This window comes from Amycolatopsis sp. VS8301801F10 (genome assembly GCF_046195355.1).
Taxonomy (GTDB): Bacteria; Actinomycetota; Actinomycetes; order Mycobacteriales; family Pseudonocardiaceae; genus Amycolatopsis.
In genome coordinates this window covers 8,809,568-8,866,794 of the sequence record NZ_CP176065.1, presented here as the reverse complement: position 1 = coordinate 8,866,794, position 57,227 = coordinate 8,809,568, and the positions used below count along the sequence as shown (strand labels likewise).

The window sequence follows — 57,227 nt, the reverse complement described above, 5'->3', positions numbered from 1 at the left end:
TGGCGGAGTGGGTTGTCGGCGTCCTGCTGTCGATGTACCGGAATCTGGACGTCTACGCGGCGGCGCAACGGGCCGGACGCTGGGAGCAGCTGCCGTCCGACACCTTGCAAGGTCAGCGCGTGCTGATCGTCGGGGCTGGGGACGTCGGGCGGCAGTTGCGCCGTCGGCTGGAGCCGTTCGACGTCCGCTGCACGATGGTCGGGATGTCGGCGCGCGAGGGCGTGCACGGCGTTGATGAGCTGCCGGAGCTGCTGCCGCACCACGATGTGGTGGTCATGATGGTCCCCCTCACCTCGCGGACGAGAGGCATGGTCGACGCCGATTTTCTTGCCGCGATGCGTGATGACGCGGTGCTGGTCAATGCTGCACAAGGGCCGGTTGTGGTGACCGACGCGCTGGCGGCGGAACTCGCGGCGGGAAGGCTTCGGGCCGCGCTCGACGTGACCGATCCCGAGCCGTTGCCGGCGGACCATCCGCTGTGGACAGCGCCCGGTTTCGTGCTGACGCCGCACGTCGCCGGAGCGGTGCGGGGCGTCCGGCGGCGCGCTTATTTGGTGGCTGCGGCGGAAATCGCCCGGTACGCTGGCGGAGAGCTACCTGGCAATCTCGTGCGCGGCGAATACTGATCATTTCCCGGCTGTCGGCCTGGCACTCAGGGTGAACCCTGAAAGAGCCCCTGACCTCGGCGTGCTCGCTCGCGGGGCACGGCTGAATCCCCTAATCTTCGCCGCGTGACCACTCAAGGGGACGACTACCAGACCAGCGTGCTGTCCGGTGTCGAGGACTCTGCCGGCAACGACTACGAATCCCGGCAGGGCGGTCTCGGCTTCGGCCTGCTCGTCCTGCGCCTGGGGCTCGGTGTGATCATGGGTGCGCACGGCTTGCAGCATTTGTTCGGCGCTTTCGGCGGACCGGGCGTCGGCGGGTTCGCGCACGTGCTCGAGATGTTCGGCTACCACAAGCAGACGACGCTGCTGTCCTGGATCACCGGCATCACCGAGGTCGCGGGCGGTGCGCTGGTGATCGTCGGCCTGTTCACCCCGCTCGCCGCGGCCGGGCTGCTGGGTGTGGCCGCGAACATCGTCTACGCGAAGTTCCACGGCGGCTTCTTCCAGGGCACCGGTCAGGGCTGGGAGTACGAGCTGCTGCTGGGCCTCTGCGCACTGACGCTGATCTTCACCGGCGCGGGCACCATTTCGCTGGAGCGGAACACGCCGTGGCGGAAGCGGCCGTTGCCGCTCGGGCTCATCTCGTTGCTGCTGGCTGCGGCTGCCTCTGTGGTGGTCATCGTTCTGACCCGCTGACCCACGGACTCACTGACCCGCGACCTGCAGATCCGCGACCTGCGGACTCGCGGACCACGACCTGCGGATCCCCGACATGCGGACTCGCGGACCTACGGACTCGCTGACCCGCTGACCCGCTGACCCACGACCTGCGGGCTCGCGGACCCGGCCGTAGTTTGCGTCGCTGACCCTCTCGAGTCGGCTGGAAGCAACGTCGGGCCTGGTGACGTGATCCGGCCGTTGAGCAGACTGGTCAGGTGTTGCCGTTGAGTGGCGAATGCCTGGTCAGGGCGGAAATCGGGGGCTAGTTGCCTGGTGGGTTGGCCCGTGAGCGGCGACGGCAGGCGCAGGGTGCCACGGCTGGAGCCGGAGTCTCGGCGCGGACGGGGCGACCGGTGGCCGTTCAATGGCGATTCGCGCCGCTCGAAGTTGCGGGATGACCCGGGATCGCCTTTTGCCGGTGAGTGGCGAATCGCGTCGATCAGAAGCTTGGGCTGACCCGCGCGAGGAGCGTTCGCCGTTCAGCGGCGAATGTTGTGGACCGGCGGGCTGGCCTGGACTGACCGGTGGCCGTTTAGCGGCGAATCGCGCCGACCGGGATCTGGCGGGGAGCGCGTCCGAGATTTCGGCGGTGGAAGCCGACTTGGTCGCGACACCGAGAAGGGGCCCACGCACCACACGCGGGCCCCTCCCAGCAGAAGCAATCGGGCAGGATCAGCGGTTCGGATCCCGAACCGCGCCGGTGTCGGCCGACGTGGCCATCCGGGCGTAAGCCCGCAGCGCGGAGGTGATCGGGCGCTCCCGGTCCTTCGGCTGCCACGGACGCTCCGAAGCTTCCATCTTCGCCCGCCGTTCGGCCAGGATCTCGGGGTCGACCAGCAGCTCGAGCCGGCGCTCGTGGACGTCCAGGACGATCTGGTCGCCGTTCTCCACCAGGCCGATCAGCCCGCCCGCGGCGGCTTCCGGCGAGATGTGGCCCACCGAGATGCCCGAGGAGCCGCCGGAGAAGCGGCCGTCGGTGATCAGGGCGCACTTCTTGCCGAGGCCGGAACCCTTGAGGAACGCCGTCGGGTGCAGCATTTCCTGCATGCCGGGGCCGCCCGCCGGGCCCTCGTAGCGGATGACCAGCACCTCGCCCGGCTGGATCTCCTTCTTGAGGATTGCCGACACGGCCTCCTCCTGGCTCTCCAGCACCCGAGCCGGGCCCTGGAAGTGCCACAGGTCTTCGTCGATGCCCGCGGACTTGATCACGGCGCCGTTCTCGGCCAGGTTGCCGCGCAGGATCGCGAGGCCGCCGTCCTTCGTGTATGCGTGTTCGACGTCGCGGATGCAGCCGCCGACAGCATCAGTGTCCAGCGATGACCAGCGGTTTTCCGTCGAGAACGCCTGCGTGGTCCGGACCCCGCCCGGCGCGGCGTGGAACAGCTCCAGCGCCTTCTCCGACGGAGACTCGGCGCGGATGTCCCACTCGTTCAGCCACGTGGCGAGGTCCGGCGCGTGGACCGCGTGCACGTCGGTGTTCAGGAGACCGCCGCGGTACAGCTCGCCCAGGATGGCGGGGATTCCGCCGGCCCGGTGGACGTCTTCCATGTGGTAGTCGGAGTTCGGCGCGACCTTCGACAGGCACGGCACCCGCCGCCCGATGGCGTCGATGTCGCTGATCGTGAAGTCGACCTCGCCTTCCTGCGCGGCGGCGAGGATGTGCAGCACGGTGTTCGTCGACCCGCCCATGGCCATGTCGAGCGCCATCGCGTTCTCGAACGCCTTCTTCGTGGCGATCGAACGCGGCAGCGCCGACTCGTCGTCGGAGCCGTACCAGCGCTTGCACAGTTCGACCACCGTGCGTCCGGCGTTGGAGAACAGCTCGCGCCGGGCCGCGTGCGTCGCGAGCGTGGAACCGTTGCCCGGCAACGACAACCCCAGCGCCTCGGTGAGGCAGTTCATCGAGTTCGCGGTGAACATGCCGGAGCACGAACCGCAGGTCGGGCAGGCGGAGCGCTCGACCTCGGCCAGGCCGGCCTCGTCGATCGCCGAGTTCGCGGACGCCGCGATGGTGGTGATCAGGTCCGTCGGGGCCTGCGCGACGCCTTCGACGACCACCGCCTTGCCGGCCTCCATTGGACCGCCGGAGACGAACACGGTCGGGATGTTGAGCCGCATCGCGGCGTTGAGCATGCCCGGCGTGATCTTGTCGCAGTTGGAGATGCACACCAGCGCGTCGGCCTGGTGCGCGTTGACCATGTACTCCACCGAGTCCGCGATGATCTCGCGCGAGGGCAGCGAGTAGAGCATGCCCGAGTGGCCCATCGCGATGCCGTCGTCGACCGCGATCGTGTGGAACTCGCGCGCGATGCCGCCGGCTTCGGCGACCGCCTCGGCGACGATCTCGCCGAGGTCCTTGAGGTGCACGTGGCCGGGCACGAACTGGGTGTAGGAGTTGGCGATCGCGACGATCGGCTTGCCGAAATCGCTGTCGGTCATTCCGGTCGCACGCCAGAGCGAGCGTGCGCCCGCCGCGTTGCGACCGTGGGTGGTGGTCCGGGAACGGAGGTGCGGCACGGCATTCTCCCAGGTCAGAAGGCTGAACCAGGCGGAGGGGAACTACGGCTCCGCAAACTGGTCCTACCAATTCTACTCGGCGGGTTTGCCGTTGCCGCCGCCGGTCCGTTCCGCGTCGGCGGCAGGCTCCGGTGCGACGGGCCCGGGGGAGGGCTCGGGAGCGGGTTCCGGAGCGGGTTCTGGTGCGGCGTCCGGCACGGTCTCAGCGGCCGGTTTCCGCCCAGCGAGTTCCTCGTCGCTCAGCACGCCGGACGGGTCCTTGATCTTGCCCTCGCTCACCAGAGCCAGTACCGGAAGGTGCCGCGTCCGCACCGTGGGAAGGCTGACCTGGGTGTCGTCGCCGAGAACCGCGCGCACGCGGGCTTTGTTCGTGATCGCCAGGCCCTTGAGCGACGACCACGGCAGGTCGCGCTTGCCGAAGACGGTCCGGACGTGCAGTCCTTCGCGGGTCGCGACGGTGCGCGTGCGCGCGACGAACACGAGCAGCGCGAGCGGGAAGACGTACAGCCACTGGAATCCGCCGATCTCGCCCAGTGCGATCGGTGTCACACAGACGGTCAGCAGACCGATCGCGAGATACGCCGTGGTCGGGATCCGGAACACGGCCTTCCGGCCCTCGTCCGCACGCTGGTCCTGCTGTTTCTTGGCCACGAAGGAATGGTGCACCGACGCCGCGAGCGGCCTGCGCCCGGGTCGCGCGCGGGCAGTACTGGCCGTCCACGATGCGGAACCGCCGTCCCGTAGAGTTGACACTCGCCCGGGCGCGCGACTAACGTCGGGGCCGTGATTACGCAGACCGGTCTCGTACTTCCCAAGCGCGCCGACGCTTAGGAAGAGTCCTCTGCGTCGACGCGCGACCCTCGTGCGACCTTACGGTCGGCGAGGGTTTTTTGTTGCGTGAAACCGGTTCCCCGACCGGAAGTACGGCCCAGACAACCCGAACGAGTGACACCGAGAACCCACGAGGCAGAACCGATGACCAGTGCCACGTCGCGCAGCGACGCGAAGCCCGGGCCGACCGCGCCCGGTGTCCCAGGAGCACGTCCGAAGCCCGCCCCGCCGGCGGGTACGCCGGTGCGCGTGACCGGCGCGCAGTCGCTCGTCCGCTCGCTCGAGGCGGTCGGCGCGGAGGTCGTGTTCGGCATTCCGGGTGGCACCATCCTTCCCGCCTACGACCCGTTGCTCGACTCCACGAAGGTCCGGCACGTCCTGGTCCGCCACGAGCAGGGCGCCGGGCACGCCGCCACCGGCTACGCGCAGGCGACCGGCAAGGTCGGCGTCTGCATGGCCACCTCGGGTCCGGGCGCCACGAACCTCGTCACCCCGCTGGCCGACGCCAACATGGACTCGGTCCCGGTCGTCGCCATCACCGGGCAGCAGTCGCGCAGCCTGATCGGCACCGACGCGTTCCAGGAAGCCGACATCTGCGGCATCACCATGCCGATCACCAAGCACAACTTCCTCGTCACCGACCCGGCGGAAATCCCGAGGGCGATCGCCGAGGCGTTCCACCTGGCCGCGACCGGACGCCCGGGTCCGGTCCTGGTGGACATCCCCAAGGACGTGCTGCAGGAGATGACCTCGTTCTCCTGGCCGCCCGAACTCCGGCTGCCCGGCTACCGCCCGACGCTGCGGCCGCACGGCAAGCAGGTCCGCGAGGCCGCGAAGCTGATCGCGCAGGCCCAGCGGCCGGTGCTGTACGTCGGCGGCGGCGTGATCAAGGCCGAGGCGTCGCAGCAGCTGCGCGAACTCGCCGAGCTGACCGGCATTCCGGTCGCGACCACACTGATGGCGCGCGGCGCGTTCCCCGATTCGCACCGTCAGCACGTCGGCATGCCCGGCATGCACGGTTCCGTCGCCGCGGTCGCCTCGATGCAGCGCGCTGACCTGCTGGTCGCGCTCGGCGCCCGGTTCGACGACCGGGTCACCGGCCAGCTGTCGTCGTTCGCGCCGGACGCGAAGATCGTCCACGCGGACATCGACCCGGCCGAGATCTCCAAGAACCGCAAGGCGGACGTGCCGATCGTCGGCGACTGCAAGGAGATCATCGGCGAGCTGATCGAAGCGGTGAAGACCGAGTTCGAGCGCGCGCGTCCGGACCTGAGCGACTGGTGGACGCAGGTCGATTCGTGGCGCGAGGACTACCCGGCGGGCTACGAATGGCCCGACGACGGTTCGCTGTCGCCGCAGTACGTCATCGAGCGGATCGGCGAGCTGGTCGGCCCGGACGCGGTGTACGCCGCGGGCGTGGGGCAGCACCAGATGTGGGCCGCGCAGTTCGTCAAGTACGAGAAGCCGCGCACCTGGATCAACTCCGGCGGCCTCGGCACCATGGGCTTCGCCGTCCCGGCCGCGATGGGCGCGCAGTTCGGCCTGCCGGACACGCAGGTGTGGGCGATCGACGGCGACGGCTGCTTCCAGATGACCAACCAGGAACTCGCCACGTGCGCCATCGAAGGCGCGCCGATCAAGGTCGCCGTGATCAACAACGGCAACCTCGGCATGGTCCGCCAGTGGCAGAACCTGTTCTACTCCGAGCGGTACTCCAACACCGATCTCGGCACGCACAAGCACCGCATCCCGGACTTCACGCTGCTGGCCGAGGCGCTCGGCTGCGCGGGCCTGCGCTGCGAGGCCAAGGAGGACGTCGACGCGACGATCCGGCGCGCGATGGAAATCAACGACCGCCCCGTCGTGATCGATTTCGTCGTGGGGAAGGATGCCCAGGTGTGGCCGATGGTCGCCGCGGGCACCGGGAACGACGAGATCATGGCCGTCCGCGGCATCCGGCCGCTGTTCGACGACGACGAGGTTTCGCAGGAAGCCGCTGCCGAGGCCGCCGCCGCGGAGGGAGAGCAAGCATGACTGTCCACACGCTGAGCGTGCTGGTCGAGAACAAGCCCGGCGTGCTCGCCCGGGTCTCCGGACTGTTCTCCCGCCGCGGCTTCAACATCGAGTCCCTTGCTGTCGGGCCCACGGAGAACCCCGAGGTGTCCCGGATGACGATCGTGGTCGCCGTCGAAGAGCTACCGCTCGAACAGGTGACCAAACAGCTCAACAAGCTGGTGAACGTGATCAAGATCGTCGAGCTGGAAGCCGGCAGCGCGGTGCAGCGCGAACTGCTGCTCGTGAAGGTCAGGGCGGACGCCACCGTGCGCAGCCAGGTCCTTGAGACCGTCCAGCTCTTCCGCGCCAAGGTGGTGGACGTCTCGCCGGAGGCGCTCACCGTCGAGGCGACCGGGACGTCGGACAAGATCGGCGCGCTGCTGCGGATGCTGGAGCCGTACGGCATCCGCGAACTCGTCCAGTCCGGCATGGTCGCGGTGGGCCGCGGGGCCCGCTCGATCACCGCCACTTCTCCCCGCTGAACCTCAGATTTCGTGTAAGTACGGAAGGAAGTAGTACCCCCCATGGCAGTGGAAATCTTCTACGACGACGACGCCGACCTGTCGATCATCCAGGGTCGCAAGGTCGCCGTGATCGGCTACGGCAGCCAGGGCCACGCGCACTCGCTCAGCCTGCGCGACTCGGGCGTCGACGTCCGGATCGGCCTGCAGGAGGGGTCCAAGTCCCGGGCGAAGGCCGAGGAGCAGGGCCTGCGCGTGCTGTCGGTCGCCGAGGCGGCCGCCGAGGCCGACGTGATCATGATCCTCGCTCCGGACACGAAGCAGCGCTTCATCTACGAAGAGCACATCGCGCCGCACCTCAAGGACGGCGACGCGCTGTTCTTCGGCCACGGCTTCAACATCCGGTACGACCTGATCAAGCCGCCGGCGAACGTCGACGTCGCGATGGTCGCCCCGAAGGGTCCGGGCCACCTGGTCCGCCGCCAGTTCGTGGACGGCAAGGGCGTGCCCTGCCTGATCGCGGTCGAGCAGGACGCGTCGGGCAACGCCCAGGCGCTCGCGCTCTCCTACGCCGCGGCGATCGGCGGCGCGCGGGCCGGCGTCATCAAGACGACCTTCACCGAGGAGACCGAGACCGACCTGTTCGGCGAGCAGGCCGTGCTGTGCGGCGGCGCGTCCGCGCTGGTGCAGACCGGTTTCGAGGTGCTCACCGAGGCCGGCTACGCCCCGGAGATCGCCTACTTCGAGGTGCTGCACGAGCTGAAGCTGATCGTCGACCTGATGTACGAGGGCGGCATCGCGCGCCAGCGCTACTCCATCTCCGACACCGCCGAGTACGGCGACCTCACCCGCGGCCCGCGCGTCATCTCGCCGGCCGTCAAGGAGGAGATGAAGAAGATCCTGGGCGAGATCCAGGACGGCACCTTCGCCCGCGAGTGGGTGGCCGAGGACGAGGCCGGCCGGCCGAACTTCACGAAGCTCGAGGAGCAGGGCAACCAGCACCCGATCGAGAAGACCGGCAAGAAGCTCCGCGACCTGATGTCGTGGGTGGACCGGCCGATCACCGAGACCGCCTGACCGGTTTCCCAGGAGGAGGCCCTGTCGTCCGTTCGCCGGACGGCAGGGTCTCTTTTCGTTCCAGGCGTTGCCGCTGAATGGCGGATACGCTGTGCCGATGAGCCGCCCGACCGACGACAAGGCGCACATCCGGCACGAACTCGACCTCACCGGCGCGACCTGGATCCGCGCCGAACCGGCGGGCGTGACCCTGGAGCATTGCGCGGAGTACGCGTTCGTCCCGCACTCGGACGGGGTGACCTACGTGGCCATCCGGCAGCCGACCGATCCGGACGGGGCGGTGCTGGTTTTCACGCCTTCGGAGTGGGACGCGTTCACTCGCGGGGTTCGGGACGGGGAGTTCGAGTTGCCGGAGTAGGTCTTCGGGCTCGTGGGGCGTTTCTGGCTGGAGGGTTTGGGCTCGGGCACCTTTGAACGCCTGTTGCCGTTTAGTGGCGAATCCGTGGTTCGCGGCATGATTGCCCAGGTCCGAGGTCTTCGTCAGTGCGGTTGTGGCGTTTCCCGCGCGGCGGTGGGTTGTCTGGAGCAGATGGCTCCGAGCGTCGCGATGAGTGCGGTGATCTGATCGGCAGTCCGCGGCTGGAGACCAGTGCGGACGTGGGAAACCGGCTTGGCTCCGGCACACGAGTTCGCCGGGGTGCCGGCTGCGTGGCCGATCAGGTTTTCGCCGTTTCGCGGCCATCCCGTCCAGCCGGACCCGATCGTGGCCCGACGGATCGCCCGCCAGGACGCCAGTGATGTACCTGCGGGCTGACTCTCAGGACGGCAGGAAGATCGCCGCCGCTGCGTCGGCAAGTGCGTCGGGACTTGGCGAATCCGGCTCGGTTTGGGCCAGGTGCAGCAGCCCGAGAATGGCCGCGTACGCGACTCGTGCCCGGTGCTCGGCTTGGTCCGCCGGGAGGCCGAGTTCGAGATACGTGCTGGTCAGAAGGTTGAGTCGGGCTTGGTTGACGCGGCTGACCGCGTCCTTGACCCGCGGGTCGTTGCGATCGCCGAGCAGGCTCAGGTGTACCGACGGGGCCAACGGCTGGACGGCGCGCACGACGGCGGTGAGCAGGTCGCGCAGCCGTTGCCGCGGATCGGCGATTGCGGCGTACTCGGCGAGCCCCGCTTCGCCGTGGTTTCGCCTCCAATCGGCGAGAGCCGCGGTGATCAGCTCGTCCCGGTTGCGGAAGTGCGCGTAGAAACTGCCCTTGGTCACGCCGAGCGTCCGCGCGAGCGGTTCGACTCCGACCGCGGCCAGTCCGCCCTCCGCGATCGCCTTCAGCGCGGCCCGCGTCCAGTCCTGGGCGGACAGCCGGGGCGAGTCGTTCACCATGCGCGGAGGATACGCCACCGTATTGACGGCCCTGTCTGCACTGGATACGGTAGCGTATCCATACGCAACCGTATCCATACGGTGTCGTACTGAGGGGCGAAGAGATGGCACACGCGAAGGTTCGCCGAGTGGTCACCGGGCACGACTCCGACGGCAAGGCCCGGGTGGTCGCCGATGGCGCCGTCGAACCGATCACCTCCGGCTTGATGCCTGGCTGCGCGATCTACCGACTATGGGGCAGGGATGAGCGACCCATATTTCCCGACGACGGCTCGCCGCATCGGGCCGAGGCGTATTACCCGCCGCGGGACGGTTCGCGGTTCATGATCAACACGATCGCGCCCGGCGAACTGACCCCGCCGGCGGATCTCGACGTGGCGGCAGCGTGGGAAGAACTGGAGCGACAGGCACCGGGCGCGGTCGCCGCGATGGAGCCTGACGCACCGGGCATGCACACCACCGACACCCTCGATTACGTCCTGGTCGTCTCGGGCGAGGTCACGTTGGAGCTGGATGACGGGGATCAGACGGTCTTGCGGGCAGGCGATGTCCTCGTCCAGAACGGTACGCGGCACGCCTGGCGAAACCACGGCGTCGAACCGTGCACGATCGTCGGCGTCGCTGTCGGTGCGGAACGGGCGTAGACCGGTGTTGCCACTGAGCGGCGACACCGTTTTCGCCACTGAGCGGCGACAGTTCCTTTTGCCTGCCGGGTTTGACATTGACATTGTGACAAGGTCTTCACTGGTCGACGGAGGTGATCCCGATGAACTCGACCCAGATGAATGCCCAGCTCACGCGGCTGATCGAGGCGTTGGGTGCCGGAAACTCGTCGACACGGCTGCAGGCCGCGCTGACGATCGGAACGCACCCGGACGACCCTCGTCTCGTGGAGACGCTCGTCGCACGGTGCGCGATCGAGGCGGACTTCTTCGTGCGCGACATGCTCACTTGGGCGTTGACCCGGTTCCCGGCCGGGGACACGGTGCCGCGGCTTCTCGCGGAGCTGCGATCCCCGGTGGCGCAGGCCCGGAGCCAGTCGCTGCACACGTTGTCCAAAATCGGCGACAAGAACGCGTGGCCAGCGATCACCCGATCGTTGCTGCGCGACGCCGACGACGAGGTCGCGAGAAGCGCATGGCGAGCGGCAGTCGTCTTGGTGCCCGACGAGGACAAGGCCGGGCTGGCTGCGGAACTGGTGACTCAGCTCGGTCGTGGCGACCGAACCGTGCAGCTCAGCCTCAGCCGGGCGTTGGTCGCACTCGGTCCCGTCATTGAGCCGGCTTTGGAGGACGCAGTGACGGGCCCCGACCCGGCCGTCCGGGCACACGCCGCCGTCACCTTGCGGCTGCTCCATGACCCGGACGCCGGTTTCGACCAGGCCGTGGACGAGGCAAAACGGATCGTCGCGCTCGGTCCCGAGCGGGCTCAGGAAATCGCGTGCTGATCGGCGAGGTCGCCCGCCGCTCGGGGGTCAGTACCCGGATGCTTCGGCACTACGACGCCCTCGGGCTGGTGCGGCCGACCGGTCGCACCGTGGGCGGCTATCGCGAGTACTCCGCGGACGACATTCGCCGCATCTTCCATGTGGAGAGCCTGCGGTCGCTCGGGATGTCGCTGCGGCAGATCGGCCGGGCGCTGGAAGATCCCGCCTTCGTGCCGGCGGAGCTGGTCGGCGACCTCATCCGGCGGACCGAAGACCGGCTGAAGCGGGAACAGGAGCTGCTCGACCGGCTCCGTGCGGTCGATGCCTCGGCACCCTCCGGTTGGGAGGGTGCGTTGCGCATCGTCGAGCTGCTGCGCGGGCTCAGCTCGCCGGGTGCCGCGCGTCGGCAGCAGACCGTCCTGGCTCCCGCCGACGATGTGCCGGTTCCCGCTGAGGTCCTGGCCAAAGCGGTTCTCGCCGAATCCGATCCGAATGTCGCCGGCGCGCTGCGCTGGGCCCTTGCTCGAACCGATGGCGACGGGGTGGCGAATGTGGCGGCTGGTCTCGGTTCGGAAGACGCCGAGGTCCGCCGACGCGCGATCCTGGCACTTATCGAGTTGCCCGGCGAAGAGGTGACTGCGGTGTTGATGGACGCGCTCGCTGGTTCAGATGCTGTGGTCCGTCGGCATGCAGCACTTGCTTTAGGCGCGCGCGGTGCTGAGGAGGCCGTGCCGACGCTGGTCGAAATGGTCGTCGAGGGGCGAAACGATGTCGAGGCGGCTGAAGTTTTGGGTGCGTTGGCGGATGGGGGAGTGGACGGGATTGTCGGCGCGTTGGTCGATGCGTTGGCGGCGCATCCGGTGGATTCGGCGGTGCGGATCCGGTTGACGCAGGCACTTGCGGAGATGCCGGGGACACTCGCGCACGAGGCGTTGCGGCGGTTGGCGGGGGATGGGGATCGGGATGTCGCGTTGGTGGCTTCGGCTCTGGTGAGGGTGGTTGAAGAGCGTGAGGGCGTTGGTGGGGGCTCTGAAATCAGCTAGGCGGTGCGGGCGGTTGGCGGAGGCTTTCGGCGATCGGTGCTGGTCAGGGGCTTTTGCCATTTAATGGCGAAAGTTGCTGCGGGGCTCGTTGCCGTTTAGCGGCGACAGCCCGGGCCGGGTGGTTGGCGGCTTGCGAGGTGAGTTGCCGTTGATTGGCGAAAGCTGCAGGGGGAGATGTCGACTGGCAACGGTTGGGTGTTCGCCGATTGCGGGGGAGGGCCGGGTCAGCAGGTGTTTGCCGTCGGACGGCGAAAGTCGGGATGGCGGGTGTTGTCATTGAACGGCGAGGGGCGGAGTAGTGAGTGGTTGCCGATGCGCGGCGAGAGCTGTGGCGGCAGATGTTTCCGCTGAATGGCGACGGACGCGGCGGCGCATAGTGACGGCTGTGGTCGTTGGGGGGCGACGAGCGTGACGGCGACGTTGCCTCCGAGTGGCGACGGTTATCTGCGTGCTTGTTCTGCAGGCAGGCCGCGGTGGTGGAGGTTGCCGCTAAATGGCGACGGGCGTTTCAACGGCGGGGTCATCGGACGGCGTAGCGGTGACTCGCCACTGTGCGGCAACGTTGGGACGAGCCGTCGTTGGGAGGTGACGGCGTCCAGCCTTGATGAGAGTGTCGCCGTTAGTGGCGACACAGTGCTGGGCTGCCGTGGAGCGGTCGCGTCTGGCGTCCAGTGAGGCGTTGCCGTTTAGTGGCGACGGCGTGGACGAGTTGCCGTTATTCGGCGACGCGGGCGATTAGTTCCGGCAGTCGACCGGTGGCTGCGGCCAGGGCGAGGTGGTCTCCGTAGTCGCGGGATTCGACGATTTCTCCGTCTCGGATGCGCATTGCGAAGATGTTGTTCACCTGGAACGGGGTGCCGGAGCTGGTTTCGCCTACATAGGTCGATTCGCCGATGATGACTTCGGGGTCGGTGCTCAGGTGGAGTACCAGATCGGTCACCTCGATGCGGAATCCTGCTGCGGAACCGATGGCGAAGTGGGCGCGCAGGTCGTCTCGGGTGCGGAGGACGGGGGCTCCGGGCAGGAACGGGTGGCGGACATCGGTCTTTGCTGCATACAGATCGGGGAGTTCGGACCAGCGTCCGTCGGCTACGCCGAAGACGACTCGTTGGAATACGCCTTCACGGCTGTTCGGGGAGAAGAGTTCGGACGGGCGTGGGGTGATGGGGCGGGATTCGTAAGCGGGCGCTTGGGCGTAGGCCTCGGCTAAGGTGCCAGCGGCGTTTTGGATGGCGGCTAGGCGCAGGTAGTCGTGGTAGTCGCGGGTGTGGATGAGGAGTCCGTCGCGGGCGCGGAGGACTTGGATGTTCGCCGTTTCGGTCGTCTGGCCGGTTTTTCGCGACTCGGCGGTGTACTGGTATTCGGCGACGATGACGTCGGGGTCGGCGGTTTCGTGGATGGTGACGTCGTGGCGTTTGAGCCGAAGGAGCTGGCCCAGGCCGCTGACGAAACGGTCGTGCACCGCGGCGCGGCCTTCTATGCGGCCAGGCCTCGGGACGGCGGTGGGGTGTTCTACGACGGTGTCCTCCGCGTAGAGCTGTGCGAGGTCGGCGAAGCGGCCGTCGGTGATTCCGGTGGAGAGCTGGTCGAACAGGTCGCGTGCGGTGGGCATGGGGGTCTCCGCGGGGTCGGTTAACCGGAGTCGGTAGTCCGTTACGATACGGACTAGCGACTCCGGTTGTCTACTGTCGGGGGTTGCCGATTAGTGGCGACTGAGGCGGCGCAGTAGTTCTCGGGCGTCGGGGCTGTCGCAGGCTTCGGCCCAGCCTTCGGGGGTGCTGTCCCAGAGGGCGTCGCGGGCGGTGAGGTCGGCGCCGGCGGATGCGAGGATTTCGATGACGTCCAGGCGGTTGCTTTGGGCGGCCAGGTGCAGCGCCGTGACACCGACGCCGTGGCGTGGGCCGCCGAAGGTGCCGATCTGGTTGACGTTCGCGCCCAGCGACAGAAGAGTTTCTGTTGCCGCTGAGTGGCCACACGTCGCTGCCCAGGCGAGGGCGGTGCCGCGGTAGACGTCGGCGTCCAGGTTCGCGCCGCGGGCGGCCAGGGTGCGGAGTGCGGCTACTTGGTTGTTGCGGGCGGCCCAGGCGAGGGACTCGTCGAGGATCTCTGCTGGGTCGCTTGTTGGCCGCCAGAAGGGAAAACCGCTGTGCGGACGGTAGAACTCACGGTGTGCGCCGGCCGCTGGGGAAAGAGTCCCCTTTGGACTGACGAGTTCATCCAGCAGTGCGGCGTCGCCTAGACCGGCTGCGACGCGAAGGTTGCGAGGGGACCGTTCGTGCGTTGCCAGTTTTTCGGCAACAGCGCGATTTCCCCAAAACAGGGCCACAATGAGCGGGGTTCCGCCGTCGCCGCGACCGGATACGGTCAAGGGCGCGCCGGCGTTGAGCAAAAGGTCGGCGATCAGTGGTAAGTTGCTGTAGGCGGCTTGATGTAAGGCAGTCCATCCGTGTGCGTTGGCTCGCGCGGGGTCGGCACCGTGGGCGAGCAGGACGCGGACGAGGCGTTCGTCATGGGTCGCGGCGGCCATGCCGAGAAGATCGTTCCCGTTGGTGCCTCGGGCGCGGACCAGGTGCGGAGCTTCGGTCAGCAGCGTCGTCAGCCCGTCGACGTCTCGGGCTTCTACCAGCTGATAAGCCCGGGCGAACGGTTCGCCGTTTTTCGGCAAATCCTCGACGTGGGCTTTCAACGCCCGCCAGGCCGGGAAGCCGTGCTCGCGCGCGATGACGGTGAGCGCGCCGGTGCGGGTCAGCGGTTGTTCGTGCCGGGCGAAGGCGGCGCGGGCGTCCGGGGTGCCGTCTTCGGCGGAGGCGAGGAGGCCGGTGGCGCGGTCGCGGTAGTACTCGACGTCCTGGTGGTACGCGTGCTGGACGTCCGGGCCGTGTTCGGCGATGCGGCGGACGTACGCCTGAAGTTGCGGCCAGCTGGGGAATCCGTAGCGGTGGGCGAGCCGGAACTGCGCTTCCGACAGGGCGACCGAGTCGGCGCGGGCGAGTTCCTTCGCCTGTTTGCGGAGCTGGCCGAGGTCGGGGTTGGCGGGCAAGGCCGTCATCGGGAGTCCTTCCTTCCCTTGCGCGCCCGTGGTCCGCCGGCACCGGGCAGGGAAGAAGGGAAGCTCGGCAACTCGTGGTACGGGGGTGGGCTCAGCCCTTTCCGCGGACAGGACGCGGCCCCTGCCGCGCGAGAACCACTGTAGCTCAGAAGGGTTAATGTCCGCCGGTGATGACGCTGACCGCGATGCCGAGCGTGGCCGTGTTGTACATGAAGGACAGGACGCTGTGCGCGAGCACCAGGGAACGGATCGACGTCGTTCGCGTTTCGACGTCAGAGACCGCGAAGCTCGTCCCGATGGTGAACGCGAAATAGGTGAAATCGGCCAGTATGGGGCGTTCGGTTTCGGGGAAGCGGAAGTGTTGCGTCGGGAGGCTGTCGTAGTACTTCTGAGCGTAGCGTTCCGCATAGCCGAAGTGCAGGATCGCCCAGGCCAGCAGGACCGCGGGAACGCCGACGATTTTCGCTTGGTCCGGGTCGATGCCCGCCGTTTCCGGCAGGACGATCGACAGTCCGGCGGTGACGCCGACGAGGCTGGTCAACAGGGTGAACAACAGTCCGAGCCGACGGCCTAGAACGCCTTTCAGCCACCGGGCGTCGGTGTGGTCGATTTTCCGGCTGCGGGACACTCGCGCGACCCGGATGCCGAGGTAGACCAGAGCGAGCAGGTCCCACAAGAGGAGGACGAGGACATTGTCGTCTTGGATGAAGGTGGCGATCCCGAGCGTCAGCAGGACGAGTTCGACCATTCGGGACGCGGCGATGGCGAGTTTCGTGAACACCGGCGGCTCCCGGGGGCGAACGCGGGCGAGGCGTTCCGCGAAGATAACAGCGGGTGGTCGCCGCTGGACGGCGAAACCGTCTCGTCCGGATCGCCCGTTCAGGGGAAGTGTTCGCTGGGGTGGCCGTGGCGGGCCGGGCAGTGTGGGAACGTCGGTGTTGAACGGGAAAGTGGCCGTATGCAGGGGATGAAGAGTTTCGCCGTTTAGTGGCGAATCCATGGTGAGCTGGGTTTTCCGGGGTCTGGGCTGCTTCGGCGAGTGCGGGTCGGCTGGGTGGCCGGGGTCGGCGGAGACGTTGGGTGCTGGTCGCGGTGGGGCTTCCGGGAGAAGCCTCGAAAGCCCCACCGGGAATCAGGGAACCAGCGGAGCGAGGCGACGCCAGCCGTCCAGCGGGATCTCCGGTCCGGCGCCGAGGACCTGGACGCAGACGTGGTCCGCGCCGGCGTCGAGGTGTGCGCCGATTCGGTCGGCGACTTCCTGCTCGCTGCGGTAGGCCACGATGGCGTCGACGAGCCGGTCGCTGCCGCCGTCGGCCAGGTCTTCCTCGGAGTAGCCGAGGCGGCGGAGATTCGCTCGTTGGTGTGGAGCCATCCGCACGTAGCCGGCGACGTGTTCGCGAGCGATTTGCCGCGCTCGCAATGGATCTGCGTCGAGGACAACGGCTTGTTCGACGGCGAGGTACGCGTCTGGTCCGAGCGTTTCCCGGGCGAACGCAGTATGCTCGGGAGGGACGAAGTAGGGGTGTGCGCCGTCGGCCTGGGTTGCCGCGAGTTTCAGCATTTTGGGTCCGAGCGCGGCTAGAAGCCGACGCGGTCGGGAATCAGAAGCAAAGTCCAGATCCGCTGCGTCCATGGCGTCGAGGTAGTCCTGCATCGCGCTGCCTCCGCCGCCAGGTCGATGCCCGCCCAGCCCCAGCGTGAACCGTCCCGGATACGCCTCTGCCAGTGTGCGTCCCGCGGCTTCGGCGGATGCCGCAGACCGTTCGGAAAACCGGGCGATTCCGGTTGCCACGGTCAAGGTCGTGGTCGCTTCGAGCAGCAACGCGGCCTGAGTGAACGCCTCCCGCCCGCGGTATTCGCCGAACCACAGCGCCGTGAAGCCCAGCGACTCGACCTCGCGGGCGGCCGCGCGTACTTCGCCGATTTCCTTGCCGTCAAAGGCGAATGTCCAGATCCCGACTGTCATTGCGCCTCGCCTTCCGTGTCGGCGGCGAATTTCGCGAACAAATCCACAACGGACTCCAAGAAGTTTCCAGGCCGCAGGAGCGCGGCATTGATCCCGGAGCAGCCAAGGCCGGTACGTCCACTGAGGACGCACCCTGAAGCAGAGGCTGCCTCCGGTTACTATACGGAGGGCACCTCCGATTTGTCACGGGATAAGCTGGGTCCGAGATGAGCGACGCCAAGCCGATGCGCGCGGACGCCCGCCGCAACTACGAACGCCTGCTGGCCGAAGCGAGGCGTGCCTTCGCCGAACGCGGCGTCGACGCCTCGCTCGAAGACGTCGCCCGCAGTGCCGGCGTCGGGATCGGCACCCTTTATCGTCACTTCCCGACCAGGGAAGACCTGATCGAGACGCTGCTGCGGGACCGCTTCGACACCCAGGCGGAAAGGGCGCGCGAGCTGCTGCTCGCCGACGATCCGCTCGACGGGCTGTACACCTGGCTCATCGGCTTCGGCGAAACCTCCGCCGTTTACCGCGGCCTTACCGAAATGCTGGCCGACGCCTTCGACGATCCGGAGTCGCGGCTGCACGCGTCCTGCGAAGCGATGCGGGAAGCCGCGTCCCACCTAGTGGACAGGGCGCAGGCGGCCGGCGTTTTCCGCGCCGACGTGACGGTCCGGGAGCTGCTTTTGTTGCTGCACGGTGCTTCCTGGGCCGGATCCCACCTTCCGGGAGAAGGCGGTACAGAGCGCCTGATGACGCTTGTCTTCACCGGATTACGAACAAGTGAACAGCGGGGGCAGCGGGCTGTCAGCGCACCGCGTTAAACTCCCGCGAGTCCGGGCACAACGACGTGCGCCGCGAGAGAGCGTCCTCGATTTCGTGACCAGATAGTGGGAGCCGCATCGTGACCAAGCCCAGCAAACCCGTAGTCCTCATCGCGGAGAAGCTCGCGCCCTCCGTGCTGAGTGTGTTCGGTGAAGAGGTAGAGGTCCGGCACGTGGACGGCACCGACCGTCCCGCTCTGCTCGAGGCGGTGAAGAGCGCCGACGCGCTTCTGGTCCGATCCGCCACCAAGGTCGACGCCGAGGTGCTCGGGGCGACGACTCAGCTGAAGGTCGTCGCCCGCGCGGGCGTGGGCCTGGACAACGTCGAGGTCCCGGCCGCCACCGAGCGCGGGGTGCTCGTGGTGAACGCGCCGACGTCGAACATCGTCTCCGCCGCCGAGCACGCGGTCGCGCTGCTGCTCGCGGTCGCCCGCCGCGTTCCCGCCGCCGACCAGAGCCTGCGCGGCGGCGAGTGGAAGCGCAGCTCGTTCTCCGGCGTCGAGATCAACGGCAAGACGGTCGGCGTCGTCGGGCTCGGCAAGATCGGCCAGCTGTTCGCCCAGCGGCTCGCCGCCTTCGGGACGAAGCTCATCGCGTACGACCCCTACGTCTCGGCCGCGCGCGCCGCCCAGCTGGGCATCGAGCTGGTCACCCTCGACGAGCTGCTGGAACGCGCCGACGCGATCTCCATCCACCTGCCGAAGACGCCGGAGACCAAGGGGCTCATCGACGCCGAGGCGCTCAAGAAGACCAAGCCCGGCGTGATCATCGTCAACGCCGCCCGCGGCGGTCTCATCGTCGAGGAAGCGCTGGCCGACGCGGTGCGCAGCGGCCACGTCGGCGGTGCCGGCATCGACGTGTTCGTCACCGAGCCGACCACCGAGAGCCCGCTGTTCAACCTGCCGAACGTCGTCGTCACGCCGCACCTCGGCGCGTCCACCGCCGAGGCGCAGGACCGCGCGGGCACGGACGTCGCGCGTTCGGTGCTGCTGGCGCTGCGCGGCGACTTCGTCCCGGACGCGGTGAACGTGTCCGGCGGCGGCGCGGTCGGCGAGCACGTGCGGCCGTACCTGTCGCTCACCCAGAAGCTCGGCCAGGTGCTGACCGCGCTGAACCCGAAGGCCCCGACGTCGCTGACCGTCGAGGTCAAGGGCGAGATCTCCAGCGAAGACACCGCGGTGCTGAAGCTGGCCGCGCTGCGCGGACTCTTCTCGGGCGTGGTCGAGGACCAGGTCACCTTCGTCAACGCGCCGCGGCTGGCCGAGGAGCTCGGCGTGCAGGCGGAGCTGGTCGCCGAGTCGGAGAGCCCGAAGTTCCGCAGCCTGGTCACGCTCCGCGCGGTGCACGGCGACGGCGCGACGCTCACCGTGTCCGGTTCGGTCACCGGCAAGGACGAGGTCGAGAAGATCGTCGAGGTCAAGGGAAGGCACTTCGACCTGCGCGCCGAGGGCGACGTGCTGGTGATCGAGTACCCGGACCGGCCCGGCGTCATGGGCCGCGTCGGCACGCTGCTCGGCGAGGCGGGCATCAACATCGAGGCCGCGCAGATCAGCCAGAGCACCGACGGTTCCGACTCGATCATGCTGCTGCGCGTCGACCGGCATGTGGACACGAACGTGCTCGAGCCGATCGGAGCCACCGTCGGGGCGCACACCATCCGCGCCGTCGACTTCAGCTAGTCCCCAGCACGCCGAACGGCCCCTTTCCCGGACTCCCGGGGGAGGGGCCGTTCTGGCGTCCGCCCGCACCGGCAACATTCGGGTAACGGACGTTTTTCCGCACGAAAGTAGGGGTTTCGGACAGCTAGGTTCTTGCCGCGAGGCTGAACCACGCGCCGTGAGAGCACGGTGCGGCGCCGGTGCTCACCGTCGGGGGTGCGAATGGGGAGCGCGGGCAGGTTCGTGATCCGGGCCTCGAGAAGGGGTTACTCATGAGCAGAACCCGGTTGCCCGGGTGGGCTGCCCGCTCGGTGGTCGTGGGTTCCGCGGTGGTGCTGGCGGCGGCCGTCGCCGTGCCCGCCGCGTCCGCGCAGGGCGCGCCGCTGGCCGAGCCGGTCGCTCCGGCCAAGATCGACGCGAGCAAGGTCGAGGGCAAGCTTTCGCCCCGGCTGAGCGCGGCGCAGGGCCAGATCACCGCGTTCGTCGAGCTGGCGAAGAAACCCGCGGTGGACGCGTTCAAGGAGGAGCAGGGCAAGGGCAAGGAGAAGGCCAAGCAGGCGGCGAAGGCGGCCAAGGCCGACGTCGCCGCGGCGGTCAGCTCCGTCGTCGGACAGCTGCGGTCCGCGGACGCGGGCACGAAGCTGGTCACGCAGACGGCCAACGCGGTGCCCGGCGCGGTCGTCACCGCGGACGCGGCCAAGATCCGCCAGCTCGCGGAACGGCCGGACGTCGTCTCGGTGCGCACGGTCGTGCCGAAGAACCGCACCAACGCGAGTGCCGAACAGCTCACCAACACGCTTGCCAGCTGGCAGAAAACGGGCAAGTTCGGCGACAACATCCGCGTCGGCGTGATCGACGACGGCATCGACTACACCCACGCCGACTTCGGCGGTCCCGGCACGCCCGAGGCGTACCAGGCGGTCGACCGGGCGAAGCCGTCGCCGCTGTTCCCGAGCGCCAAGGTGGTCGGCGGCACCGACCTCGTCGGCGACGACTACGACTCGGCGGGCAAGACCGGGTCGCCGACGCCGAAACCGGACCCCAACCCGATCGCGTGCGGCGAGCACGGCACGCACGTCGCGGGCACGATCGGCGGCTTCGGCGTGAACGCCGACGGCAGCACGTTCACCGGCGACTACAAGAAGCTGAACAAGAAGACCCTCGACGCCATGCGGATCGGCCCGGGCACCGCGCCCAAGGCGCTGCTGTACGCGATCAAGGTGTTCGGCTGCAAGGGTTCCACGAACGTCACCTCGCAGGCGCTGGACTGGGCGCTCGACCCGGACGGCGACGGCGACTTCACCGACCACCTCGACGTCGTGAACCTGTCGCTGGGCAGCGACTTCGGCGCGCCGGACGACCCGGACTCGCTGTTCGTGCGCAAGCTCGCGCAGAACAACGTGCTGCCGGTGATCTCGGCGGGCAACGGCGGCGACATCAACGACATCGCCGGTTCGCCGGGCAACACCCCGGAAGCGCTCACCGTGGCCAGCAGCCGCGACGCGGGCGAACTGCGGGACGCGATCGAGGTCAAGACGCCGACCGCCGGAGCGCAGCCGGGCCAGTACAGCCAGGAGTACACCGGCTACGACACCCTCGACCTCACCGCGCCGGTGGTGCCGATTTCGGCGGGCAACAACGCCGGTTGCGCCGCCTATTCGGCTGAGGACAAGGCGAAGGTCGCGGGCAAGATCGTGTGGCTGGAGTGGGACGACAACGACGCCACCCGGCCGTGCGGGTCTGCCGCGCGGGCCAACAACGCGCAGGCCGCGGGCGCCAAGGGCGTGCTGCTTTCGTCCACTGTGGAGCATTTCGGCGCGGGGATCGCGGGCAACGCGGCGGTTCCGATGTTCCAGCTCACCGGCAAGGCCACCCAGGCCGTGCGGGCGGGGCTGACCGCGGGCACGCTGACCGTGCGGCTGTACGGCGCCGGGCGGACCACGCTGCAGACGTATGACCAGTCTATTGTGGACACTCCAAGCTCGTTCACTTCGCGCGGCGGACGCGGTCCGTCGGTGAAGCCGGACGTCGCCGCGCCTGGCGACACGATCACGTCGGCGTTCCGCGGCAGCGGCAACGAGCGGCTGGTCATCTCGGGCACGTCGATGGCCGCGCCGCACACGTCGGGCATCACGGCGCTGGTCCGCCAGGCGCATCCGGACTGGAGCGTCGAGGAGGTCAAGGCCGACGTCGTGGGTACCGCGGTGCACGACATCACCGACGGCGCGGGCCACACCTACGGCCCGCAGCGCGTCGGCGCCGGCCGGATCGACGCGAAAGCCGCGCTGGACAATCAGGTTCTCGCGTACGTGCAGGACGACCCGGGCGCGGTGAGCGTCACGTTCGGCACCGTCGAGGCGGCGGGTCCGGTCACCTTGAGCAAGACGATCAAGGTGGTCAACAAGGGCGTCAAGGCGGCCGAGTACTCGGTGGGCTACGAGGCGGTCAACAGCCTGCCCGGCGTTGAGTACACAGTGGACAAGAGCTCGGTGAAGCTGAACCCGCGCGGGGTCGCGACGGTGAAGGTGACGCTGAAGATCACCGATCCGAAGGCGCTGCGCAAGGTTCTCGACCCGACCATGGCGGCTTCCCAGGCCGGGCTCGCCCGCCAGTTCGTGGCCGACGCTTCGGGCCGGATCGCGTTCACCCCGAAGAACGGCGCGACCGTTCCGCTGCGGGTGGCCGTGTACTCGGCGCCGAAACCGGTTTCGACGATCACCACCCCGGGCGGCGTGCGCTTCGGCGCGAACGCCGACCAGGCCGTGCTGAACCTCGGCGGCAAGGGCATCGACCAGGGCAGCGGCTCCCAGCGGTACCGCTCGCTGATCAGCGTGCTCGAACTGCAGGCCGAATCGCCGCAGCTGCCGGAATGCGACTCGCACGTCACGTCCGACTGCACCCTCAACCGCACCGCGAAGGGCGGCGACCTGCGCTACATCGGCGCGGCGTCGACGGCCCCGCTCGCCAAGGCGCAGGGGGAGCCGGAGAACGCGACGCTGGCGTTCGGCATCACGACCTGGAGCGATTTCGCGAACCTGGGCAGCAACACGGTGCCGTTCGTGGACATCGACACCACCGGCGACGGCAAGCCGGACTTCGAAACCTTCGTGACGAAGGCGAAGGGGTCGGACGTGCTGCTCGTCAACACGGTGTCGCTGACCAAGCCGGGCAACCCGTCGGTGGACCTGCAGGCGATCAACGGCCAGCTCGGCGACGTCGACACCAACGTGTTCGACTCGAACGTGATGGTGCTGCCGGTCAGCATCGCCGCGCTCGGGATCGACCCGAAGGAGGCGTCGCACCGGATCAGCTACACGGTCGGCACCGCCGGGTACTACGTCGCGCCGGGTACCTCGAACGGGTTGATCGACCAGGTCAGCACTCCGCTGTCGTTCGACGCGCTCGCGCCGGCGTACTCGGTCCAGGGCGGCGGCGACGCGGCGCTGGGCTACGTCGCCAAGCCGGGCACGGCTCTGGTGGTCAACCGCAACAAGGCCGCCGTCGCCGGGGACAAGGCGAAGGGCCTGCTGGCGATCGAGCACCACAACGCGACCGGGCAGCGCGCCTCGGTCGTGCGGATCGAATCGGAGGTCCCGCGCGGCTGACCCGGTTCACCCGATGAGGGGAACTTGAGGTGCGCCGCGGAAGTGGCCGCATAGCGGGACGCGGGGGCTTGCGCAGGCTGTCCGGCCTGGGCAAGCCCCCGTTTCCGTTCGCCCGAACGGGTGTCTCACCCTGTGGGAGGATGCGGCATAAGGGTGGTGCGGCTACGGCACCTTGTCTACGGCCGGTAACCTTCCGCTGCTGGCGTTTTTGTGCGAATGGGCCATCGGTGCGCCCGGTGGCCTGGGCTACGGAGGTGTGTGGATGCGGCTCGCGGTGATCCCAGGGGACGGGATCGGGCCCGAGGTGGTCTCCGAGGCGCTCAAGGTGCTCGGTGAGGTAGCACCGGCGGCGGAGATCACGAACTACGACCTCGGCGCCTCGCGGTGGCACGCCACCGGGGAGCTGCTCCCGGAGTCGGTGCTCGGCGAACTGCGCCAGCACGACGCGATCCTGCTCGGCGCGGTCGGCGACCCGACGGTGCCCAGCGGCATCCTCGAGCGCGGCCTGCTGCTGCGGCTGCGGTTCGAACTGGACCACCACGTGAACCTGCGCCCGGCGCGGCTGTACCCCGGGGTGCGCGGCCCGCTGGCCGACGCCGGGGACGTCGACATGGTCGTGGTGCGCGAAGGAACCGAAGGCCCGTACGCGGGCAACGGCGGTCTGCTGCGCAAGGACACCGAGCACGAGATCGCCACCGAGGTCAGCGTCAACACGGCCTTCGGCGTGCGGCGCGTGGTCGCGGACGCGTTCAACCGCGCCGAAGAGCGGCCGCGCAAGCACCTCACGCTCGTGCACAAGACGAACGTGCTGGAGCACGCGGGTTCGTTGTGGTCGCGGATCGTCGAAGAGGTTTCGCTGGAGCATCCGGACGTCACCGTCGCGTACTCGCACGTGGACGCCGCCACGATCCACCTGGTCACCGACCCGTCGCGGTTCGACGTGATCGTCACCGACAACCTGTTCGGCGACATCATCACCGACCTCGCGGCCGCGGTGACCGGCGGCATCGGCCTCGCGGCCAGCGGCAACCTCGACATCACGCGCCGGAACCCGAGCATGTTCGAGCCGGTGCACGGCAGCGCGCCGGACATCGCCGGACAGGGCCTGGCCGACCCGACCGCCGCGGTGCTGTCGGTGTCGCTCCTGCTGGACCACCTCGGCCAGAAGGAAGCGGCGCGGCGCATCGAAGCCTCGGTGGCGTTCGATCTCGCCACGCGCGACCAGTCGTCCCCCGGCGCGACCCAGGCAATCGGCGACCGCCTCGCGGCGCTGGTCTCGTCGAACGCACGTCAGGCCGGCTGACTCCGTCCTGAGCTTTTCGGACCCCCGCCGCGGAAGCCGGTCGAAATCCGGCGCTGACCCGCAACGGTAGGCCTTCGGCTCCCTCACGGGAGCCGAAGGCGAGCCCGATACCGGCGGAGGTTCCTCGAACCTCGTCCCCTCCCGTCGTGGTCTGCGGGAGACGACACTCCCGCCACGGGCGGCTGCCGTCTTTTGCGGGCCCAATGTCTTGATTGGGTCGTCGCCGGTGGTGTCTTCGTCTTCTCCTTCGTCTTCGTTTGAACGATCTTCTGGTTGTGCTGGGTCCGTCGTGGGCGGGGCTGGGGGGTCGCCGGGTATTGGCGACGGTGGTTATGGGGCTTCGCCGCCTGCTGCCGGGGGTGAATCGGCTGGGGGTAGCGGGGGCGGCTGTTTTTCGCCGTTGAGTGGCGAGAGTGCTTCGGGGCCGTCTGGTGGTGGCTCGCGGGCCGGTAGTTCTGGTGCTGCGGGTCCTTTGTCGGTTGAGGGCGGGGGTGCTTCCGGGCGTTCGCCGTCTGGCGGAGACGGTGTTCTGGACGTTTCGCCGCTGAACGGCGAGGGCGCGCCGAGCGGGTCGAGTTCGCCTGCTGGTGGTGCTTCGGACCTTTCGTCGCTGAACGGCGACGATGTGCCCGGCAGTTCGACTTCGAGTGTTGGTGATGTCGCGAGTGGCTTGCCGTCGGGCGGCGAAAGTGTGCCGGGTACTTCGAGTTCGCATGTTGGCGGTGTCTCGGACCTTTGGCAACCGAGTGGCGAAGGTGGGCCAGCCGGCTCGAGTTCGTGGGTTGAGGGCGGTTCGGGTGTTTCGCCGCTGGGTGGCGAGGACGCATCGGGTAGTTCGAGCGGCAGTGGCGAGGATGATTCGCCGTCTGGCGGCGGCCGTGGGTCGGCCGGTTCTCGTTCCAGCGGACGGCTTGCTTCGGGCCATTCGCCGCTGAACGGCGACGGCGGTTCAGGCGCTTCGCCATCCAACGGCGACGGCGGTATCCGCGACTCGCGCCGTCAGAGCGACTCTGCTGCGGGGGCGGATTCGCCATTTCGCGGCAACACGGTGCACCGCGGTGAGCCACCGATTGACGAGTCGTCGGTCGAGCACTCAGTTCGTCGTCAACTGACTGGCTCCGGCACTCGTGCGGTCTCGCCGCTGGATGGCCAATCCTCGGGCGAGGGGCAAGCGTCGCCACCGGCTGGCGAATTCCGGAGGAAGCGGGTCGAGTCGCCGCGGATTGGCGAAGCTCGGGGTCAGCAAGTTGCGTCGCCGTTGAGTGGCGAATCCCAGGTCGAGGATGTTGCCAGTAAGCGGCGACGGTCATTGACGCCGGTGCTTCTCGGGCTTGCGGTGGCGTTGCTCGGGTCGGTTGTCGTCGCGGTCGGGATTGGGACGGTGGCGGTGCCGGTCACTCACACGTGGGCCTTTCTCCGCGCTGGGTTGTTCGGCGGGACGATCGGTCCGGACGAGGTGGGGGAGTATCGGATCATTTGGGATCTTCGGCTTCCTCGCGTTCTGCTCGCGGTGGTCGTCGGGGCTGGGTTGTCGACTGTCGGCGTCGCGATTCAAGCGATGGTGCGCAACGCGCTCGCCGAGCCGTATGTGCTGGGGATTTCCTCTGGCGCATCCGTCGGGGCGACGGCGGTGACGTTGTTCGGTGTCTTCGCGTCGCTCGGAATCTATGCGTTATCGGTTGGGGCGTTCGTGGCTGCGCTCGCCGCGACCTTGATCGTTTATCTCGTCGCCCGTACGCGGCAAGGGCTCACGCCGCTGCGTCTGGTGCTGACTGGAACAACCTTGTCTTACGGGTTTTTCGCGATTACCACGGTCATCGTCTTCCAAGCACCGAATGGCGAGGCCGCGCGGTCAGCGCTGTTTTGGCTGCTTGGCAGTCTCGCCGGGGCGAATTGGGGCACGTTGCCGGTCGCCGCGATCGTGGTGGTCGGCGGGGTCTTGTTGTTGCTGGCGCTGGCCGGCCGGCTCAACGCGCTCGCCATGGGCGACGAAGCGGCGACGACGCTTGGCGTCGACGTCGGGAAGCTGCGGATTCTCTTGTTCATCGTTTGCGCGGCTATGACCGGGGTTCTGGTCGCGGTGAGCGGAGCGATCGGATTCGTCGGGCTGATCCTTCCGCATCTGGTGCGGTTGGTCGTCGGGGCGGACCATCGCCGGGTGCTCGCCGTGGCACCGCTCGCTGGTGCGGTTTTCCTGGTGTGGGTGGACGTTGCGGCACGGGTGCTCGCCGCACCGGAGGAGTTGCCGATCGGGGTGCTTACCGCGGCGGTCGGGGTGCCGGCGTTCCTGCTGTTGATGCGCCGTCGCTCTTACGTGTTCGGAGGTGCGTGAATGGACCTCTCGCTCAACGGCGTCAGTGTCACCGCGGCCGGCCGCAAGCTGGTCGACGACGTGACCCTCGAAGCTCGGCAAGGCCAATTCGTCGGGCTGCTCGGGCCGAATGGCAGCGGAAAGTCGACCACCCTGCGCGCCGTTTGCCAAGTGCTCAAGCCATCAGCTGGAGTGGTCCTGGTCGATGGACAGCCGGTGGACGGCATGGCACCGCGCAAGCGGGCGCGCGCGATCGCCGCGGTCGCGCAGGAATCGCACGCGGAGTTCGACTTCACCGTCGCTGAGGTGGTGGCGATGGGACGAATGCCGCACCACGGGGTGCTCGACCGCATGGGTGCGGCTGACCACCGGGTGTGCGCCGACGCGCTGGCTCAAGTCGGGCTGGCGCATCTGGCCGATCGCGGCGTGCTCACCTTGTCCGGCGGCGAACGGCAACGGGTGCTGATCGCGCGGGCACTCGCGCAGCAGCCTCGGATCCTGGTGCTCGACGAGCCGACCAACCACCTCGACATCCGGCATCAGCTCGAAGTGCTCGCGCTCGCTCGCGCCAGCGGGCCGACGGTGCTGGCCGCGCTCCACGACCTGAACCTGGCCGCCGCCGTGTGCGACATGGTGCATGTGCTCGACCACGGCCGCCTCGTCGCGAGCGGGACCCCGGCCGAGGTGCTCACGCCTGCTTTGCTCGCCGACGTGTTCGGGGTGCGCGGGCATGTGGTGCCGCACCCCGCCACCGGGCGTCCGCAGTTGTTGTTCGACCTGCTCGAGTCCCAGGAGGACAGTCATGCGTAGGACAGTCGCGTTGCTCGTGACGGTCGCCCTCGCCGCCACCGGATGCGGTGCTCAGGTGTCCGAAGGGAACGGCGGGGCCGCACCGGCCGGGTTTCCGGTGACGGTGACCAACTGCGGTTCGTCGTTGACCGTGTCCAAACCTCCTTCTCGGGTCGTGACGAACGACATCGGCATCACCGAGCTGATGTTCGCGCTCGGCCTGGGCGACCGGATGGCCGGATACGTGGTCGACAAAGGACAGTCCGGGGGCGTGGCCTCGTCGCCCTGGAAAGCCGATTTCGCCAAGGTGCCCAAGCTCGCGGAGAAGATCAACCGTGAGGTGGTGCAAGGCGCGGGAGCGGACCTCGTGTTCGCGGGCTGGAACTACGGCTTCTCGGAGGCAACCGGATTCACCCCGGATTCCCTGGCGAAGCTGGGGATCTCCAGCTACTTGCTCACCGAGGCATGCCGCAATGGGAATGGCAAGCAACGGGGCATCATGCGACCGCTCGACGCGCTGTACACAGATGTGCGCAATCTGGGAAAAATCTTCGGAATCAGTGATCGTGCAGAACGTTTGATCGAAGAGTACCGCTCGCGGGTGGCCGCTGTCACCAACGCGGTTCAGGCCGGACGGCCGAAGCCGAAGGTGTTCCTCTACGACGACGGCCGTGACCAGCCGTTCACCTCCGGGCGGAACGCGGGTCCGGACGAAATCATCACCAAATCGGGTGGTGCCAACATCTTCGCAGACCTCAACGACAGCTGGACCAGCGTCAGCTGGGAGGCCGTGGTCCAGCGCGCGCCGGACGTCATCCTCATCAACGACTACAGCGGCGAGGTCGGCACCGTGGCCGACAAGGAGAACTTCCTCCGCTCGCGTCCCGGTCTGCGCGACATCCCGGCGGTGAAGGAAGGGCGCTTCTTCGCGCTGCCGTACGCGGCTTTGGTGGAGGGTCCGCGGAACGCGGCCGCGGTCGAAGAATTCGGTCGCTACCTGGCGAATCTGCCCGGCTGACGGCTCTCACAAGGTGGGAAGCTTCGCCCGGCGCTTGGAAGCCGGGCGAAGCTGTGGCATGATGGCCGACATGACCGCCATCTCCGTCATTATTGCCTTGCGCGCCGGATAGACGCTCCACAAGAGCTACCGGCGCGCAACCTCTCGCACCCATGCGGGAGGTTTTTTTGTTGCCTGGACCAGGTTCTGCCCCGCCACAAGGAGAACACCGTGACCCGCACGGAACCCGCCGGCACGCCGCTCGGCGATGCCTTCCACCTCTACGACACCACTTTGCGCGACGGTGCTCAGCGCGAAGGAATCACCTACTCCGTCACGGACAAACTGGCCGTCGCGCGGCTGCTGGACGAATTGGGTGTCGGGTTCATCGAGGGCGGCTGGCCGGGTGCGCTGCCGAAGGACACGGAGTTCTTTTCCCGCGCGGCAAAGGGAGAACTGCCGCTCAAGCACGCCGCACTCGTCGCGTTCGGCTCGACGCGCAAGGCGGGCACTGCCGCGGACAAAGATCCGCAGGTCCGCGCGTTGGTCGATTCGGAGGCTCCGGTCATCACCTTGGTGGCCAAATCGGACCTTCGGCACATCGAGCGGGCGCTGCGGGTGGATGTCGACGAGGCGTGCGCGATGGTGCGGGACACAGTCGCGTTCCTCGTTGGTGAAGGACGGCGAGTTTTCCTTGACGCGGAACACTTTTTCGACGGCTATTCTTTCTCGCCCGAAACTTCGCTGCGGGTGCTCGACGCGGCGGCGCACGCTGGCGCGGATGTTCTCGTGCTGTGCGACACCAACGGTGGGCAACTGCCGTTAGGACTTGCCGAAACCGTAGGAGAAATCAAAGAAAAGACCGGATTCCGGCTTGGAATCCATTGCCAGGATGACACTTCCTGTGCCGTGGCGAACTCTGTCGCCGCGGTACAGGCCGGCGCGACGCACGTGCAGTGCACCGCGAACGGCTACGGGGAACGGGCGGGCAACGCCGACCTGTTCGCCGTGACGGGAAACCTCGTGACCAAACTCGGGATGGACGTCCTCCCGACCGGAGGAGCCGCCGAGCTCACTCGCGTCTCCCATGCCTTGGCCGAAATCGCCAACCTCGCACCCGACACCCACCAGGCTTACGTCGGGTCGTCCGCTTTCGCCCACAAGGCGGGGCTGCACGCGAGCGCGATCAAGGTGGATCCGTTGTTGTACAACCACATCGATCCGTCTTCTGTCGGCAACGGCATGCGAGTGCTGGTCACTGAGATGGCCGGCAGGGCCAGCCTCGAGCTCAAGGGACGTGAACTCGGGGTCGACCTTGCCGGCCGTCCCGACGCACTGACGAACGCGGTGCGGAAGGTGAAGGAACTCGAATCGGAGGGCTGGTCGTTCGAAGCGGCCGACGCGTCGCTGGGGCTGTTGTTGCGCCGCGAGGTCGAGGAGGATTCCGGCGAGAAGTCGGATCCGCCGCCGTTCGAGCTCGAGTCGTACCGGGTGGTGCTGGACCACCGCCTGGACGGCGAAGTCGTTTCCGAGGCGACGGTGAAGGTGCACGTCGCGGGCGAACGAGTCATCGCGACCGCGGAAGGGAACGGTCCGGTGCACGCCCTCGACGCGGCGTTGCGCCAGGCGTTGACGCCGTATCTGTCCTGGTTGGACAGCGTGGAGCTGGCGGATTACAAGGTGCGGATCCTGCCGTCGAATCCTGGTACGGACGCTGTGACGCGGGTGCTTCTCGAAAGTAGTGACGGCGAACACGAATGGACGACGGTGGGGGTGCACGGCAACATCGTCGAGGCGAGCTGGCTGGCCATGTGCGACGCGTTGGTCCACAAGAGCCTGACGATCGCGGCGGAGTCTGTGTCTGAGCTGGGGGTGGCTTCCGTGGGCGGGTGAGCCGGGGCTTCCGGGTGCGTTGGATTTGGACGTGCGCCGGGTGGTCTTGGGGTGGCGCGGATCGCTGGTGGCTGTTCGTGCGGGAGTGGGTGGTTTTGCTGGCGTGACGGGTCCTTTCGCGCCGGTGCGGTGACGGCCGGTCAGCTGGTGTGACGGGTTCTTTCGCGCGAAACGGAGCGAGGGGGACTGTCGCGCACGCTCGGGGTGCGCGACAGTCGGTGGGGGTACGTAGACTGGTGTCGTGCGTCTAGCTCGTATTGCTCATCCCAGTGGTGTCGCGTTCGCTTCGATCGAGGGGGACGGCGACGATGCCCAGGTCCTGGAGATCGCGGAACACCCGTTCGGCCAGCCGAACTTCACCGGCAAACGCTGGCCGCTGGCCGACGTCCGGCTGCTCGCGCCGATCCTGCCGTCGAAGGTGATCGCCGTCGGCCGGAACTACGCGAAGCACGCGGCGGAGTTCGGCAACGAGGTGCCGTCCGCGCCGATGCTGTTCATCAAGCCGTCCACGACGGTGGTCGGGCCGAACGCTCCGATCCGCCGTCCGTCGGACGTCGGGCGCGTCGACTTCGAGGGCGAACTCGCGGTCGTCATCGGACAGCCGGTCAAGAACGTGCCCGCGGCCCGCGCGTCCAGCGTGATCCTCGGCTACACGGTCGCGAACGACGTGAGCGCGCGCGACCTGCAGAAGTCCGACGGCCAGTGGGGCCGGGCGAAGGGGTTCGACACCTTCTGCCCGCTCGGTCCGTGGATCGACACGTCGATCGACCCGTCCGACCTGGCGCTCCGCAGCGAGGTCGACGGCGAGCTGAAGCAGGACGGCCGGACGTCGGACCTCGTGCACAAGGTGCCCGAACTGGTCGAGTTCGTGTCGCGGGTGATGACGCTTCTTCCCGGCGACGTGATCCTGACCGGCACGCCGGAAGGGGTCGGCCCGATCGTCGACGGGCAGTCGGTGTCCATCACGATCGACGGCATCGGGACTCTGACCAACCCGGTGCAGGACATCTGAGCTGGCTGTTGCCGTTGAGTGGCGACAGCGGCTCGGCGGGTGGGTTCGGGTGTTGCCGTTGAGTGGCGAATCCCTGGTCGGGGCTGGTTTTCTGAGCCTGGGGGATGCTGGGCGGCGGCTCGGGCTTGTTGCCGTTGGGCGGCTGGGGGTGCCGGGGTTGGTGAGCTGGCGGTGCTGTTGCCGTTGAGTGGCGAATGGTGATTGGTGCTTCGGTGGCGGGTGGTCGGTGCTGTTGCCGTTGAGTGGCGAATGGTGGTCGGCGTTCCGGTAGTGGGTGGTCGGTGCTGTTGCCGTTGAGCGGCGAATGGTGGTCGGCGTTCCGGTAGTGGGTGGTCGGTGCTGTTGCCGTTGAGTGGCGAATGGTGACTGGCGCTTCGGCGGTGAGTGGTCGGTGCCGTTGCCGTTGAGCGGCGAGTGCTGGCTGGCGTTCCGGGGGTGGGCGGTTGGCGCTGTTGCCATTGAATGGCGAATGGTGGCTGGGCGCTCCGGTCGTGGGGCGTCGGCGCTGTTGCCGTTCAGTGGCTGAGGCGAGTTGGCGCTCGGTTGGTGAGTGACGATGTTGTTGCCGCTGGGCGGCGAGAGGTTGCTGCCGCTTGGGTGGGTGGCGGTGGGGGCTGTTGCCGTTCAGTGGCGAGAGTGCCCTGTGAGGTGCTCGGCTGCTGGGTCGTCGAGGGCTTTTGCCGTTCAGTGGCGAGGGGGATCGGCTGCTGGGTGAGCGACTCGCGGTTGCCGTTTGAGGGCGAGGCGGGCTCGTGCCCGGTGGTGTCGTTGCCGGAGGGTGGCGAGAGCGGGTCGTCTTTGGTTGGTCCGGGCCCACCGGCGGGGGTGGTTGCCGGTGGGTGGGTGAGCAGGTGATGGTGTGCCGGTTGACGGCGAGGTGGGTGGGGGTCAGCGGCTAGCCGGTTCCGTGGGGCGGCGGGCGAAGGGTGGGGCCGATTCCCGGCGGATGCCTACGCCGATGAGGTAGGCCGGGACTCGCGAGAGTTGCGGGAAGCGCTTGAGCAGGGCGATCAACTGCGGCGGGGGGCCGTCGGTGCGGCCGGTCATCACTGGGCCCATCACGCGGCGGTGGAGAAGGCGTTGCAGGCCTTGGACGGCGACGGTCGGCAGGAGGCGACGGCGGCGGACTTCGGCGAGGTCCTTTTCGGTCGGTTTGCCTCGGAGGAGCGGATCGGCCAGTAGCCTCGCGGCGGCGACGGCGTCTTGTACCGCGAGGTTGATTCCGACGCCTCCTACCGGTGACATCGCGTGGGCGGCGTCTCCGATGCACAACAGGCCGTCGACGTGCCAGCGGTGCAGGCGGTTGAGGCGGACGTTGAGGAATTTGACGTCGTCCATGGACTTCAGTTCGTGCACGCGGTCGGCGAATTCCGGGCAGACCTCGGTGACGTCGCGGCGGAAGCTTTCGATGCCGGCGTCGTTGAGGTCTTTGCCCTTCGGGGCGAGGTAGGCGATCTGGTAGTAGCCCTTGCGCGGCAACGGCACCGCGAAGCGGCGGTTGCGCATCCTCGGCACCAGGGTGGCTTCCTGTTCCTCCGCCTTGCGGGGAAGCCGGAACCACCAGGCGTCGAACGGGGTGTAGTACTCGCGCGGGGTGAGGCCGGCCGAGCGGCGGGCCAGGGACCAGCGGCCGTCTGCGGCGATGACCAGGTTTGCGTTCAGTTCGCCTTCGGCGCCGTCGGCGGTGCGGTAGCGGACGCCGGTTACTCGGCGGCCCGACCGGAGGAGTCCGGTCATTTCGGTTTCCAGGCGGAGGGTGAAGGTCGGCTCCTTCTGCGCCGTCTCGGCGAGCAGGTCCAGGAAATCCCATTGGGGGACCATCGCTACGTACGGGCGGTGGACCTTCAGGCGGGACAGGTCGGCGAGGGTCAGTGCGTCGCCGTTCGGGGCCGGGATTCCGACTGTGGTCACCTTGGTGTGCGGCAGGGCTTCGAATTTCTCGCCGAGGCCCAGTTCGTCCAGGAGCGTGAGGGTGGACGGGTGGACTGTGTCGCCGCGGAAATCGCGGAGGAAGTCCGCGTGCTTTTCCAACACGGTCACCTCCACGCCCGCTCGGGCCAGGAGCAAGCCCGCCACCATGCCTGCCGGTCCGCCGCCGACGATGACGCAGCCCGTGTGCTCGGTCATCTTCCCCAGCTCCCTCTTATTCATCGTCTGTTGAATAAGGTGATGGTGCACCTTGGGCGGAGGGTGCGTCAAGTCGGCCGATGGGGTGCGTTGGGGATCGCGAGGGAGCGAGGGTTTCGGAGGGGTCTGTGCGGGGGACGTCGCGCGGGGCGGCTTGCGGGGAGCGGTGGAGGGGAGTGGCGGACAGGGAGTGGTGGCGGAAGTGGTTGGGGCGTCGGGGCGAGGTGTGTGGGCGGGGGTGAAACGGGTGGGCGGGCGGAAGAAGTCGGGGTGCTGAGGGGCGAAGGGAAGAGTGAGAGGGGTTGCCTGCTGTCGACGCGGTTAGGGGTGAGGCATCGCGGAGGACGGGAAGTCGACTGGTTGGCGCCGACAGCGGAGTTGATGTTGTCGCGCAGGGGCCAGAATGTGGGGAGTTTGCGTAATAGCGCGTGGTTCACGTATGTGGATCTCGGGCGAGGGCGGAAAGGGTGAGGCGGCGGCAATTTCCGGAAAGGGATTCGGGCGGTTGGTTCGGCGGCGGAACTTATGCGTGGTTGTTGTTGCTTTGAGGACAGTCAGGGGGCACCGGGGCGTGGACGCCGGGGCGGGAAAGGGTTGGGGCGACTGGGTTTCTCGGCGAACACACGACGGGGTAGCGGCGCGAACGGGGGAGGAGATCGTTCTGAATTGGCAAGTTTCGGGGGAGCGTGGAGTAAGCGTCTTTCACCCGCTCGGCCCTCTGGGACGGTGGTGAACGTCACCGCGCGGACACTTTGCGCACCGGCAGTAGAGCCGGTCAGCGGCAACGGCTTCGCGGTAATCACCTTTTTGGCCGCGTTGCGAACGCGGCGAGTGCCCTAGCCTCACGGGGTGGATTTCGCCCCGGCCGCTCTGTCGCGTGCTCATGCTGCCCCGCCGGCCGTTGCCGGCCGCGAACCGTGGGCGCCTCCTGAGCTGAGCCTGGTCTGTCTCGACATCGACGACACGTTGATCGACTGCACCGCCGCGATCCGCCGCACTCTGCACGCGCTGACCGGGCGCGACGATCTTTGGCCGTTGTGGGATTTGATCACCGAGGAGCACGTCGCGCTGGTCGTCGCGGGGAAGCTCGGCTACGACGTGATGCATCACCGGCGCACGGAATGTTTCCTCGCCGAGTTGGGGATCTTCGGCGATTCCGCGCAAGTGAGCGCGTTCGAGGCGCGCCGGCTGGAGATTCTGGCTCGGTCCTGGCGGCTGTTCGACGACGTTCTTCCGTGCCTGGAATGGCTGCGCGCCGCCGGGCTTCGGCTCGCCGCCGTGACGAACGCCTCAGGGGTTCATCAGCGGCGCAAAATCGCGGAACTCGGGCTCGCGCCGTTTTTCGACCACGTCGCGATCGCGGGCGAAGTCGGGGTCGCGAAACCCGATCCGGTGATGTTCCACTCGGTGTGCCTGGCGCTGGACTGCCCGCCGGAACGCACCGTGCACGTCGGGGACAAGCTCGACACCGACGCTATCGGCGCGTTCGACGCCGGGCTCGGCGCGGTGTGGCTCGACCGCGACGGGACCAGCCGCACCGGCGAGCGCGCGCCGGAGGGGGTGCACACCGTGACCGGGCTCGACGAGCTTCCTGAGCTGCTGGTTTCGGAGTACGCGACGGTCGGCGTCCCCGCCCCGCGCGCGGCGGGGACCCCCGCTGCGACGGTCCGCGGCGGGATGTTCTAGTATTTCTTCTCGTGCGGCACTGACCTGGGCAACCGGGAAAGTACCTCACTGGGGTATGGTGTAATTGGCAGCACGACTGGTTCTGGTCCAGTTAGTCTAGGTTCGAGTCCTGGTACCCCAGCTGCAGAGAGGACCCCCTCTCGGAAGCGCGAAAATCGCTTCTGGTAAGTTCTCTCTCGCAAGAAACGCCCCGGAAACGGGGAAGTTCCTAAGCCCCCGTCGTCTAGCGGCCTAGGACGCCGGCCTCTCACGCCGGTAGCGTGGGTTCGAATCCCATCGGGGGTACAGCCAGCCCGGTTGATCGTCAAGGTCAACCGGGTTTTGTTGTATTCGCGGGGAAAGCCCGGAAACCAGGGGATTCAGCGCAGAGCCGGGGGCGGCGAGCGAAAAGCCAAGATCAATCCTGCCGCGCGCCGCCGAACATTGCCGCCGCCGAGCGGCCATTCGCCTGGTTTTCCGCCACATACGGCCGGAGTTCGGCCTCGTACTCGGCGAAAGCCTCCGGGTACGCCGCGTCCGCCAGGTGCCGGGCCAGCGAACGGGCGCCCAGCAGGGCCTGCGAGGTGCCCATCCCCGCCGTGGGCGCGGCGCAGTATCCGGCGTCTCCGACGAGGGCGATCCGCCCGGTCGACCAGCGGTCGAGGTGCACCTGCGTGCTTGAGCTGAAGTAGAAATCCGACGCTTCCGACATCGCCGCCAACAGGCGAGGCGTGTGCCAAACGTCACCGGCGAAAGCGGCTCGCGTGGCTGCTTCCTGCTCGGCCCGGGGAAGACGGTCCAGTGCCCCGGAGGGCGTCCCGAAGGACAGGCTCACGGTGAGACGGTCCGGATCCGCTGAGCTGAACAGGTAGACCGCGGTGCCGTCGGAGGTGCGGAGGAGACCGCTGTGGTCCAGGTTGAGGAAGTTCGGCATCGTGAAGCCCGCGCCCGAGAGGCCTAGGTGCCGCAACACCGCGGAGTGCGGGGCGAAGGCGAGTTGGCGGACCTTCGAGTACACGCCGTCCGCGCCGAAAACGAGGGCGTAAGTCTCCGTCGAGCCGTCGGTCAGTTCGGCGGTCACGGCGGCCTCAGTTTGCGTCAGCGACGCGATCGAGGTGCCGAAGCGGTACTCGACATGATCGACAGTCAGGGCGTACAGCAGCTCGTTCAGGACGTGCTTCGGCACTTCCAGCTCGCCCGCGAAAGCTTCGGCGGGCAGCAGGTCCACCTGGGCGCCATCGCGGTCCACGATGGCGGTTCCGGTCATCTTCGTGTCGTGCCGGTGGAGGTCGTCGAGGATGCCCAGCTCGGAGAGGACATCGAAGGCCGCACCGCGGAAATCCACTGCGTAACCGGTGTGCCGGAGGGCGGGGGCGCGTTCGGCGATCGTCACGCGGTGGCCGGAGCGGGTGAGGAGTTCGGCGAGGGTGGCGCCGGCCACGCCAGCTCCGGAGATCAGCACGTTCATGGGGGAGACCGTAGCCTCGATTTGTCCATTTGGTCAAACCATTCGGATAAACCATTTGGGCAATAGGTCCGCTACGCTGGGCGCCATGGGCAATCGCGAGGATCTGCTGGCCGGGGCGAAGCGCTGCTTGATCGAGCGGGGCTGGGGCAACACGACGGTGCGCGACATCGCGGCCGCGGCCGGGGTCAGTCACGCGGCCATCGGCTACCACTTCGGGTCGCGGGACGCGTTGCTGACGCAGGCGCTGGTCGCGGCGGTCGACGAACTGGGCGGGCAGGTCGCGGATTCGTCGTTCGACCTGTCCGAGCCGGGGCTCGAGCGGCTGATCGACAGCTTCGGCGAGCATCGGGCGCTGTGGGTCGCGCAGCTCGAGGCACTCGTGCGGGCCGAGCGGTCACCGGACGTCCGGCGGCATCTGGTGCAGGGGCTGCGGGAGGCGCGAGCCGGGGTCGGCGGGGCGGTGCAGAGCGCGCTGGTGATCGGGCTGATGGTGCAGTGGCTGCTCGACCCGGAGCAGGCGCCGTCGGCGAAAGAGGTGGCCGACGGGATTCGCGCGGTCGCGGCGGAAAGCTAGACCCAGACGGCCTCGGCTGGGTTTCCGGCCGGTGGTTCGCCGCCGGCTTCGGCGAACGCGGTCAGCGCGCCGACCAGGCCGCGGCGGGCCGATTCGGGCATTTTCTCCACGATGGCCGCGATTTCGCGTCGTCGCCGCTGGGTGACGACGCGGACGATCCGGTCGCCTTCGCGGGTGAGTTCGATGACGACCTCGCGCCGGGACGACGGATTGCCCAGCCGGGCGACCAAAGCGACCGCGACCAGGCGGTCGATCATCCGGCTCGCGGTGGAAGGCGTGACGCCGAGGTGCTCGGCGAGCGCGGCCTGTTTCAGCGGGCCGCGGGAATGCAGCACCACCAGGAGCCGGAACTGCGGCACCGTGATGAGGTCGCCCGCGGAGGCGATGGACCGCGCGGACACCGCGACCAGCAGCCGGGACGCGGTGAGCACGGCTTCGGTGACCGCGTCGACGTCGTCGGGTACGTCGGTGCGGGCAGAGATCGGCGCGCGAGACATGTGCCCAGTGTGCCGCATCGCGCGGCGAAATCCGCTCGATAACGGTGCTGGGCAACGAATCAGGCGGGAATCGGGCCACCTCAGCTGCCCTTGCCTGCTGAAAAAGAAACGACCCCGCCGTCCCGGCGAACGGGAGGCGGGGTCGTGCGGCACGGGCTCAGAGACCGGCGAAAGCCTGGTCCACGAACTGCTTGTGCTGATCCGCCCACTGCTTGGCGGCGGTCTTTTCCTGTCCCTTCGGGGCCTTCTGGATCGCGTCCTCGAGCGAACCGAGGTCCTCGTCGGACATCTTCAGCCTCTTCGCCACGGCGGCCAGCGCCGGGAAGTCCTTCCCGAAGCCCTTGCGGCCCAGCGCGTGCAGCTGCTCGCCCTTGCCCATCGCGCCCTTCGGGTCCTTGAGGTCCTTGAGCTGGTAACGCGAGTACGCCCAGTGCGGGTGCCACAGCGTCACGACGATCGGCTTCTTCGCCTTGATCGAGCTGTCGAGCGCGGCCAGCATCGCGGTGGTCGACGAGTTCTGCAGGGTCATCGCGCCGTCGAGGCCGTACTGCGGGATCGCGGTCTTCTGCACGATGCCCGTCTCGCCCGCGCTCGCCTCGATGCCGGTGATCTTGCCGCCGAACATGCTCGCCTTGTCTTTGAGGTCGGCGATGCTGTTGACGTCGCTCACGTAGTCGGGCACGGCGAGGTTGAGGGTCGCGTTGTCGTACCAGACGCCGAGGTCTTCGACCTGGTTCTGGTACTGGTCCCAGTACTGCTTGTGCGTCGCGGGCAGCCACGAGTCGAGGAACAGGTCGACGTCGCCCTTCGCGAGACCCGCGTAGATCGGGCCGACGTCGAGCATCTGCGTCTTGACCTGGTACCCCTTCTCCTCCAGCACCGCCTGGTACAGGTTGGTGAGGGCGACGTCCTCGTCCCAGTTGATGTAGCCGATGGTGACGCTCTTGGCTTCCTGGCTGTTGTTCGACTGGGACTCCCGGCCGCCGCACGCCGCGGTGAGGCCGACCAGGGCCGTCACGGCGGCGCCCACGGCGAGGATCCGGCTGAGCCGTTTCGAAGTGCGCACTCGTTCGTCCTTTCTCGTTGCGGTGGAGGTGGATCAGGCCGCGTCGGCCCGGCGGAGGGCGCGTCCCACCGCGGAGCGCGCCCCCAGCGAGGAAGTGAGCCGGTCGAGGTAAATGGCCAGCACGACAACGCCGAGACCGGCGTTGAAACCCAGGTCCAGCTTCAGGCTCGTGACCGCGGCGTAGACCTCGGCGCCGAGCCCGGGAGCGCCGACCATGCCGGAGATCACGACCATGGACAGCGACAGCATGATGATCTGGTTGATGCCGGCCATGATCGACGGCATCGCGAGCGGGATCTGGATCTCCCGCAGGATCCGCCGCGGCGGCGAGCCGAACGCCTCGCCCGCCTCGACCATTTCCGGGTCGACCTGGCGGATGCCGAGTTCGGTCAGCCGCACGCCCGGCGGAAGCGAGAACACGACGGTCGCCACCACGCCCGGCACCGGGCCGATCGAGAAGAAGAAAATGACCGGGATCAGGTAGACGAACGCGGGCAGCGTCTGCATGAAGTCCAGGATCGGCTTCACGATCCGGCTCACCGTTTCGTTGCGCGCGGCCGCGATCCCGACCGGCACCGCGATCGCCACCGCGACCACGCCGGAAATCAGCACCTGCGACAGCGTCTGCATCGCGGACGGGAATTCGCGCAGGCTGTCGATGAGCGCGAACCCGATCGCCGAGCCGAGGCCGAACTTCCAGCCGCGCAGCCACCAGCCGAGCCCGGCGAACACCACGACCAGCACCGGCCACGGCAGCCAGGTCAGCCCGGAGGCGAGCCCGGTGACCGCGCCGTTGACGATCTTGTCGACGAAATCGAAGAACGGGCCGATGTTGCCCTGCAGCCAGTCGATGACCGCCTTGAACCAGGTGCCGACGGGAATCTGCGGCAGGTCGCCGACGAGGACGTTGTCAGACACGGGCGTTCACCTCCTGGTCGTCGTTTTCTCCGGTGCTCAGCGCGTTCAGCAGCGCCTCGCGGGTCACCGCGCCGAGCAGCGTGCCGTCGGCGTCGACCACCGCGAGCGGCGCGGGCGCGGAAGCGGCGTGGCCGAACAGTTCGGCCATCTGGGTTTCCGGGCCGGTGCGCGCGGCGGATCGGTCGACCAGCGCGGCGATCGTTTCGGTGCCGCGGTCGGCGGCTTCGCTCACCGCGCGGCGGTCGACCGCTCCGGCGAACTTGCCGTCCTCGGTGACGAGCACGCCGGAAAGTTCGTTCCGGAGCATCGTTTCCCGAGCTTCGGCGACGGTGGTGGCCGGGGTGAACGAGATTTCCGCGGGCGCCATGACGGCCGACGCGGTGAGCACCCGGGAGCGGTCGACGTCGCGCACGAACTTCGCGACGTATTCGTCGGCCGGCGCGGTGAGCATCTCCCGCGCGGTCGAAACCTGCACGATCCGGCCGTCGCGCATCATCGCGATCCGGTCGCCGAGGCGCATGGCCTCGTTGAGGTCGTGCGTGATGAACACGATCGTTTTGCCCAGCTGCCGCTGCAGGATCAGGAGCTGGTCCTGCATCTCCTTGCGGATCAACGGGTCCAGCGCGCTGAACGCCTCGTCCATCAGCAGGATCTCGGTGTCCGCGGCCAGCGCGCGGGCGAGGCCGACGCGCTGGCGCATGCCGCCGGAAAGCTGACCGGGCAACCGGTCCTCCCATCCGGTGAGGCCGACCATCTCCAGTGCTTCGGCGGTGCGTTCGCGCTGCCGCTCGCGCGGCGCGTTCTGCACGCTCAGCCCGTAGGCGACATTCTCCGCGACGGTGCGGTGCGGGAACAGCGCGAAGTGCTGGAACACCATGCTCATCCGCCGCTGGCGCAGCTCGCGCACCTGTCCCGCGGACTTGTCGGTGAGGTCGATGTCGTCCACCAGAACCCGGCCGGAGGTGGCCGGGAGCAATCCGTTCAGGGTGCGCAGCAGGGTCGACTTGCCCGAACCGGACAGTCCCATCACCACGAAAATTTCGCCGCGCTCCACGGTGAAGGAGGCGTCGATCACCGCCGCGGTCACGCCGGGCAGGTCCAATTCGGCGCGGTCCGCGCCGTTCTCCAGCTTGCCGACCGCTTCTTCCGCCCGGCGGCCGAACACTTTGTACAGCTTCTCCACACGAACTATCGGCACAGTCGTCTCATGTTCTCGCATTCGGGGTCCTTTGCCGGGCGACATGATTGCATAGACCAACACTGATCGGAGCCGATCGCGCGACCGGTTCACCGATGACGGCCGGTTTTCGTGGCCCGGCACCCACTTTCGCCGGCGCGGTGCGCGCGCCCGCGAGACACCGGTGCGGCGGCGGGGAAAAGACGGTGTGCGCTGGCGAAACCAGTCCGGAATCGGCTGTTCGCCCGACTGGATTACCGGTGGCCACGGTGCGTGGTTGTCACGTTCGCATAACAACCCGAAAGTCTGTTGTGGACCGTGCGCGGCCCGGGTGACCGCGGACACCCGACGGCCACGCATGGTGCCGGACCGGACACGGCAAGGAAACGCTTCGCGCGGGCGGACGCAGTTGCTTGGGGGAACAGGTGATCGACTGGCCGCGGGCTCGAGATGGCCGGTGTGCTCAGGGAAACGGCGGGGTGGGTCCTCGATTTCCTTCGCGCTGCGCGGATGCGGTCCGGCGGGGACAATGCCCGCCGCGGAGGCCCCGGTGGAGGCTTCGCGGTCCGCGAGGTTCGGACGGGCAGGCGTGCCAACGGATCTTGGCGGTGGCCCGTCGAACGCTCTGCTGCTGCTTCGGAAATCGGCGGCGCGGTTCGGCACCGCGCCCGCTGCGGAGCCGGGGCGGTGCGGGTGGGGGAGGGCAAAGATGCGACGAACCTGCCGGGTCGGACGCTTTGGTGCTGTTTCGGAAATCGGTGGCGTGGGTTCGTCGCCGGTGTCGTGCCTGCTGTGGAGGTGGGGCGGTGCGGGCAGGGATGCGGCAAGTCCCGCCGGGTCGGACGCTCTGGTGCTGTTTCGGAATCAGTGGCGTGGGTTCGTCGCCAGTGCCGAGCCCGCTGCGGAGGCCGGACGGTGCGCGCGGGGGAGGAAAAAAGGGCAGAGATGCGACAAGCCCCGCCCGGGGAGAAGCCGGGCGGGGCTTGTCGTCAGGTTCCGGAGAACCGGAGTTACTTCTTCTTCGCGGCCGAGGTGCGCTTGGCCGGAGCCTTCTTCGCGGTCGCCGTGGTCTTCTTGGCGGCCGGCTTGGCGGCGGCCTTCGCCCGCGTGGTGGTGGCCTTCGGAGCCGCCTTGGCCGTGGTGGCCTTGGTGGCGGTCGCCTTGGCGCGGGTGGTGGTGGCCTTCGCGGCGGTGGCCTTGGCGGGAGCCTTGGCCGCGGTGGCGCGGGTGCGGGTGGCGGCCGGCTTGGCGGCGGCGGCCTTGGCGCGAGTGGTGGTCGACGCCGTGGCGCGGGTGGCGGTCGCCTTCGCGGTGCTGGCGGTCGCCCGCTTCACGGCAGTCGCCTTCGGCAGCTTCTTGGAGCCGGAGATGACGTCCTTGAACGTGGTGCCCGCGCGGAACGCCGGAACGTTGGTCTTCTTGACCCGCACGGCTTCGCCGGTGCGCGGGTTGCGCGCGGTGCGGGCGGCACGAGCGCGCTTTTCGAAGACGCCGAAGCCGGTGATCGTGACCTTTTCGCCCTTGTGGACGGTGCGGATGATGATGTCGACGAGACCGTCGACGGCTTCCGCGGCTGCCTTCTTGTCGCCGATGCGCTCCGACAGAGCTTCGATCAGCTGGGCCTTGTTGGCCATTCCAGTTCCTCCAACCAGAACTTGTTTTATACGGCCATACAGGCCGAACGCAGTCATTATCACCCATAGACTTCGCAAGTCCAATCGGGACCTGCCTTTTTCGTTGCCGTGTCGGGCAACCGGAGAGCGCGCGGACGGGCCGGGTCGCCGGATTCTTTCACTGGCCGGAAGACGCGCGAGAGTGCTTGCGGCACCGGCAAAGTCGCATGTAGACACCCGTTGTCCTGCGGTTTTGCCTTTTCTTGAGGTGGTGCGGCGGGGTCGCGCGCGGTCGCTCGGACGACCCCCGAAGCGGCCGGACGGTCTACTGAGGACGATCGAAAACCGCGCGAAAAAGGCTGCCCCGCACGGGCGTGGCGGGACACCGGCCGGGGTTGCGGCGCGGCGGGAGCGGGGGTGCCGGAGGCGTTGCCGGAGAGGGGCGGCGGCGGGGAGACCGGCCTCCGGTCGCGCCGGTTCGCGGTCGGCGGGTTCGGCGGGGTGGCGGAATGGGGGACGGGAGCGCTCGCGGTTTCGGGTTCGGCGGCGCTTGGGGTCTTGGCCGCCGGGCGCGTTCGGCCGGGGCGGTGGCGCACTGGCGGTTCTGGCGGGAGGGGAGGTGGCGGTTCTGCCGCTTGTGGCGGTTCTGGCGGAGAGGTGGCGGTTCTGACGGTTGTTGCAGTGGTGCGGTGGCGGTTCTGACGGCCGGGGCGGTGATGCAGTGGCGGTTGTGGCGGAGGAATCGGGCGCGGGAAGGGAACGCTCGCAGCGCCGGGTTCGGTGATGCTTGGGGGTTCCGGCCGCGGGGTGCGTTCGGGCGGAGCGGGTTCGCTTTGCCGGAGGCGCGGAGTGGGGGCTGAGGTGTTCGGCCGGACCGCCGGTGCGGTGCCGGAGGAATCGGGGGCTCGCGTCCGGCGGCGTTTCGCGCCCAGCCGAGGGCACGCGTCGAGCGGAGTGCGTTCGCCGGTTGTGAAGCCGGCGAGGAACGGCTGCGCGAAAAAGGCCGCCTCCCGCCGGTGCGGCGGGGAGGCGGCCTGGGGTTGGCGCGTGGTGGGAGCGAGGCGTCAGAGGCGTTCCTGGAGCGCGTCGGCGGCGGCGAGGAGGTCCGCTGCCCATCGGGCGCCGGGCTTGCGCCCTATGCGTTCGATGGGGCCGGACACTGAGACCGCGGCCACGACGGTGCCGGAGGAATCGCGCACCGGCGCCGAAACGCTCGCGACGCCCGGTTCGCGTTCGGCGACGCTTTGCGCCCAGCCGCGGCGGCGGACTTCGAGCAGAGTGCGTTCGCCGTAAACCGCGTCGGCGAGGATCGTCCGCTGCGTGTGCGGATCCGACCACGCGGCAAGGACCTTCGCGCCCGAGCCCGCCGTCATCGGCAGGCGCGACCCGATCGGGACCGTGTCGCGCAAACCGCTCGGCGGTTCCGCCGTCGAAACGCACACGCGCTGCACGCCGTCGCGCCGGTAAAGCTGAACGCTTTCGCCGGTGATGTCCCGAAGCTTCGGCAGCACCGAGCTCGCCGCGTCGAGCAACGGGTCGGTCGAGCCGCCCGCCAGTTCGGCGAGCGCGGTGCCCGGCCGCCAGCGTCCGTCCGGGCCCCGCCGCAACAGGCGATGCACTTCGAGCCCGACCGCGAGCCGGTGCGCGGTCGCGCGAGGAAGACCGGTGCGCGTGCAGAGTTCCGCCAGCCCGCACGGGTCCTCGGCGACCGCCTGCAGCACGGCCACGGCTTTGTCCAGTACTCCGATACCGCTATGCTGTCCCACGACGCGATACTATCTTCCCGCAGTGTGGGAAGTCCAGAATCTGGGAAAAACGAAACCCGGAGCCGCGGACAGCCGCGGCTGCCCCCTCCTCACCGGCACGTCCGGGTTCCGTGCTCCCGGCCGATCCCGAGGAAGGAGCCGGAGATGACCAGCCCCACCGGCAAGGCTCGCACGCTGGCGGAGAAGGTGTGGGACAGCCACCTCGTGCGCCGAGGCGAAGGCGCCGAGCCGGATCTGCTCTACATCGACCTCCACCTGGTGCACGAAGTGACCAGCCCGCAGGCGTTCGACGGACTGCGGCTGGCCGGGCGGAAGGTGCGCCGCCCCGACCTCACCATCGCCACCGAGGACCACAACGTCCCCACGGTGGACATCGACCTCCCGATCGCCGACCCGGTGTCGCGGACCCAGGTCGAGACGCTTCGCCGCAACTGCAAGGAGTTCGGCGTCCGGCTGCACCCGATGGGCGACGCCGAACAGGGCATCGTGCACGTGATCGGGCCGCAGCTCGGGCTGACCCAGCCGGGCACCACCGTGGTGTGCGGCGACAGTCACACCTCCACGCACGGCGCGTTCGGCGCGATGGCGTTCGGCATCGGCACTTCCGAGGTCGAGCACGTGCTCGCCACCCAGACGCTGCCGCTGCGGCCGTTCAAGACGATGGCGGTCAACGTCGACGGCACGCTGCAGCCGGGCGTCACCGCCAAGGACGTGATCCTCGCGGTGATCGCCAAAATCGGCACCGGCGGCGGACAGGGCTACGTCCTGGAGTACCGCGGCAAGGCCATCGAAGAGCTGTCGATGGAAGCCCGGATGACCATCTGCAACATGTCGATCGAGGCGGGCGCGCGGGCCGGCATGATCGCGCCGGACGAGACCACCTTCGCCTACCTGAAGGGCCGTCCGCACGCCCCGAAGGGCGAGGACTGGGACGCCGCCGTCGCCGCCTGGCGCGAGCTGCGCACCGACGAGGGCGCCGAATTCGACGCCGAGGTCCACCTCGACGCGGACCAGCTGACGCCGTTCGTGACCTGGGGCACCAACCCCGGGCAGGGCCTGCCGCTGGGCGAATCGGTGCCCGACCCGGCCGAGATCCCGGACGAGAACGCGCGCTTCGCCGCTGAGAAGGCCCTGTCCTACATGGATCTGAAGCCGGGCACGCCGCTGCGCGAGATCGCGGTCGACACCGTGTTCCTCGGCTCCTGCACCAACGGCCGGATCGAGGACCTGCGCGCCGCGGCCGAGGTGCTGCGCGGGCGGAAGGTGGCCGATTCGGTCCGGATGCTCGTGGTGCCCGGTTCGATGCGGGTGCGCAAGACCGCCGAGGAGGAAGGACTGGACAAGATCTTCGCCGAGGCGGGAGCCGAATGGCGGCAGGCCGGTTGCTCCATGTGTCTCGGGATGAACCCGGACCAGCTCGCCCCCGGCGAGCGCAGCGCGTCCACCTCCAACCGCAACTTCGAGGGACGGCAGGGCAAGGGCGGGCGCACGCACCTCGTCTCGCCGCTCGTGGCCGCCGCCACCGCCGTGCGCGGGACCCTGTCCTCGCCCGCCGACCTGCCCGCCTGACTTCCCCGAGAGGAGCCACTCCCATGGAACCGTTCACCCAGCACACCGGGATCGGGGTCCCGCTGCGCAGGTCCAACGTGGACACTGACCAGATCATCCCGGCCGTCTACCTCAAGCGCGTGACCCGCACCGGATTCGAGGACGGGCTGTTCGCCGCCTGGCGTGCGCAGGAGGACTTCATCCTCAACCAGGAACCGTTCGCCAACGGGTCCGTGCTCGTCGCCGGGCCGGACTTCGGCACCGGTTCGTCGCGCGAGCACGCCGTGTGGGCGTTGCTGGACTACGGCTTCCGGGTCGTCATCTCGTCCCGGTTCGCCGACATCTTCCGCGGCAACTCCGGCAAGGGCGGCCTCGTCGCCGCGCAGTGCGAGCAGTCGGACGTCGAACTGCTCTGGAAGCTGCTGGAGAACGAGCCCGGCACCGAGGTGTCGGTGGACCTCGAGGCCAAGACCGTGCGGGCCAAGGACTTCACCGCGCCCTTCCAGATCGACGACTACGTCCGCTGGCGGCTGCTCGAAGGGCTCGACGACATCGCGCTGACTCTGCGCCACGCGGGGGACATCGACGCGTTCGAGTCCCAGCGGCCCTCCTGGAAGCCCGTGACGCTTCCCGCCGCCACCTCCTGACCTGCTCCGCCGGAGGCGGATTCCCTGCTCGGAAAGGGAATCCACCCCCGGCGGGCCCCTCTTCGCCCACGCCAAACGGCGCCTCCCGGGACCGGAATCGGGTCCTTCGGGAGGGCGGAACCGTTCCCGCCGCAAGGGAAAATTTCGCGTGCCGTTTGGAATTTGTGCTGTCTTGGTAATACCGTGTGCGTTAGCCGGCCGACCTGGCCGTGGACGAAGAGTTCTTCTTGGAGGGACTGGAATGGCCAACAAGGCCCAGCTGATCGAGGCGCTGTCGGAGCGCCTGGGCGACAAAAAGGTTGCTTCGGAGGCCGTCGACGGTCTCGTCGACATCATCATCCGGACGGTCAACAAGGGCGAAAAGGTGAACATCACCGGCTTCGGGGTGTTCGAGAAGCGCGCTCGTGCCGCCCGCACCGCGCGCAACCCGCGCACCGGCGAAGCCGTGCGAGTGAAGAAGACGAACGTTCCGGCGTTCCGCGCGGGCACCACGTTCAAGGACGTGATTTCCGGTTCGAAGAAGCTGCCGAAGGCCACGGCGGCGAAGCGGGCCACCGGCACCACCGCGCGCGCCACCACCGCCCGCGCCGCCTCGACGACCACGCGCAGCACCCGTGCCACGGCGGCGAAGCCCGCCGCCACGCGCACCCGCGCCACCGCGGCCAAGGCTCCCGCCAAGGCCGCCGCGACCAAGACGACGACCCGCGCGACCGCGGCGAAGTCGACCGCCACCCGCGCCAAGGCGGCCCCGAAGGCCACCACCACGCGGGCGAAGGCAGCCGCCAAGCCCGCCGCCAAGACCACCACCGCGGCGGCGAAGAAGACCACGGCCGCGGCCAAGAAGGCCCCGGCGAAGCGCACCTCGGCGGCCAAGAAGAAGTAACAGCCCCGGTATTCGTTTCGCGGCAGGGCCCCGACCTCGGATGAGGTCGGGGCCCTGCCGCGTATCGGGGACGTGACCGGCTGAATGGACGGAAGTCCATGCGGCGGGCGGGGTTGTCGGGCGAGGGAGGGGCGCGGTGTTGCGGGGGCTTGGTTTCGGCTGGGCGGGGCTGCCGGGAGGGGGAGAGGCGCGGCGTTGTGGGGGCTTGGTTTCGGCTGGGCGGTGTTGCCGGGACGGGGAGGGACGCGGTGTTGCGGGGGCTTGGTTTCGGCTGGGTGGGGTCGGAGGGCGGGGAGAGGTGAGGCGTTGCCGCAGTTCGGTTCCGGCTGGGCGGGGTTGTCGGAAGGGGAAGAGGCGCGGTGTTGCGGGGGCTCGGGTTTCGGCTGGGCGGGCCGGGGCTGAGTTGTCGTGGTGGCGCGGTGATTGTCGGGACCGAGTTCGGCGGGGGCTTGGAGGGGCGGGCTGGGCTGCCCCGCGGACGCGGCGGGCGGAGGGCCGGGACGGCCTGGCCAGCAGGGCGGCTGAGCGTTGTGGTTGGCGGGGTTTCGCGGCTTGGCGAGCGGGTACGGCGGTCGGCAAGGGCGGCCCAGCCGTTGTGGTCGCAGGGTTTCCGGGCAAGGCAGCTGTGGTGGCGGACCAGTTCGCGGAAGTGGGCTGAGCAGCGTGGGCCGTGGCCGCGCGAAGGCACCGTTTTCCGAGGTCGGCGGGTCCTTCGGGGGCCGGAAAGAACCTCGCCGAATTTGCTGATAAGACAACAGATCCATCTGCGCCGAGGCGGCCGGGGAAGGCAATCGGATTCCCGCCGCACCGTCCGAGAGGGCTAATCCGGCGCCCGGAGACAAATCCCCGCCGGGGGTAATGGGGGCCCCGGCACGGCGGTCTCGGACGTCGCTTATGCCGGGACCGGAGATAACCGCGGCGCAATACCCGTCTCTATAGAATCCGCCGCCGAATGGGGGTGGAAGTGCGTTCACGAGAAGGACCCGGCATCGCCGAAGCGACGCCGGGCCCCGCGAAAAAGATCAGCCTGCCGAAGGCACCGGAGCGGGCAGCGGGCTCGGGTAATAATCCGCGCCCACCAGAACCGGTCCCTCGTCGCCGGGACAGAACGACAGGACCCACAGCGAGCCCTTCTTGCTCGGCACCACCCCGTCGCGGGCGGCGGGCAGTTCCAGGCCGTCCCGGTCGGCCAGCGCGCTCACCAGGTCCGGGATCACGCCGCCCTGGCTGCTGATCAGCGGAGTGCCCCCGTCGGCGGCGATCGTCAGCAGGCGGCGGATTCCGAGCAGCGGGTCCGGCCAGTAGCCCTCTTCCGACAGCAACGGCTCGTGCCGCACCTCGACGCCGAGTGCGTCCGCGATTCCGCCGACGGTCTGCACGCATCGCAGCCGCGGCGCGGAGAACACCCGGTCGGGGCCGAAGAGCGGCAGCAGGTCCCGCAGGGCGGCGGCTTGGCGTTGCCCGGCTTCCGACAGCGGACGGAGGTCGTCGTCGCCGGTCCAGTCCTCGCGTTTGCCCGCCTTGGCGTGCCGCACCAGCAACACCGTCGTCAGCGCGGGCGGGAGGGCGCAGAACTCGCGCAGCACCCGCACATCCGCCGGGCGCGTGAGCAGCCGCTCGGCCTCGACCGGGGGCAGCCAGCGCAGTTCGTCGACCTCTTCGTTCGGCTCGAAGGCTCCCGCGACGGCTTCGGCGCTGAAGTAGTCGACGCTCTTGCGCAGCAGCCGTCCGTCGTTCTTCCCCGGCACCTCGTACGTCGTCTGCGCCACATAGCGGCCCAGCACCGCGCGGAACCCGGTCTCCTCGGCGATCTCGCGGACCGCGGTGGCGGCGAGCGTTTCGCCGGGGTCGACCTTTCCCTTCGGCAGCGACCAATCGCCGTAACGAGGCCGGTGCACGAGGGCGACCTCGATCCCGTCCCCGGCGTGCCGCCAGAGCACCGCGCCGGCGGCCCGGACGTCCACGCTCATCCGACGGCCCCGTGCCGCTTCGCGAGTTCGAGCTGGTGGTCGCGCACCTGCGAACCGGCGGCCGGGAACGGCTGCCATTCGCCGGAGGAACTGAGCACCCAGCAGCGCGTGTGCGGGTCGAGCGCCGAATCGAACACCTCGTCCAGCTGCCGCGTCAGCTTCGGGTCCTTGACCCGCACCAGCGCCTCGATCCGGCGGTCGAGATTGCGGTGCATCATGTCCGCGCTTCCGATCCAGTGCGTGCCGCCCGCGCGGAAGTGGAACACCCGCGAATGCTCGAGGAACCGGCCGAGGATCGAGCGGACCCGGATGTTCTCGCTCAGTCCCTCGACGCCCGGCTTCAGCGAGCAGATCCCGCGCACCACCACGTCGACCGGAACGCCGGCCTGCGAAGCGTGGTACAGCGCGTCGATCACCTGCTCGTCGACGAGCGAGTTGCACTTGATCCGGATGCCCGCTTCGAGCCCGGCGCGCGCGAGTTCGATCTCCTCGCCGATCGCGCGCACGATGCCGCGGCGGATGCCGTGCGGCGACGTGAGGATCGTGCGGTAGGTGTCCTGGCGCGAGTAGCCGGTGAGGACGTTGAACAGGTCGGTGATGTCCGCGCCGATGCTCGGGTCCGCCGTCAGCAGGCCGAGGTCTTCGTACAGCCGCGCGGTCTTCGGGTTGTAGTTGCCGGTGCCGATGTGGCAGTAGCGGCGGATGGTCGAACCCTCCTGCCGCACCACCATCGACACCTTGCAGTGCGTTTTGAGGCCCACCAAGCCGTACACGACGTGCACGCCCGCGCGTTCCAGCGTGCGCGCCCAGGTGATGTTGGCCTGCTCGTCGAACCGCGCCTTGATCTCCACCAGCGCCACGACTTGCTTGCCCGCCTCGGCGGCGTCGATCAGCGCGTCCACGATCGGCGAATCGCCCGACGTCCGGTACAGCGTCTGCTTGATCGCCAGCACCTTCGAATCGGCCGCGGCCTGTTCGATGAACCGCTGCACGCTCGTGGAGAACGAATCGTAGGGGTGGTGCACCAGCACGTCGCCCTCGCGCAGCGTCGCGAACACGCTCTTGGGCGTCTCGCGTTCGCCGAACGCCGGATGCGTCGCGGGCACGAACGGCCGGTCCTTCAGCTCCTTGCGGTCGACCGCCGACAGCTGGAACAGGCAGGTGAGGTCGAGCAGCCCGGGCACCTCGACGACGTCCTCGGGATCGACTTCCAGCTCGCGCAGCAGCAGTTCGAGCATGTGCTCGCTCATGTCCTGCGCCACTTCGAGCCGCACCGGCGGGCCGAACCGGCGCTGCGCCAGCTCGCGTTCCAAGGCCTGCAACAGGTCCTCGTCGCGGTCTTCCTCGACCTCGAAGTCGGCGTTGCGGGTGACGCGGAAGACGTGGTGCTCGGTCACCTCCATGCCGGTGAACAGATCGCTCAGGTGCGCGGAGATCAGTTCCTCGAGCGGAAGGAAGGTGGCGGACCGGTTGCCGCGTTCGGTTTCCACGCGCATCAGCCGCGGCACGTTGCTCGGCACCTTCACGCGGGCGAACCGTTCGAGCCCGCCCTGCGGATCCCGCACCGTCACCGCGAGGTTGAGCGACAGCCCCGAGATGTACGGGAACGGGTGCGCCGGGTCGACCGCGAGCGGCGTGAGCACCGGGAAGATCTGCTCGGAGAAGTAGCTCGACAGCCGCAGCTGGTCGGCCCCGGACAGGTCGGCCCAGCCGACGATCCGGATGTCCTGCTCGGCCAGCTGCGGGCGCAGGTGCTCCTCGAACGCGGCGGTGTGCCGTTCGACGAGGTCCTGGTTGCGCTTGGCGATGTAGTCCAGCTGTTCGCGCGGCGTGAGCCCGTCCGCGCTGCGCACCGACAGGCCGGTTTCGTCGCGCCGTTTCAGCCCGGCGACCCGGACCATGTAGAACTCGTCCAAATTGGACGCGAAAATGGCGAGGAACTTGGCCCGTTCGAGCAGCGGCTGCGATTCGTCCTCGGCCAGCGCGAGCACGCGGGCGTTGAAGTCGAGCCAGGACAGCTCGCGGTTGAAATAGCGGTCGTCGGGAAGCGATTCGACGGCGGTGGGCGCGGACGTGACCGCGGGCGGGGCCGACGGGACGGAGCGGAATTCTTCGCCGCTCTCCGTCGTGGTCCGGCGCTGCCGGACGGCGGCTTTGGTGACGGCGGGCGGTGCGGCGGGTTTCTTCGCCGTGGTGCGCAGCGCGCTCGAGGAGGTTTTGCGCTTGGCCGGTTTGGCGTTGTCCTCCGCCGAAGCCGCCTTGGGTTTCGCCCGACGGGCCGCGGCGGCGTCAGCGTTCCCGCGCGAGGTCGCCTTCCTGCCCGCGGTGCGCGGGGCCGGGGACGAGGGGGTTGCGCTGCTGCCGCTTTTCACGCGCCGCCGGGCCGGAGTGCTGCCGTCTTCTGTGCTCACGCTGCCCATTGTTCACTACGAAGCCGCGGTTTGCGCAGGCCGCGATGAAGGTCGAGTGAACACCTCAGCGCGATTGCGCCCGATCGGCCGGGAGCAATGCCGCGGTGCGCTTCCCGAGACCGAGCCGCGCGGCGTGGCGGAGATCATCTTCGGTGTCGACGTCGCTGCGCAGCGACGGCAAGGCCTGGGTGAGCGGGATCGCACCGGACGCCCGGTGCAGTTCCGCGGAGCCGGCTCCGAAACGCGGGTCGAGAGGTTTCCCCGGCGCGGACAGCAACAGCGTGGTCCCGGTGCCCTGGCGGTCGGAAACCATCGCGCGGCGGCCGGCGGCTTCGGTCAGCGCCTGCTCCAGATCCACCGCTCGCAACGCGGGAAGATCCGCTTGGAGCGCGCCCACCACCCCGTCCGGCGCGTCCGTGCGCAGCAGCTGCTCGCCGTGCCGCAGCGCGTCGTTGAGCCCGCCGCCCGCCGGTTCGGCGGTCAGTTCGACGCCGAGACCGGCCAATTCGGACAGCGCGGCCGGATCGGAGGTGACCACGAGCACGCGCCGGACCCGGGCGACCGACGTGACCGCGGCCAGCGTGTCGCAGGCCAGCGCCAGCACGAGGTCCGCGTGCCGGTGCGCGGCGACCGCCCCGCGCAGCCGGGACTTCCCCGCGCCCGGCGGTTTCAGCGGCATGACCAGGTCTGCGTCCACCTGTCCATCTTTACCCGAAACCCGCCGCGCGCGTGCGTGAGCGCACCCTCCCTGGACTGCGCGAACCGGGGCGCGGCAGGATCACCCGGAGCAGAGGCGATCCGAGGAGGAGAACTGTGGCACGGCGTGAGAAGGGCGGATTCTGGGTGGGGCTGGCCGCCGCCGCGTTCTACCCGCTGACCGCCATCGGCAAGCGGGTGTACCTCGGCGCGGAGAAAATCCCCCGGCAAGGGCCCGCGGTGCTGGTGATGAACCACATCTCGCACCTGGACCCGGCGGTCGACGCGGTGTTCGTGCACCGGCAGAAGCGGGTGCCGCGGTTCTTCCTGAAGGCGAGCCTGAAGAACGTGCCGGTCTTCGGCCGGATCGTGACCGGGTCCGGGCAGATCCCGGTGGAGCGCGGGTCGAGCGCGGCGGGCGACAGCCTCAAGGCCGCGCATCAGGCGCTGCAGGAGGGCAAGGTCATCGTGATCTACCCCGAGGGCACCATCACGAAGGACCCGCTGGGCTGGCCGAAGGAGGCCTACAGCGGCGCGGCGCGGCTGGCGCTGCAGAACGACGTGCCGGTGATCCCGATCGCGCGCTGGGGCACGAACCAGATCTTCAACGGCTACACCAAGAAGTTCACGCCGTTCCCGCGCAAGACGGTGACGCACCTGGTCGGCGATCCGATCGACCTGTCCGCGTACCGGGGCGGGAATCCGCGCAGCGCCTCGACGCTGCGCGAGGTCACCGCCGTGCTGATGGACGAGGTGACCCGGCTGCTGGCGGAGATCCGGCAGGAGGAACCGCCGGCGAAGAAGCCGGGGACGGACGCTGTTCCGGAAACCAAGGCGGAAACCAAGGCAGCGGCCGACGCGGACGCCAAAGCGGAGATCACCGCCGAGCCCAAGGCGGAGGCCGAGAAGCCGGAGGACGGTGCCTGATGGCGGGTTTCGCCGCCGACGTGCAGCGGGTCACCGTGCTCGGCGCGGGTTCGTGGGGCACCGCGTTCGCGAAGGTGCTCGGCGACGCGGGCCGGGACGTGACGATGTGGGCGCGCCGGGAAAGCGTCGCCGAGGAGATCCGGGAACGGCACACCAACGAGTCGTACCTTCCGGGAACGTCGTTGCCGGAACGGATCACCGCGACGTCCGACGCGGCCGAGGCGCTCGACGGCGCGCAGGCGGTCGTGCTCGGGGTGCCGAGCCAGAGCCTGCGCGCGAACCTCACCGGCTGGCGGCCGCTGCTGCCGCCCGAGGCGATCCTGGTCAGCCTGGCCAAGGGCGTGGAACTGGGCACGCTGAAGCGGATGAGCGAGGTGATCGCCGAACTCGCCGAGGTCGATCCGGGCGAGATCGTGGTGGTGTCCGGGCCGAACCTGGCCCGCGAGATCGCCGCCGGGCAGCCCGCCGCCGCGGTGCTCGCGTGCGCCGACCACGAGCGGGCGAAGGCGGTGCAGCAGGCGACGTCGAACCAGTATTTCCGGCCCTACACCAACACTGACGTGGTGGGCTGCGAGCTGGGCGGCGCGTGCAAGAACGTGATCGCGCTCAGCTGCGGGATGGCCGCCGGGATGGGCCTCGGCGCGAACACGATGGCGACGCTCATCACGCGCGGCCTCGCCGAAATGGCGCGGCTCGGCGCGAAACTCGGCGCGGACCCGCTGACCTTCGCCGGTCTCGCCGGGCTCGGCGACCTGGTCGCGACGTGCTCGTCCCCGTTGTCGCGCAACCGCACCTTCGGCGAACGGCTCGGCCGCGGCGAAACCCTGGCCGAGGCGCAGGCGGCGACCGGCGGCCAGGTCGCGGAGGGCGTCGCGTCGTGCTCGTCGATCCGCGAACTGGCGCAGCGGCACGGGGCCGACATGCCGATCACGGACGCGATGTACCGGGTCTGCCACGAGGGCGTCGACCCGCGGCAGGCGGGCGCGGAGCTGCTGGGACGGTCTCGGAAGCCGGAGTGGCCGTGAGTGTTTGTCCCGGTTAGAACCGGGACTGCCGCTCACGACGAGCGGGCCGGGCTTGGCGGCGAAGCGCGGTGGCCCGGGGCTCGTGAGTGCTGGCGCCGGTGAGGACCGGCGTTGCCGCCCACCAGGGGTGTGAACCCGCGCTCACCTGGGCGGTCCAGCGGGTGAGACGGGTTGACCGGGCGGTCCGGGGCTGGTTCGCTGTGCGGCATGCTGACGTGCGCGATGACGATGCGGCCGGGGTCTGCCGACCTCCGCCCCGTCATGGGCATGTCGTGTCGCTGTTGTCGGTGAACCCCGCCCCGGCCAGTTCGACACCCATCTTCTTCCCGTGAGGACTTCTTTTCATGTTCGCCGTTCCGGACAACACCCTGCTGCGTCCCGAGAACCCCGCCCTGCGCCACCCGGTCCGCGTCGCCGTCGACGTGGCCGCCGACCGGGAACGCTGGGGCAGCCTGCTGCGCTACGACCCCGACCAGCGGTTCTCCGCCCTCGTCGAACGCACCGACGACCAGGAGATCTGGCTGCTCAGCTGGCTTCCCGGCCAGCACACCGACCTGCACGACCACGCCTTCTCGACCGGTGCGTTCACCGTCGTGTCCGGGCGGCTGACCGAAACCGTCGCGCGGCGCGCCCCGGGCGGGCGCGCGGTGACCGAGGTGCACGGGCTGTCCGCCGGGCAGTCTCGGGTGTTCGGGCCGGGCTATGTGCACGAGGTGCGCAACGACGGCCCGGACCCGGCGATCAGCGTGCACGTCTACCGCCAGGGCGGCCGGCAGATGCGGTCGTACCAGGCGAATCCGGTGGACGGGCCAGCTCTGAGCTCGTGAGTGCTCATCACGGTGAGAACCGGGATCAACACTCACGAGTCGAGGTCGCCGCGCTGCCTGAACTGCCGCTCGATCTCCTCCCGGCTCACGCCCGCAGCGAGCAGAACCTGCAGCAGGACCCGCGATTTCCGCGGGCACAGCCAGCCGGCCATGGTCGCGCCCATCCGGATCAGGCTCGATTCGGAGCCGTGGAACCCGTAGGTACTGCGGAAAGTCGGGCCCGCACCGGTCCGGGAGGCGATGACGACCGGCACTTCCGCCGCCGCGATCACGTCCGCCGTCGCCGTCGACACGTGTCCGACGCCGTTGGCGGCCACCACTACGCCGCGCGCGCCGTTCTTGAGTACCAGCGAAAGCAGCTCGCCGGTGTCTTCGAGCCCCGATTCCAGCAGCGGAACGAGGTCGACGGTTCCGGCTCCCGGCAGCACCGGCAGGCGCGGCGGCGACGGGTGGAAGTAGTGCACCGATCCTTCGGCGACCATGCCGAGCGGACCCGCCGGCCGCGACGAAAACGTTTCGACGTGGCTGGAATGCGTCTTCCGCACCCACCGCGCCGCGTGCACGTCGTCGTTGAACGCCACCAGCGCGCCCCGGCCGCGGCTGCGCGGATCGGCGGCGACGGCGAGCGCGGCGAGGAGGTTCGCCTGTCCGTCCGGGCTGGGCAGGCTCGGGTTCCGCATCGCGCCGGTGATCACCACCGGCGCGTCGGACGGCCACGTGAGGTCGAACAGGTACGCCGTTTCCTCCAGCGTGTCCGTGCCCTGCACCACCACGAGACCGTCCGCGCCCGCCTCGATCTGCTCGATGCCCCACTCCCGGGTCCGGGCGAGCGTCGCGTAGTCCATCGACGAACTCGACAGTCCGGCCAGCGTCGCCGCGGTGACCTCCATCGGCAGCCGGGAACCCAGTTCCCCCAGCAGATCCTCGGCGCTCAGCCGCGGTACGACGCCGTCCTCGAGCGAACGTCCGGGAGCCATCGAGATGGTGCCGCCCAGCGCGGCGACGGCGATGCGAGTCATGTCCCGCACTCTATGCGGGGCGCCGCGCCTGCAGGGTGTAGCTCGCGGCGATCCGGCGCGAGCGGTCGCGCAGCCGCCATTCGCCGCCCCCGGCTTCTTCCATCTCGTGCGGCAACGCGTTCCACGCCGCGGTGTCGTGCTCGGTCAGGCCGGTCAGGATCAGGCCCTGGTCGAGCAGCGCGGTGACGACCTCGCCGAGCGAATGGTTCCAGCTGTGCGTGGTCGTCGTGCGCATTGGTTCGTCGGTGTCGACGTACGTGGTGTCGTCGCTGAACACAAGCGGTTCGTCGTGCTCGAAATAGTCGTACTTCGGCCACGCGCGTTCGGATTCCTCGTCGAGCGTCCACAGCATCGGGTGGCCTTCGCGCATGAACAGCCGTCCGCCCGGCCGCAGCAGCCGCGCGACGACCTCCGCCCACCGCGAGATCTTCGGCAGCCAGCAAAGCGCGCCGACCCCGGTGTAGACCAGGTCGAACGTGTTCTCGCCGAAGACTTCCACCGCGTCGTAGACGTTCGCCTCGTGGTAGTCGATGTCCGCGCCGGCGGCCTCGGCGAGCTTGCGCGCCTCGGCGAGCGACGCCGGGGAAAGGTCCAGACCAGAGATCTTGGCCCCGAGCCGGTGCAGCGACAGCGTGTCCGTGCCGATGTGGCACTGCAGGTGCACGGTGCGCAGCCCGGAAACGTCGCCGAGGCGGGGCTGGTCGAAGCGCACGACCTGGCTCAGATGCGCGGGATCGGACTTGAACTTGTCGAACTCGTAGTACGCCGAGCGCGCGTGGATCGGCGCGCGGTCGTCCCAGTTGGCGCGGTTGATCTCGAACGAATCAGTCATGCCTTCTCCGCCGTGCTGCGCAGGACGCAAAATTCGTTGCCTTCCGGATCCTGGAGAACCGCCCAGCCGCTGCCGTCCTCGCGGCGGTGGTCGGAGTGCAGGGTCGCGCCCAGTTCGAGCAGCCGG

General features: G+C 68.9%; 47 protein-coding genes, 2 tRNA genes and 1 riboswitch (2 of these 50 running past the window's edge). Of the genes, 28 read left to right on the top strand and 21 right to left on the bottom strand.

From position 1 onward, the window contains the following. Both F9C11_RS40610 and F9C11_RS40605 read left to right on the top strand, forming a co-directional pair. On the top strand, nt 1-626 hold the 3' portion of the coding sequence (locus F9C11_RS40610; RefSeq protein WP_409182630.1) for a 2-hydroxyacid dehydrogenase. The gene continues 283 nt to the left of window position 1, outside the view; only the last 626 of its 909 coding nucleotides appear in the window; the start codon falls outside the window, past its left edge; the stop codon is at nt 624-626. Between the two features lie 105 nt (nt 627-731). Further along, nucleotides 732-1,304 (top strand): DoxX family protein, encoded by a 573-nt coding sequence (locus F9C11_RS40605; RefSeq protein WP_409182629.1) that lies wholly within the window; start codon nt 732-734, stop codon nt 1,302-1,304. Between the two features lie 696 nt (nt 1,305-2,000). Here the strand turns inward: F9C11_RS40605 and ilvD are convergent. Together ilvD and F9C11_RS40595 are read right to left on the bottom strand one after the other, a co-directional pair. After that, nucleotides 2,001-3,845, bottom strand: a complete 1,845-nt coding sequence (gene ilvD / locus F9C11_RS40600; RefSeq protein WP_409182628.1) for a dihydroxy-acid dehydratase — start codon at nt 3,843-3,845, stop codon at nt 2,001-2,003. A gap of 72 nt (nt 3,846-3,917) precedes the next feature. Next, the gene (locus F9C11_RS40595) at nt 3,918-4,496 is read right to left on the bottom strand and encodes a PH domain-containing protein (protein WP_409182627.1); all 579 of its coding nucleotides are present in this window, start codon (nt 4,494-4,496) and stop codon (nt 3,918-3,920) included. 324 nt (nt 4,497-4,820) lie between these two features. On the opposite strand from F9C11_RS40595, the gene F9C11_RS40590 reads away from it, so the two are divergent. From F9C11_RS40590 to F9C11_RS40575, 4 genes are all read left to right on the top strand, one after another. Continuing rightward, nucleotides 4,821-6,710, top strand: coding sequence for an acetolactate synthase large subunit (locus tag F9C11_RS40590; RefSeq protein WP_409182626.1), 1,890 nt, complete (start codon nt 4,821-4,823; stop codon nt 6,708-6,710). Further along, nucleotides 6,707-7,213: an acetolactate synthase small subunit gene (gene ilvN / locus F9C11_RS40585; protein ID WP_184780531.1), complete on the top strand. Its 507-nt coding sequence runs from the start codon at nt 6,707-6,709 to the stop codon at nt 7,211-7,213. The genes F9C11_RS40590 and ilvN overlap by 4 nt, the downstream gene beginning before the upstream one ends. Before the next feature lie 42 nt (nt 7,214-7,255). Next, on the top strand, nt 7,256-8,269 hold the full coding sequence (gene ilvC, locus F9C11_RS40580) for a ketol-acid reductoisomerase (protein WP_009074019.1): 1,014 nt from the start codon (nt 7,256-7,258) through the stop codon (nt 8,267-8,269). Between the two features lie 97 nt (nt 8,270-8,366). Continuing rightward, nucleotides 8,367-8,627, top strand: a complete 261-nt coding sequence (locus F9C11_RS40575; RefSeq protein ID WP_409182625.1) for a DUF397 domain-containing protein — start codon at nt 8,367-8,369, stop codon at nt 8,625-8,627. A gap of 399 nt (nt 8,628-9,026) precedes the next feature. Here F9C11_RS40575 and F9C11_RS40570 read toward each other — a convergent pair whose 3' ends face one another. Further along, a complete protein-coding gene (locus F9C11_RS40570; RefSeq protein WP_409182624.1) occupies nt 9,027-9,587 on the bottom strand; it encodes a TetR/AcrR family transcriptional regulator in 561 nt (186 codons plus the stop codon). A 104-nt stretch (nt 9,588-9,691) separates the two neighbouring features. Between F9C11_RS40570 and F9C11_RS40565 the strand changes: the two genes are divergently transcribed. The 3 genes from F9C11_RS40565 to F9C11_RS40555 all read left to right on the top strand — a co-directional run bounded on the left by F9C11_RS40565 (nt 9,692) and on the right by F9C11_RS40555 (nt 12,056). Beyond that, nucleotides 9,692-10,231, top strand: a complete 540-nt coding sequence (locus tag F9C11_RS40565; protein WP_409182623.1) for a cupin domain-containing protein — start codon at nt 9,692-9,694, stop codon at nt 10,229-10,231. Between the two features lie 122 nt (nt 10,232-10,353). Further along, a complete protein-coding gene (locus tag F9C11_RS40560; protein ID WP_409182622.1) occupies nt 10,354-11,034 on the top strand; it encodes a HEAT repeat domain-containing protein in 681 nt (226 codons plus the stop codon). Then, nucleotides 11,028-12,056, top strand: coding sequence for a HEAT repeat domain-containing protein (locus F9C11_RS40555; RefSeq protein ID WP_409182621.1), 1,029 nt, complete (start codon nt 11,028-11,030; stop codon nt 12,054-12,056). The genes F9C11_RS40560 and F9C11_RS40555 overlap by 7 nt, the downstream gene beginning before the upstream one ends. Nucleotides 12,057-12,771: 715 nt before the next feature. On the opposite strand, the gene F9C11_RS40550 is transcribed toward F9C11_RS40555, so the two are convergent. The 4 genes from F9C11_RS40550 to F9C11_RS40535 form a co-directional block, all read right to left on the bottom strand. Further along, a complete protein-coding gene (locus F9C11_RS40550; protein ID WP_409182620.1) occupies nt 12,772-13,668 on the bottom strand; it encodes a nuclear transport factor 2 family protein in 897 nt (298 codons plus the stop codon). Between the two features lie 90 nt (nt 13,669-13,758). Further along, a complete protein-coding gene (locus F9C11_RS40545; RefSeq protein ID WP_409182619.1) occupies nt 13,759-15,105 on the bottom strand; it encodes an ankyrin repeat domain-containing protein in 1,347 nt (448 codons plus the stop codon). Nucleotides 15,106-15,259: 154 nt separating this feature from the next. After that, nucleotides 15,260-15,886: a DUF1345 domain-containing protein gene (locus F9C11_RS40540; RefSeq protein ID WP_409182618.1), complete on the bottom strand. Its 627-nt coding sequence runs from the start codon at nt 15,884-15,886 to the stop codon at nt 15,260-15,262. 351 nt (nt 15,887-16,237) lie between these two features. Further along, a complete protein-coding gene (locus F9C11_RS40535) occupies nt 16,238-17,071 on the bottom strand; it encodes a TIGR03620 family F420-dependent LLM class oxidoreductase (RefSeq protein ID WP_409182617.1) in 834 nt (277 codons plus the stop codon). Nucleotides 17,072-17,277: 206 nt separating this feature from the next. On the opposite strand from F9C11_RS40535, the gene F9C11_RS40530 reads away from it, so the two are divergent. The 9 genes from F9C11_RS40530 (at nt 17,278) to F9C11_RS40490 (ending at nt 31,445) form a co-directional block, all read left to right on the top strand. After that, nucleotides 17,278-17,877: a TetR/AcrR family transcriptional regulator gene (locus F9C11_RS40530; protein ID WP_409182616.1), complete on the top strand. Its 600-nt coding sequence runs from the start codon at nt 17,278-17,280 to the stop codon at nt 17,875-17,877. A gap of 80 nt (nt 17,878-17,957) precedes the next feature. After that, nucleotides 17,958-19,556: a phosphoglycerate dehydrogenase gene (gene serA / locus F9C11_RS40525; RefSeq protein WP_409182615.1), complete on the top strand. Its 1,599-nt coding sequence runs from the start codon at nt 17,958-17,960 to the stop codon at nt 19,554-19,556. 251 nt (nt 19,557-19,807) lie between these two features. Then, nucleotides 19,808-23,140: a S8 family peptidase gene (locus F9C11_RS40520; protein ID WP_409182614.1), complete on the top strand. Its 3,333-nt coding sequence runs from the start codon at nt 19,808-19,810 to the stop codon at nt 23,138-23,140. Nucleotides 23,141-23,402: 262 nt separating this feature from the next. Beyond that, on the top strand, nt 23,403-24,443 hold the full coding sequence (locus F9C11_RS40515; RefSeq protein ID WP_182892214.1) for a 3-isopropylmalate dehydrogenase: 1,041 nt from the start codon (nt 23,403-23,405) through the stop codon (nt 24,441-24,443). Beyond that, a riboswitch (cobalamin riboswitch) is annotated at nt 24,429-24,577 on the top strand. (Overlaps the previous gene by 15 nt.) Nucleotides 24,578-25,701: 1,124 nt before the next feature. Then, nucleotides 25,702-26,775, top strand: a complete 1,074-nt coding sequence (locus F9C11_RS40510) for a FecCD family ABC transporter permease (protein ID WP_409182613.1) — start codon at nt 25,702-25,704, stop codon at nt 26,773-26,775. After that, nucleotides 26,776-27,564 carry an ABC transporter ATP-binding protein gene (locus F9C11_RS40505; RefSeq protein WP_409182612.1) on the top strand — a complete coding sequence of 263 codons (789 nt, stop codon included), beginning with the start codon at nt 26,776-26,778 and terminating at the stop codon, nt 27,562-27,564. Further along, complete coding sequence (locus F9C11_RS40500) at nt 27,557-28,561, top strand: ABC transporter substrate-binding protein (protein WP_409182611.1); 1,005 nt, start codon at nt 27,557-27,559, stop codon at nt 28,559-28,561. Before F9C11_RS40505 ends, F9C11_RS40500 begins: the two co-directional genes overlap by 8 nt. 210 nt (nt 28,562-28,771) lie before the next feature. Beyond that, entirely contained in the window at nt 28,772-30,433 is a 1,662-nt protein-coding gene (cimA, locus tag F9C11_RS40495; protein ID WP_409182610.1) for a citramalate synthase, read from the top strand. A gap of 241 nt (nt 30,434-30,674) precedes the next feature. Then, nucleotides 30,675-31,445: a fumarylacetoacetate hydrolase family protein gene (locus F9C11_RS40490; protein WP_409182609.1), complete on the top strand. Its 771-nt coding sequence runs from the start codon at nt 30,675-30,677 to the stop codon at nt 31,443-31,445. Between the two features lie 888 nt (nt 31,446-32,333). Here the strand turns inward: F9C11_RS40490 and F9C11_RS40485 are convergent. After that, nucleotides 32,334-33,572: an FAD-dependent oxidoreductase gene (locus tag F9C11_RS40485; protein ID WP_409182608.1), complete on the bottom strand. Its 1,239-nt coding sequence runs from the start codon at nt 33,570-33,572 to the stop codon at nt 32,334-32,336. A gap of 849 nt (nt 33,573-34,421) precedes the next feature. On the opposite strand from F9C11_RS40485, the gene F9C11_RS40480 reads away from it, so the two are divergent. From F9C11_RS40480 to F9C11_RS40470, 3 genes are all read left to right on the top strand, one after another. After that, entirely contained in the window at nt 34,422-35,258 is an 837-nt protein-coding gene (locus tag F9C11_RS40480; protein WP_409182607.1) for an HAD family hydrolase, read from the top strand. 49 nt (nt 35,259-35,307) lie between these two features. Beyond that, nucleotides 35,308-35,379 (top strand) — tRNA-Gln (locus F9C11_RS40475). Nucleotides 35,380-35,470: 91 nt separating this feature from the next. Then, nucleotides 35,471-35,543 (top strand) — tRNA-Glu (locus F9C11_RS40470). Between the two features lie 112 nt (nt 35,544-35,655). Here the strand turns inward: F9C11_RS40470 and F9C11_RS40465 are convergent. After that, on the bottom strand, nt 35,656-36,705 hold the full coding sequence (locus F9C11_RS40465) for an FAD-dependent monooxygenase (protein ID WP_409182606.1): 1,050 nt from the start codon (nt 36,703-36,705) through the stop codon (nt 35,656-35,658). Nucleotides 36,706-36,790: 85 nt separating this feature from the next. Here F9C11_RS40465 and F9C11_RS40460 point away from each other — a divergent pair, with 85 nt between their 5' ends. Beyond that, nucleotides 36,791-37,279: a TetR family transcriptional regulator gene (locus tag F9C11_RS40460; RefSeq protein ID WP_409182605.1), complete on the top strand. Its 489-nt coding sequence runs from the start codon at nt 36,791-36,793 to the stop codon at nt 37,277-37,279. On the opposite strand, the gene F9C11_RS40455 is transcribed toward F9C11_RS40460, so the two are convergent. The 6 genes from F9C11_RS40455 to F9C11_RS40430 form a co-directional block, all read right to left on the bottom strand. Further along, nucleotides 37,276-37,776, bottom strand: coding sequence for a MarR family winged helix-turn-helix transcriptional regulator (locus F9C11_RS40455; protein ID WP_409182604.1), 501 nt, complete (start codon nt 37,774-37,776; stop codon nt 37,276-37,278). The genes F9C11_RS40460 and F9C11_RS40455 overlap by 4 nt on opposite strands. A gap of 157 nt (nt 37,777-37,933) precedes the next feature. Beyond that, a complete protein-coding gene (locus F9C11_RS40450; protein WP_409182603.1) occupies nt 37,934-38,842 on the bottom strand; it encodes a glycine betaine ABC transporter substrate-binding protein in 909 nt (302 codons plus the stop codon). Between the two features lie 33 nt (nt 38,843-38,875). Next, nucleotides 38,876-39,760 (bottom strand): ABC transporter permease, encoded by an 885-nt coding sequence (locus F9C11_RS40445; RefSeq protein ID WP_409182602.1) that lies wholly within the window; start codon nt 39,758-39,760, stop codon nt 38,876-38,878. Next, nucleotides 39,753-40,979: a glycine betaine/L-proline ABC transporter ATP-binding protein gene (locus tag F9C11_RS40440; protein WP_409182601.1), complete on the bottom strand. Its 1,227-nt coding sequence runs from the start codon at nt 40,977-40,979 to the stop codon at nt 39,753-39,755. Before F9C11_RS40440 ends, F9C11_RS40445 begins: the two co-directional genes overlap by 8 nt. Nucleotides 40,980-41,947: 968 nt before the next feature. Next, nucleotides 41,948-42,571, bottom strand: coding sequence for an HU family DNA-binding protein (locus F9C11_RS40435; RefSeq protein WP_409182600.1), 624 nt, complete (start codon nt 42,569-42,571; stop codon nt 41,948-41,950). A 1,043-nt stretch (nt 42,572-43,614) separates the two neighbouring features. Next, a complete protein-coding gene (locus F9C11_RS40430; RefSeq protein WP_009074079.1) occupies nt 43,615-44,316 on the bottom strand; it encodes an IclR family transcriptional regulator in 702 nt (233 codons plus the stop codon). Nucleotides 44,317-44,460: 144 nt separating this feature from the next. On the opposite strand from F9C11_RS40430, the gene leuC reads away from it, so the two are divergent. The 3 genes from leuC (at nt 44,461) to F9C11_RS40415 (ending at nt 47,394) form a co-directional block, all read left to right on the top strand. Next, on the top strand, nt 44,461-45,885 hold the full coding sequence (leuC, locus tag F9C11_RS40425) for a 3-isopropylmalate dehydratase large subunit (protein WP_409182599.1): 1,425 nt from the start codon (nt 44,461-44,463) through the stop codon (nt 45,883-45,885). A 23-nt stretch (nt 45,886-45,908) separates the two neighbouring features. After that, the gene (gene leuD, locus F9C11_RS40420; protein ID WP_409182598.1) at nt 45,909-46,511 is read left to right on the top strand and encodes a 3-isopropylmalate dehydratase small subunit; all 603 of its coding nucleotides are present in this window, start codon (nt 45,909-45,911) and stop codon (nt 46,509-46,511) included. 241 nt (nt 46,512-46,752) lie between these two features. Continuing rightward, nucleotides 46,753-47,394, top strand: coding sequence for an HU family DNA-binding protein (locus F9C11_RS40415; protein ID WP_409182597.1), 642 nt, complete (start codon nt 46,753-46,755; stop codon nt 47,392-47,394). Nucleotides 47,395-48,416: 1,022 nt separating this feature from the next. On the opposite strand, the gene F9C11_RS40410 is transcribed toward F9C11_RS40415, so the two are convergent. The 3 genes from F9C11_RS40410 to cofC are packed head-to-tail and all read right to left on the bottom strand — an operon-like array spanning nt 48,417 to nt 52,472. After that, nucleotides 48,417-49,364, bottom strand: a complete 948-nt coding sequence (locus tag F9C11_RS40410) for an NUDIX hydrolase (protein WP_409182596.1) — start codon at nt 49,362-49,364, stop codon at nt 48,417-48,419. Further along, the gene (locus F9C11_RS40405) at nt 49,361-51,784 is read right to left on the bottom strand and encodes an RNA degradosome polyphosphate kinase (protein ID WP_409182595.1); all 2,424 of its coding nucleotides are present in this window, start codon (nt 51,782-51,784) and stop codon (nt 49,361-49,363) included. The genes F9C11_RS40410 and F9C11_RS40405 overlap by 4 nt, the downstream gene beginning before the upstream one ends. Nucleotides 51,785-51,839: 55 nt before the next feature. Continuing rightward, on the bottom strand, nt 51,840-52,472 hold the full coding sequence (cofC, locus tag F9C11_RS40400) for a 2-phospho-L-lactate guanylyltransferase (RefSeq protein WP_409182594.1): 633 nt from the start codon (nt 52,470-52,472) through the stop codon (nt 51,840-51,842). 116 nt (nt 52,473-52,588) lie between these two features. On the opposite strand from cofC, the gene F9C11_RS40395 reads away from it, so the two are divergent. The 3 genes from F9C11_RS40395 (at nt 52,589) to F9C11_RS40385 (ending at nt 55,250) form a co-directional block, all read left to right on the top strand. Next, entirely contained in the window at nt 52,589-53,398 is an 810-nt protein-coding gene (locus F9C11_RS40395; protein WP_409182593.1) for a lysophospholipid acyltransferase family protein, read from the top strand. Continuing rightward, the gene (locus tag F9C11_RS40390) at nt 53,398-54,423 is read left to right on the top strand and encodes an NAD(P)H-dependent glycerol-3-phosphate dehydrogenase (RefSeq protein WP_409182592.1); all 1,026 of its coding nucleotides are present in this window, start codon (nt 53,398-53,400) and stop codon (nt 54,421-54,423) included. The genes F9C11_RS40395 and F9C11_RS40390 overlap by 1 nt, the downstream gene beginning before the upstream one ends. Before the next feature lie 344 nt (nt 54,424-54,767). Continuing rightward, nucleotides 54,768-55,250 (top strand): cysteine dioxygenase, encoded by a 483-nt coding sequence (locus F9C11_RS40385; protein ID WP_409182591.1) that lies wholly within the window; start codon nt 54,768-54,770, stop codon nt 55,248-55,250. A gap of 32 nt (nt 55,251-55,282) precedes the next feature. Here the strand turns inward: F9C11_RS40385 and F9C11_RS40380 are convergent, their stop codons facing one another. The 3 genes in view from F9C11_RS40380 to F9C11_RS40370 are tightly spaced (at most 10 nt apart) and all read right to left on the bottom strand, a layout consistent with a single transcriptional unit that may run on beyond the window. Further along, on the bottom strand, nt 55,283-56,269 hold the full coding sequence (locus F9C11_RS40380; protein ID WP_409182590.1) for an asparaginase: 987 nt from the start codon (nt 56,267-56,269) through the stop codon (nt 55,283-55,285). Between the two features lie 10 nt (nt 56,270-56,279). After that, nucleotides 56,280-57,101: a class I SAM-dependent methyltransferase gene (locus F9C11_RS40375; protein ID WP_409182589.1), complete on the bottom strand. Its 822-nt coding sequence runs from the start codon at nt 57,099-57,101 to the stop codon at nt 56,280-56,282. Continuing rightward, nucleotides 57,098-57,227: the final stretch of a VOC family protein gene (locus tag F9C11_RS40370; protein WP_409182588.1), read on the bottom strand. It continues 245 nt past the right edge of the window; 130 of the gene's 375 nt are visible here — the last part of the coding sequence; its start codon lies off the right edge, out of view — the gene reads right to left on this strand; it ends in the stop codon at nt 57,098-57,100. Before F9C11_RS40370 ends, F9C11_RS40375 begins: the two co-directional genes overlap by 4 nt.

What these genes read in the sequence shown, in the direction of transcription:
- F9C11_RS40590 (WP_409182626.1), top strand. Translation starts at nt 4,821, where the DNA reads ATGACCAGTGCCACGTCGCGCAGCGACGCGAAGCCCGGGCCGACCGCG.
- ilvN (WP_184780531.1), top strand. Translation starts at nt 6,707, where the DNA reads ATGACTGTCCACACGCTGAGCGTGCTGGTCGAGAACAAGCCCGGCGTG.
- ilvC (WP_009074019.1), top strand. Translation starts at nt 7,256, where the DNA reads ATGGCAGTGGAAATCTTCTACGACGACGACGCCGACCTGTCGATCATC.
- F9C11_RS40575 (WP_409182625.1), top strand. Translation starts at nt 8,367, where the DNA reads ATGAGCCGCCCGACCGACGACAAGGCGCACATCCGGCACGAACTCGAC.
- F9C11_RS40570 (WP_409182624.1), bottom strand. Translation starts at nt 9,587, where the DNA reads ATGGTGAACGACTCGCCCCGGCTGTCCGCCCAGGACTGGACGCGGGCC.
- F9C11_RS40565 (WP_409182623.1), top strand. Translation starts at nt 9,692, where the DNA reads ATGGCACACGCGAAGGTTCGCCGAGTGGTCACCGGGCACGACTCCGAC.
- F9C11_RS40560 (WP_409182622.1), top strand. Translation starts at nt 10,354, where the DNA reads ATGAACTCGACCCAGATGAATGCCCAGCTCACGCGGCTGATCGAGGCG.
- F9C11_RS40550 (WP_409182620.1), bottom strand. Translation starts at nt 13,668, where the DNA reads ATGCCCACCGCACGCGACCTGTTCGACCAGCTCTCCACCGGAATCACC.
- F9C11_RS40545 (WP_409182619.1), bottom strand. Translation starts at nt 15,105, where the DNA reads ATGACGGCCTTGCCCGCCAACCCCGACCTCGGCCAGCTCCGCAAACAG.
- F9C11_RS40535 (WP_409182617.1), bottom strand. Translation starts at nt 17,071, where the DNA reads ATGACAGTCGGGATCTGGACATTCGCCTTTGACGGCAAGGAAATCGGC.
- F9C11_RS40530 (WP_409182616.1), top strand. Translation starts at nt 17,278, where the DNA reads ATGAGCGACGCCAAGCCGATGCGCGCGGACGCCCGCCGCAACTACGAA.
- F9C11_RS40520 (WP_409182614.1), top strand. Translation starts at nt 19,808, where the DNA reads ATGAGCAGAACCCGGTTGCCCGGGTGGGCTGCCCGCTCGGTGGTCGTG.
- F9C11_RS40515 (WP_182892214.1), top strand. Translation starts at nt 23,403, where the DNA reads ATGCGGCTCGCGGTGATCCCAGGGGACGGGATCGGGCCCGAGGTGGTC.
- F9C11_RS40505 (WP_409182612.1), top strand. Translation starts at nt 26,776, where the DNA reads ATGGACCTCTCGCTCAACGGCGTCAGTGTCACCGCGGCCGGCCGCAAG.
- F9C11_RS40500 (WP_409182611.1), top strand. Translation starts at nt 27,557, where the DNA reads ATGCGTAGGACAGTCGCGTTGCTCGTGACGGTCGCCCTCGCCGCCACC.
- F9C11_RS40485 (WP_409182608.1), bottom strand. Translation starts at nt 33,572, where the DNA reads ATGACCGAGCACACGGGCTGCGTCATCGTCGGCGGCGGACCGGCAGGC.
- F9C11_RS40465 (WP_409182606.1), bottom strand. Translation starts at nt 36,705, where the DNA reads ATGAACGTGCTGATCTCCGGAGCTGGCGTGGCCGGCGCCACCCTCGCC.
- F9C11_RS40460 (WP_409182605.1), top strand. Translation starts at nt 36,791, where the DNA reads ATGGGCAATCGCGAGGATCTGCTGGCCGGGGCGAAGCGCTGCTTGATC.
- F9C11_RS40455 (WP_409182604.1), bottom strand. Translation starts at nt 37,776, where the DNA reads ATGTCTCGCGCGCCGATCTCTGCCCGCACCGACGTACCCGACGACGTC.
- F9C11_RS40440 (WP_409182601.1), bottom strand. Translation starts at nt 40,979, where the DNA reads ATGCGAGAACATGAGACGACTGTGCCGATAGTTCGTGTGGAGAAGCTG.
- F9C11_RS40435 (WP_409182600.1), bottom strand. Translation starts at nt 42,571, where the DNA reads ATGGCCAACAAGGCCCAGCTGATCGAAGCTCTGTCGGAGCGCATCGGC.
- leuC (WP_409182599.1), top strand. Translation starts at nt 44,461, where the DNA reads ATGACCAGCCCCACCGGCAAGGCTCGCACGCTGGCGGAGAAGGTGTGG.
- leuD (WP_409182598.1), top strand. Translation starts at nt 45,909, where the DNA reads ATGGAACCGTTCACCCAGCACACCGGGATCGGGGTCCCGCTGCGCAGG.
- F9C11_RS40415 (WP_409182597.1), top strand. Translation starts at nt 46,753, where the DNA reads ATGGCCAACAAGGCCCAGCTGATCGAGGCGCTGTCGGAGCGCCTGGGC.
- F9C11_RS40410 (WP_409182596.1), bottom strand. Translation starts at nt 49,364, where the DNA reads ATGAGCGTGGACGTCCGGGCCGCCGGCGCGGTGCTCTGGCGGCACGCC.
- F9C11_RS40405 (WP_409182595.1), bottom strand. Translation starts at nt 51,784, where the DNA reads ATGGGCAGCGTGAGCACAGAAGACGGCAGCACTCCGGCCCGGCGGCGC.
- F9C11_RS40390 (WP_409182592.1), top strand. Translation starts at nt 53,398, where the DNA reads ATGGCGGGTTTCGCCGCCGACGTGCAGCGGGTCACCGTGCTCGGCGCG.
- F9C11_RS40385 (WP_409182591.1), top strand. Translation starts at nt 54,768, where the DNA reads ATGTTCGCCGTTCCGGACAACACCCTGCTGCGTCCCGAGAACCCCGCC.
- F9C11_RS40380 (WP_409182590.1), bottom strand. Translation starts at nt 56,269, where the DNA reads ATGACTCGCATCGCCGTCGCCGCGCTGGGCGGCACCATCTCGATGGCT.
- F9C11_RS40375 (WP_409182589.1), bottom strand. Translation starts at nt 57,101, where the DNA reads ATGACTGATTCGTTCGAGATCAACCGCGCCAACTGGGACGACCGCGCG.